Annotated in this window: 52 protein-coding genes, 3 tRNA genes and 1 riboswitch (1 of these 56 running past the window's edge); of the genes, 23 read left to right on the top strand and 32 right to left on the bottom strand. The window is 57.0% G+C overall.

Annotated elements, in window-relative coordinates:
* From thrS to QVG21_RS01705, 6 genes are all read left to right on the top strand, one after another.
* Positions 1–34, top strand: the 3' portion of a protein-coding gene (thrS, locus tag QVG21_RS01730; RefSeq protein ID WP_287921527.1) for a threonine--tRNA ligase. Its footprint begins 1,919 nt before the window's first position; 34 of the gene's 1,953 nt are visible here — the last part of the coding sequence; its start codon lies beyond the left edge, outside the window; it ends in the stop codon at positions 32–34.
* 121 nt (positions 35–155) lie between these two features.
* Complete coding sequence (gene infC, locus QVG21_RS01725) at positions 156–695, top strand: translation initiation factor IF-3 (protein WP_287921524.1); 540 nt, start codon at positions 156–158, stop codon at positions 693–695.
* 123 nt (positions 696–818) lie between these two features.
* Positions 819–1,976, top strand: coding sequence for a Fic family protein (locus QVG21_RS01720; protein WP_287921846.1), 1,158 nt, complete (start codon positions 819–821; stop codon positions 1,974–1,976).
* Positions 1,973–2,938, top strand: coding sequence for a long-chain-fatty-acid--protein ligase (locus QVG21_RS01715; RefSeq protein ID WP_287921521.1), 966 nt, complete (start codon positions 1,973–1,975; stop codon positions 2,936–2,938). Before QVG21_RS01720 ends, QVG21_RS01715 begins: the two co-directional genes overlap by 4 nt.
* Before the next feature lie 4 nt (positions 2,939–2,942).
* A complete protein-coding gene (locus tag QVG21_RS01710) occupies positions 2,943–3,593 on the top strand; it encodes an acylneuraminate cytidylyltransferase family protein (RefSeq protein WP_287921518.1) in 651 nt (216 codons plus the stop codon).
* Positions 3,594–3,608: 15 nt separating this feature from the next.
* A complete protein-coding gene (locus QVG21_RS01705; RefSeq protein WP_287921515.1) occupies positions 3,609–4,955 on the top strand; it encodes a sodium-dependent transporter in 1,347 nt (448 codons plus the stop codon).
* A 65-nt stretch (positions 4,956–5,020) separates the two neighbouring features.
* Here the strand turns inward: QVG21_RS01705 and ribH are convergent, their stop codons facing one another.
* Complete coding sequence (ribH, locus tag QVG21_RS01700) at positions 5,021–5,551, bottom strand: 6,7-dimethyl-8-ribityllumazine synthase (protein ID WP_251214004.1); 531 nt, start codon at positions 5,549–5,551, stop codon at positions 5,021–5,023.
* Between the two features lie 7 nt (positions 5,552–5,558).
* Positions 5,559–6,242, bottom strand: a complete 684-nt coding sequence (locus QVG21_RS01695; protein ID WP_287921511.1) for a tetratricopeptide repeat protein — start codon at positions 6,240–6,242, stop codon at positions 5,559–5,561.
* Positions 6,243–6,385: 143 nt separating this feature from the next.
* Between QVG21_RS01695 and recF the strand changes: the two genes are divergently transcribed.
* Positions 6,386–7,510, top strand: a complete 1,125-nt coding sequence (recF, locus tag QVG21_RS01690; RefSeq protein WP_287921509.1) for a DNA replication/repair protein RecF — start codon at positions 6,386–6,388, stop codon at positions 7,508–7,510.
* A gap of 14 nt (positions 7,511–7,524) precedes the next feature.
* Positions 7,525–7,797 carry a DciA family protein gene (locus QVG21_RS01685; RefSeq protein WP_321571042.1) on the top strand — a complete coding sequence of 91 codons (273 nt, stop codon included), beginning with the start codon at positions 7,525–7,527 and terminating at the stop codon, positions 7,795–7,797.
* A gap of 65 nt (positions 7,798–7,862) precedes the next feature.
* On the opposite strand, the gene QVG21_RS01680 is transcribed toward QVG21_RS01685, so the two are convergent.
* From QVG21_RS01680 to QVG21_RS01670, 3 genes are all read right to left on the bottom strand, one after another.
* Positions 7,863–10,415: an adenosylcobalamin-dependent ribonucleoside-diphosphate reductase gene (locus QVG21_RS01680; protein WP_287921506.1), complete on the bottom strand. Its 2,553-nt coding sequence runs from the start codon at positions 10,413–10,415 to the stop codon at positions 7,863–7,865.
* Positions 10,416–10,606: 191 nt separating this feature from the next.
* The gene (locus QVG21_RS01675; protein ID WP_287921505.1) at positions 10,607–10,996 is read right to left on the bottom strand and encodes a hypothetical protein; all 390 of its coding nucleotides are present in this window, start codon (positions 10,994–10,996) and stop codon (positions 10,607–10,609) included.
* 13 nt (positions 10,997–11,009) lie between these two features.
* Positions 11,010–11,384 (bottom strand): RidA family protein, encoded by a 375-nt coding sequence (locus tag QVG21_RS01670; protein ID WP_287921503.1) that lies wholly within the window; start codon positions 11,382–11,384, stop codon positions 11,010–11,012.
* A gap of 92 nt (positions 11,385–11,476) precedes the next feature.
* Between QVG21_RS01670 and QVG21_RS01665 the strand changes: the two genes are divergently transcribed.
* Positions 11,477–11,926, top strand: coding sequence for an META domain-containing protein (locus tag QVG21_RS01665; protein WP_287921500.1), 450 nt, complete (start codon positions 11,477–11,479; stop codon positions 11,924–11,926).
* A 108-nt stretch (positions 11,927–12,034) separates the two neighbouring features.
* On the opposite strand, the gene QVG21_RS01660 is transcribed toward QVG21_RS01665, so the two are convergent.
* The 6 genes from QVG21_RS01660 to QVG21_RS01635 all read right to left on the bottom strand — a co-directional run bounded on the left by QVG21_RS01660 (position 12,035) and on the right by QVG21_RS01635 (position 18,837).
* Positions 12,035–12,751: a DUF5039 family protein gene (locus tag QVG21_RS01660; protein ID WP_287921497.1), complete on the bottom strand. Its 717-nt coding sequence runs from the start codon at positions 12,749–12,751 to the stop codon at positions 12,035–12,037.
* Positions 12,752–12,847: 96 nt separating this feature from the next.
* Positions 12,848–13,846, bottom strand: coding sequence for a malate dehydrogenase (locus QVG21_RS01655; RefSeq protein ID WP_287921496.1), 999 nt, complete (start codon positions 13,844–13,846; stop codon positions 12,848–12,850).
* Positions 13,847–13,890: 44 nt separating this feature from the next.
* Positions 13,891–14,487 (bottom strand): recombination mediator RecR, encoded by a 597-nt coding sequence (gene recR / locus QVG21_RS01650; RefSeq protein ID WP_287921494.1) that lies wholly within the window; start codon positions 14,485–14,487, stop codon positions 13,891–13,893.
* A gap of 1 nt (position 14,488) precedes the next feature.
* The gene (locus tag QVG21_RS01645; RefSeq protein ID WP_287921492.1) at positions 14,489–15,304 is read right to left on the bottom strand and encodes a tetratricopeptide repeat protein; all 816 of its coding nucleotides are present in this window, start codon (positions 15,302–15,304) and stop codon (positions 14,489–14,491) included.
* Between the two features lie 8 nt (positions 15,305–15,312).
* Positions 15,313–17,187, bottom strand: coding sequence for a BatD family protein (locus QVG21_RS01640; RefSeq protein ID WP_287921490.1), 1,875 nt, complete (start codon positions 17,185–17,187; stop codon positions 15,313–15,315).
* Positions 17,188–17,223: 36 nt separating this feature from the next.
* Positions 17,224–18,837 (bottom strand): fumarate hydratase, encoded by a 1,614-nt coding sequence (locus tag QVG21_RS01635; protein ID WP_287921487.1) that lies wholly within the window; start codon positions 18,835–18,837, stop codon positions 17,224–17,226.
* Between the two features lie 246 nt (positions 18,838–19,083).
* Here QVG21_RS01635 and QVG21_RS01630 point away from each other — a divergent pair, with 246 nt between their 5' ends.
* Positions 19,084–20,076 (top strand): class II fructose-bisphosphate aldolase, encoded by a 993-nt coding sequence (locus QVG21_RS01630; RefSeq protein ID WP_251214016.1) that lies wholly within the window; start codon positions 19,084–19,086, stop codon positions 20,074–20,076.
* Positions 20,077–20,149: 73 nt separating this feature from the next.
* Here the strand turns inward: QVG21_RS01630 and folB are convergent, their stop codons facing one another.
* Genes folB through dnaX form a run of 3 tightly spaced genes read right to left on the bottom strand, consistent with a single transcriptional unit; the run spans position 20,150 to position 23,704 of the window.
* Positions 20,150–20,503, bottom strand: a complete 354-nt coding sequence (gene folB, locus QVG21_RS01625) for a dihydroneopterin aldolase (protein ID WP_251214017.1) — start codon at positions 20,501–20,503, stop codon at positions 20,150–20,152.
* Positions 20,503–21,798: a tyrosine--tRNA ligase gene (tyrS, locus tag QVG21_RS01620; RefSeq protein WP_287921483.1), complete on the bottom strand. Its 1,296-nt coding sequence runs from the start codon at positions 21,796–21,798 to the stop codon at positions 20,503–20,505. Before tyrS ends, folB begins: the two co-directional genes overlap by 1 nt.
* Positions 21,799–21,811: 13 nt before the next feature.
* On the bottom strand, positions 21,812–23,704 hold the full coding sequence (gene dnaX, locus QVG21_RS01615) for a DNA polymerase III subunit gamma/tau (protein ID WP_287921481.1): 1,893 nt from the start codon (positions 23,702–23,704) through the stop codon (positions 21,812–21,814).
* Between the two features lie 256 nt (positions 23,705–23,960).
* Here dnaX and clpB point away from each other — a divergent pair, with 256 nt between their 5' ends.
* Positions 23,961–26,558: an ATP-dependent chaperone ClpB gene (gene clpB, locus QVG21_RS01610; protein WP_287921479.1), complete on the top strand. Its 2,598-nt coding sequence runs from the start codon at positions 23,961–23,963 to the stop codon at positions 26,556–26,558.
* Between the two features lie 37 nt (positions 26,559–26,595).
* Here the strand turns inward: clpB and QVG21_RS01605 are convergent, their stop codons facing one another.
* The gene (locus QVG21_RS01605; protein ID WP_287921477.1) at positions 26,596–27,525 is read right to left on the bottom strand and encodes a glycosyltransferase family 2 protein; all 930 of its coding nucleotides are present in this window, start codon (positions 27,523–27,525) and stop codon (positions 26,596–26,598) included.
* Positions 27,526–27,587: 62 nt separating this feature from the next.
* Here QVG21_RS01605 and QVG21_RS01600 point away from each other — a divergent pair, with 62 nt between their 5' ends.
* Complete coding sequence (locus tag QVG21_RS01600) at positions 27,588–28,472, top strand: hypothetical protein (RefSeq protein WP_287921474.1); 885 nt, start codon at positions 27,588–27,590, stop codon at positions 28,470–28,472.
* A gap of 100 nt (positions 28,473–28,572) precedes the next feature.
* On the opposite strand, the gene QVG21_RS01595 is transcribed toward QVG21_RS01600, so the two are convergent.
* Positions 28,573–29,523 (bottom strand): alpha/beta hydrolase, encoded by a 951-nt coding sequence (locus tag QVG21_RS01595; protein WP_287921471.1) that lies wholly within the window; start codon positions 29,521–29,523, stop codon positions 28,573–28,575.
* Positions 29,524–29,568: 45 nt separating this feature from the next.
* Complete coding sequence (locus QVG21_RS01590) at positions 29,569–30,519, bottom strand: NAD-dependent epimerase/dehydratase family protein (protein WP_251214024.1); 951 nt, start codon at positions 30,517–30,519, stop codon at positions 29,569–29,571.
* A 112-nt stretch (positions 30,520–30,631) separates the two neighbouring features.
* Here QVG21_RS01590 and QVG21_RS01585 point away from each other — a divergent pair.
* The 9 genes from QVG21_RS01585 to QVG21_RS01545 all read left to right on the top strand — a co-directional run bounded on the left by QVG21_RS01585 (position 30,632) and on the right by QVG21_RS01545 (position 40,339).
* Positions 30,632–30,703: transfer RNA gene (locus QVG21_RS01585), tRNA-Thr, on the top strand.
* 49 nt (positions 30,704–30,752) lie between these two features.
* Positions 30,753–31,820 carry a bifunctional 3-deoxy-7-phosphoheptulonate synthase/chorismate mutase type II gene (locus QVG21_RS01580; protein WP_287921467.1) on the top strand — a complete coding sequence of 356 codons (1,068 nt, stop codon included), beginning with the start codon at positions 30,753–30,755 and terminating at the stop codon, positions 31,818–31,820.
* A gap of 51 nt (positions 31,821–31,871) precedes the next feature.
* Positions 31,872–32,081: riboswitch (cobalamin riboswitch) on the top strand.
* Positions 32,082–32,261: 180 nt separating this feature from the next.
* Positions 32,262–33,083: a DUF4465 domain-containing protein gene (locus QVG21_RS01575; protein ID WP_287921466.1), complete on the top strand. Its 822-nt coding sequence runs from the start codon at positions 32,262–32,264 to the stop codon at positions 33,081–33,083.
* A gap of 13 nt (positions 33,084–33,096) precedes the next feature.
* Positions 33,097–33,990, top strand: a complete 894-nt coding sequence (locus tag QVG21_RS01570; RefSeq protein ID WP_287921464.1) for a hypothetical protein — start codon at positions 33,097–33,099, stop codon at positions 33,988–33,990.
* 71 nt (positions 33,991–34,061) lie between these two features.
* A complete protein-coding gene (locus tag QVG21_RS01565; RefSeq protein WP_287921844.1) occupies positions 34,062–35,081 on the top strand; it encodes a YncE family protein in 1,020 nt (339 codons plus the stop codon).
* Positions 35,078–37,132: a TonB-dependent receptor gene (locus tag QVG21_RS01560; RefSeq protein ID WP_287921462.1), complete on the top strand. Its 2,055-nt coding sequence runs from the start codon at positions 35,078–35,080 to the stop codon at positions 37,130–37,132. The genes QVG21_RS01565 and QVG21_RS01560 overlap by 4 nt, the downstream gene beginning before the upstream one ends.
* Before the next feature lie 54 nt (positions 37,133–37,186).
* Positions 37,187–38,635 carry a nucleoside hydrolase gene (locus QVG21_RS01555; RefSeq protein ID WP_287921461.1) on the top strand — a complete coding sequence of 483 codons (1,449 nt, stop codon included), beginning with the start codon at positions 37,187–37,189 and terminating at the stop codon, positions 38,633–38,635.
* Between the two features lie 80 nt (positions 38,636–38,715).
* Positions 38,716–38,806: transfer RNA gene (locus QVG21_RS01550), tRNA-Ser, on the top strand.
* A gap of 300 nt (positions 38,807–39,106) precedes the next feature.
* Positions 39,107–40,339, top strand: a complete 1,233-nt coding sequence (locus tag QVG21_RS01545; protein ID WP_287921460.1) for a site-specific integrase — start codon at positions 39,107–39,109, stop codon at positions 40,337–40,339.
* A gap of 124 nt (positions 40,340–40,463) precedes the next feature.
* On the opposite strand, the gene QVG21_RS01540 is transcribed toward QVG21_RS01545, so the two are convergent.
* The 8 genes from QVG21_RS01540 to QVG21_RS01505 form a co-directional block, all read right to left on the bottom strand.
* Positions 40,464–41,900, bottom strand: a complete 1,437-nt coding sequence (locus QVG21_RS01540) for a hypothetical protein (RefSeq protein ID WP_287921459.1) — start codon at positions 41,898–41,900, stop codon at positions 40,464–40,466.
* 190 nt (positions 41,901–42,090) lie between these two features.
* Positions 42,091–43,038 (bottom strand): carboxypeptidase-like regulatory domain-containing protein, encoded by a 948-nt coding sequence (locus tag QVG21_RS01535; RefSeq protein ID WP_287921458.1) that lies wholly within the window; start codon positions 43,036–43,038, stop codon positions 42,091–42,093.
* 13 nt (positions 43,039–43,051) lie between these two features.
* Positions 43,052–43,951 (bottom strand): DUF5683 domain-containing protein, encoded by a 900-nt coding sequence (locus QVG21_RS01530; RefSeq protein ID WP_287921456.1) that lies wholly within the window; start codon positions 43,949–43,951, stop codon positions 43,052–43,054.
* On the bottom strand, positions 43,941–44,543 hold the full coding sequence (locus QVG21_RS01525) for a hypothetical protein (protein ID WP_287921454.1): 603 nt from the start codon (positions 44,541–44,543) through the stop codon (positions 43,941–43,943). The genes QVG21_RS01530 and QVG21_RS01525 overlap by 11 nt, the downstream gene beginning before the upstream one ends.
* Positions 44,544–44,582: 39 nt before the next feature.
* Positions 44,583–47,735 carry a carboxypeptidase regulatory-like domain-containing protein gene (locus tag QVG21_RS01520; protein ID WP_287921452.1) on the bottom strand — a complete coding sequence of 1,051 codons (3,153 nt, stop codon included), beginning with the start codon at positions 47,733–47,735 and terminating at the stop codon, positions 44,583–44,585.
* A 9-nt stretch (positions 47,736–47,744) separates the two neighbouring features.
* Positions 47,745–48,110 (bottom strand): carboxypeptidase-like regulatory domain-containing protein, encoded by a 366-nt coding sequence (locus QVG21_RS01515; protein ID WP_287921450.1) that lies wholly within the window; start codon positions 48,108–48,110, stop codon positions 47,745–47,747.
* Positions 48,107–48,460: a carboxypeptidase regulatory-like domain-containing protein gene (locus QVG21_RS01510; RefSeq protein WP_287921448.1), complete on the bottom strand. Its 354-nt coding sequence runs from the start codon at positions 48,458–48,460 to the stop codon at positions 48,107–48,109. The genes QVG21_RS01515 and QVG21_RS01510 overlap by 4 nt, the downstream gene beginning before the upstream one ends.
* 1,297 nt (positions 48,461–49,757) lie before the next feature.
* Positions 49,758–49,842, bottom strand: a tRNA-Ser gene (locus tag QVG21_RS01505).
* A 234-nt stretch (positions 49,843–50,076) separates the two neighbouring features.
* Here QVG21_RS01505 and QVG21_RS01500 point away from each other — a divergent pair.
* Both QVG21_RS01500 and QVG21_RS01495 read left to right on the top strand, forming a co-directional pair.
* Positions 50,077–50,337 (top strand): HU family DNA-binding protein, encoded by a 261-nt coding sequence (locus QVG21_RS01500; protein WP_251214031.1) that lies wholly within the window; start codon positions 50,077–50,079, stop codon positions 50,335–50,337.
* A 32-nt stretch (positions 50,338–50,369) separates the two neighbouring features.
* The gene (locus QVG21_RS01495; RefSeq protein WP_251214032.1) at positions 50,370–51,563 is read left to right on the top strand and encodes a pyridoxal phosphate-dependent aminotransferase; all 1,194 of its coding nucleotides are present in this window, start codon (positions 50,370–50,372) and stop codon (positions 51,561–51,563) included.
* Positions 51,564–51,573: 10 nt separating this feature from the next.
* Here QVG21_RS01495 and QVG21_RS01490 read toward each other — a convergent pair whose 3' ends face one another.
* The 7 genes from QVG21_RS01490 to QVG21_RS01460 form a co-directional block, all read right to left on the bottom strand.
* A complete protein-coding gene (locus tag QVG21_RS01490) occupies positions 51,574–52,767 on the bottom strand; it encodes an RNA-directed DNA polymerase (protein WP_251214033.1) in 1,194 nt (397 codons plus the stop codon).
* Positions 52,768–53,560: 793 nt separating this feature from the next.
* Positions 53,561–53,893 carry a fibrobacter succinogenes major paralogous domain-containing protein gene (locus QVG21_RS01485; RefSeq protein WP_287921444.1) on the bottom strand — a complete coding sequence of 111 codons (333 nt, stop codon included), beginning with the start codon at positions 53,891–53,893 and terminating at the stop codon, positions 53,561–53,563.
* A gap of 113 nt (positions 53,894–54,006) precedes the next feature.
* A complete protein-coding gene (locus tag QVG21_RS01480) occupies positions 54,007–54,303 on the bottom strand; it encodes an Lcl C-terminal domain-containing protein (protein WP_251214035.1) in 297 nt (98 codons plus the stop codon).
* Positions 54,304–54,922: 619 nt separating this feature from the next.
* Complete coding sequence (locus QVG21_RS01475) at positions 54,923–55,177, bottom strand: fibrobacter succinogenes major paralogous domain-containing protein (protein WP_287921442.1); 255 nt, start codon at positions 55,175–55,177, stop codon at positions 54,923–54,925.
* Positions 55,178–55,485: 308 nt separating this feature from the next.
* The gene (locus tag QVG21_RS01470; protein WP_287921440.1) at positions 55,486–55,743 is read right to left on the bottom strand and encodes an Lcl C-terminal domain-containing protein; all 258 of its coding nucleotides are present in this window, start codon (positions 55,741–55,743) and stop codon (positions 55,486–55,488) included.
* A 353-nt stretch (positions 55,744–56,096) separates the two neighbouring features.
* Entirely contained in the window at positions 56,097–56,519 is a 423-nt protein-coding gene (locus QVG21_RS01465) for a four helix bundle protein (RefSeq protein ID WP_251214038.1), read from the bottom strand.
* The gene (locus QVG21_RS01460) at positions 56,506–57,198 is read right to left on the bottom strand and encodes a hypothetical protein (protein ID WP_287921436.1); all 693 of its coding nucleotides are present in this window, start codon (positions 57,196–57,198) and stop codon (positions 56,506–56,508) included. Before QVG21_RS01460 ends, QVG21_RS01465 begins: the two co-directional genes overlap by 14 nt.
* Between the last annotated feature and the right edge of the window lie 473 nt (positions 57,199–57,671).

The following is a 57,671-nucleotide window of genomic DNA, read 5'->3' as shown; positions in this document are numbered from 1 at the left end:
GGAAATGGAAGCCAACAAACTGAAGAGAGAATAACGGAAGCGGCGAAAACCGCGGCCCATTGTAACACAAACCAAAAACACATACAACTATCGCAGCACCGAAACCGTTCCCGCCGAGGCCGTTCAACCCCGGGAACAACCGACCGAAACCGGCAATGGGCGGACGCCGTCCGCCTGTCAAGGAAAATCCCCACCGCATCAACTCGGAGATAACAGCCCCCGAAGTACGTGTGGTAGGCGAAAACATCGAACAACCGCAAGTCCTTACACTCCGTGAAGCCCTGCGCCTTGCGGACGAAATGGAACTGGACCTGATCGAAATTTCGCCCAAAGCCGAACCTCCCGTCTGCCGGATTGCCGACTATCAGAAATTCCTGTATCAACAAAAAAAGAAAGCCAAGGAACTGAAAGCCAATCAGGTGAAAGTTACAATCAAGGAAATCCGGTTCGGACCCCAAACCGATGACCATGACTACAACTTCAAACTGAAACATGCGACGAACTTTCTGAAAGAAGGCTCGAAAGTCAAGGCCTATGTATTCTTCCGCGGCCGCTCGATCGTATTCAAGGAACAAGGCGAAATCCTGCTGCTGCGCTTTGCCACCGACCTTGAAGAAGTAGCCAAAGTAGAGATGATGCCCAAACTGGACGGCAAGAAGATGAACATGATGCTTGCCCCGAAAGGAAAGAAATAACCCCCTTTCGACAACCGCAACGTATGAGAAATTCATAATCGGAGAATCGTGCCGATTATGAATTTCTTGTATCTTTGCAAAACGACATACCGCCTGCGCGCTCTACCTGCAAAAACGCTCCGCATGTACACCCCACCGTTCAAAATAACCACCCGAGCCATCAACCTCATTGCCGAAATATCGGCGATGGTGGAACGGTTTGCTATCCGGATGGAACAGGACGATGCGTTGCTGCTGCGGAAAATCAACCGTATCAAAACGATTCAAGGCTCGCTGGCCATTGAAGGAAACACGCTTACAGAAAGCCAGATAACCGACATCATAGACGGGAAACACGTTGTAGCACCGATTCGCGAAATCCAAGAAGTAAGGAACGCTATCAAAACCTACAACCTCTACTCGCAACTCGACCCCTACTCGGTGAAAGACCTATTGCGAGCGCACGGAGTAATGATGGAAGCCCTGGCCGACGATGCGGGGCATTTCCGCAAAAGCGGCGTCGGAGTGTTCGCTGGAGCGAAAGCAATTCACATAGCACCGCCTGCGAACCGAGTTCCGACGCTGATTGCCGACCTGTTCGAGTGGCTGAAAAAAGCGGATGACCACCTACTGATTAAAAGCTGCGTATTTCATTACGAATTCGAGTTCATCCACCCGTTCAGCGACGGAAACGGACGAACCGGAAGACTATGGCAATCGCTGATATTGGGCCAACTACATCCTGTATTCGAGCACCTGCCTATTGAAAACATGGTATACGCCAACCAACAAGGCTACTATGATGCCATCAACCGTAGCTCGGCCGAAGCCAACAGCGGAATCTTCATAGACTTCATGCTGGAAGAAATATTCAAGACGCTGAAAAAGAGACAAGGCAAACCCCTGGATGAAACATCGTATCCCATTGACTCCGATATACCCAAATTGGAAGTTCACGATATAGTCCATGAATTCAATCATGATATTCCTATAATAACCAGATACCCCCAAGAAGGACAAGAAAACACCCAAGAAACAAAACATATCACCCAAGAAAAAGAAATAAGCACCCGAGAAATTCATGATTTCACCCAAGAAAACCCAAGAAACACCCAAGAAAAGATACTGACGGCGATACGAAATAACCCAAGAATAACCCGCCGAGAACTGGCCGTACTACTGAACCGCACCGAAGATAGCATCAAATACCAACTGCTGAAACTGACCCGACAAGGAATCATCAAACACGTCGGAGCAACCAAAGCAGGCGAATGGCAGATTCTAAAAGAAAACCACCGATGAACAACGCGTGCGAAATATTCGACATAAAGACCGAACGAGAATTTGAACGCGCGGCGCTGGAACTATTCCGGGAACAAGCGGAAAAATGCCCGCCCTATCGGGAATATCTGTCGCTGATAGGAGTAAATCCGAGGGAAGTAGACGAATACGGAAAGATACCGCATCTGCCGATAGAGCTATTCAAAACCCACGACGTCTACTGCGGAGACGACGAACCGGAAGCGGTTTTCACGTCGAGCGCGACGACGGGAATGACCCCGTCACGCCATCCGATGCACTCACTGGCCCACTACGAACGAACATTCCGCACGGCATTCCGGACGTTCTATGGCGAACCGTCGCACTGGAGCCTGTATGCGCTGCTACCGAACTACCTGCGCCGCCAAGGCTCATCGCTGGTCTACATGGCCGACCGCTTGATAAGAGAATGCGACTCGGGCGGCTTCTATTTAGACGACTACGACCGTCTGCTGCACGACATGGCTACCGACCCGAAACCGAAAATCCTGCTGGGAGTGAGCTATGCACTATGGGACCTTGCCGAAAAATATGCACCGAAACTACCCGACACGATAATCATGGAAACGGGCGGAATGAAAGGCTACCGCGAAGAATTGCCCAAAGAAGAATTCCACAAGATACTCTGCACGGCATTCGGCGTGCAAGAAATCCACTCGGAATACGGGATGGCGGAACTCACCTCGCAAGCCTACTCCGCGGGCGGGAACCGCTTCCGCTGTCCGGCATGGATGCGGGTAACGGCCCGCGACATCAACGACCCGCGCGACCTGCTGCCTGCCGGCACTCGCGGAGGACTGAATGTAACCGACCTGGCCAACCGCTGGTCGTGCGCATTTATCGAAACACAAGACGCAGGACGCGTATTCCCCGACGGCTCGTTCGAGGTGGCAGGCCGCATCGACCATGCGGAAATCCGCGGCTGCAACCTGTTAGTACAATAAACCGATGAAAACCGTAGCATTCGTACCCATCCGCCTGAACAGCCAACGTGTCGAGGGCAAGAACCTGCGACGATTAGGCGGCGAACCGCTGATGTGCCACATCCTTGAAACGCTACTCCGCACGGAACGGATCGACGAAGTGTACGTTTATTGCAGCAACGAAGAAATCCGCCCGCTGCTGCCGGAGGGAGTGAAGTTGCAGCGACGCGCCGAAGAACTGGACCGCGACACGACGCTGGGCCGCGAAATATACGACGCCTTTACGGCCGAAGTGGAAGCCGACTACTATGTACTGGCCCACGCGACCTCGCCTTTCATCCGCCCGAAGACGATAGACGACGCGCTGGAAAAAGTACTTACGGGCGCTTTCGATTCGGCATTCAGCGTAGAAAAGATACAGACGTTCGCATGGTACGAAGGCCGACCGCTGAACTACTCGCCGGACAACGTACCCCGCACGCAGACCCTCGAACCGGTCTACATAGAGACGAGCGCGTTTTTCATCTTTCCGCGCGAACTATGGTGCGAACGGCACCGGCGCATAGGCGACCGCCCCTACATGGCGGTGGTGGACCGCATCGAAGGGCTGGACATCGACTACCCGGAAGATTTTGCGATGGCCGAAGTAATTGCGGCAGCGAGAGGAATAGGTTAGGTAAAAATCAACGGAATGAAACACACGCAGCGGGCCACCTTGGGCGGCAAACTGAGCGCCGTGCTGGTTGCGGCGGGGAGCTCGGTCGGGCTGGGCAACATCTGGCGCTTTCCCTACGTAGCGGGAGACAACGGCGGCGGCACCTTTCTGGCGATATACATCCTGTGCGTACTGATAATGGGACTGCCGCTGATGATTGCCGAATTCTCGGTAGGCCGCGCGTCGCACAAAAACGCCGTAGGCGCCTATCGTGCACTCGACCGCAAATGGAGCTTCCTGGGCTACAACGGAGTACTGGCGGCATTCCTGATTCTGGGCTTTTATTTTGTGGTCTCGGGCTGGACGGCGGAATACATGGTCCACTCAGTGACGGGCGAACTGGCCCGCTACACCACGGCCGAAGAATACACGGCCATGTTCGAGCGGTTCATCGGCAGCCCGTGGCGACCGCTGCTCTACACATCGGTGTTCATCCTGGCGACCCACTTCATCATCGCGCTGGGAGTACAAAAGGGAATCGAGCGCTCGGCCAAGGTACTGATGCCGCTGCTTTTCGTCATCTTGGTTGCGCTGGCCATCCACTCGCTGCTGATGCCCAACGGAGCCGAGGGGCTGAAATTCTTCTTGAAACCCGACTTCTCGAAAATTGGCCCGGCAACCGTACTGACAGCCTTGGGACAAGCGTTCTTCTCGCTTTCCATCGGCATCGGAACGATGGTGACCTATGCGTCGTACTTCAAGCCCGAAACCAACCTGCGGCACACGGCCCTCAACGTGACGATACTGGACACGCTGGTGGCTCTGCTGGCGGGAATCGTCATCTTCCCGGCCGTCTTCAGCGTGGGCATCGAACCCTCGTCGGGGCCGTCGCTGGTATTCATCACCCTGCCGGGAATCTTCAACGGGATGCCGTGGAGCATGGTTTGGTCATCGGTTTTCTTCCTGCTGCTGGTCGTAGCGGCCCTCACATCAACGATTTCGCTGCACGAAGTCATTACGGCCTACATGCACGAAGAATGGCACCTGAGCCGCAAAGCCGCGGCATGGGCCACGACGGGAGCCACGATGGTATTGGCAGCCTTGGCATCGCTGTCGCTGGGCGTGCTGAACGGCTGGAAAATCTGCGGGCTGAACCTTTTCGATTCGCTGGACTATCTGACGGCCAACATCCTGCTCCCGGCAGGCGGATTCTTTACCTGCATATTTGTCGGCTGGCGGCTCGATCGCAAAGTGCTCGAAGCACAGGTCACCAACGACGGACACTTGCCGTTCCGCATCCGGGAAGTCTTCGTTTTCCTGCTGCGCTATCTCTGCCCGGCGGTACTGCTGCTTGTCTTCCTGGATAACTTGGGAGCATTCTGAGCCGAACACAAAAAAGAGTTGTCTGTAAGCAGGCAACTCTTTTTTAATTGGGAAATCCGGACCGTCTAATTGATGTTGCGGCGGTCGGGCTCGCGGTCGGGCGAAGCGGCATCCATCTCGACCTGCAACTTCACCATATTGATAGCCGTAGCGGCGGCCTCGTCGCCCTTGTTGCCCAAACGACCGCCGCAACGGTCGAGGGCCTGCTGCATGTCGTTGACAGTCAGCACGCCGAACGCGACGGGCATGTTCCACTGCAACTGCAACTGCGTGATGCCCTGCGTGACGCCCTGGCAGATGAAATCGAAATGACGCGTATCGCCCTGCACGACGCACCCGAGCACGATGACGGCGTCGACATCGGTATACTCGGCGAAGAACTGGGCACCCAACGCCAACTCGAACGTACCGGGAACGTACTTGATCTGAATGTTCAGATCGGAACACCCGGCGGCCCGCAAGGTACGCACAGCACCTTCCAGCAAGGCCTCTGTGACCTCGCGGTTCCATTCGGCCACCACGATGCCGAAGCGCATGTCGGCGGCCGACGGCAGCGGAGCGTCGAATTTGGAAAGGTTATGATTCCGGGTTGCCATCCGCAGTTCAGTTTACGCCGCCCAACAGCTTCTCGGCCGGGCTGGCCTCCATGGACATGGGATAATCGGTCAAGATGCGCTCGCAAAGAGCGGCGGCCTGCGTGCGGTTGCCCGCAGCCTGCTCGGCCAACGCCTGCTTGTAGAGGTACAGGGGTGCCGTCAAATTGTTGTCCGAAGCCTTGGCGGCCTTGGCGAACAGCTTGGCAGCCTTGGCATAGGCCTGCTGCTCGACAGCGACATCGCCCTGCAAACCGAGATTCTGCGCGTTGATGATTTGCCCGGGCAGCCCCTTGACGGGCGAGAACTTGGCCAGGTAAGCGGCGGCGTTCTCCAAATCGCCCATGTGCAGGTAGCAGATACCGGCGTAGTGCTTGGCAAGGTTGCCTGCCGGAGTGGCCCCGTAACGCTCGATGACCTCAAGGAATCCGGCGCCGCTGTCATCGCCCAAAAGCGCCAGCTCGTAATCGGGCGTCTCCTGCTCGAAACGGTTCTGCGCCTCGGCGATCAAGGCCGCAGCCTTCTCGGCACGCGGAGCGACGACAAGCGCCCGGTAACCGAAGACCAGCGCCGCCACGACGAACAGCGCGAGAATCAGATAAGACATCGTCCGGCCGTGCTTCTCGAGGAAGAACTCGGTCCGGTTCATTGCTTCGCCGAGCGATTCCTGCCCGGCAGTCTGCTGATTTGCCATAATGTATGCTATTGTTAGTTCGTAATCCGTGCGAAGCGGCGACGGGCCGCAGCAATCCGGACAAAGATACGAAACTATTCACAATGTACAAGGCCGTGTCGGGGATTTTTTGTAACTTCGCCCCACGAAACACCGCCATTCCCATGCGTCTGAAAAAACTATCGTTGCTCCACTTCAAGAACATCGCCCGGCAGGAACTGGAATTCTGCCGCGGGGTGAACTGCTTAGTGGGCGACAACGGCGCAGGCAAGACCAACGTAATGGATGCGATATACTACCTGTCGATGTGCAAGTCGTCACTGCCGATGACCGACACGCAGAGCATCCGGCACGGCGAAGAGGGCTTCCTGGTCGAGGGCCAGTACGTCTCGGACGAGGAGAAGAACGAACGCATCGTCTGCTCTTTCACACGCAAGGGAGGCAAGGTGCTCAAACGCAACGGCAAGGAATACGAACGGCTGGCCGACCATGTGGGGCTGGTGCCCGCGGTCATCGTTTCGCCTGCGGACAACGCGCTTATCAGCGATGCGGCCGAAGAACGGCGCCGCTACCTGAACGCCTGCATCTCGCAACTGGACCGCCCCTACCTGGCGAACGTCATGCGCTATAACGCAGTATTGGCCGAGCGCAACCGACTGCTGAAGATGCAGCCCGACGAAACGATGCTGGCGATTTACGACGACCAGCTGACCGACTACGGCACGAAGATACACGCCGCGCGCCAAGCCTTTGCCGAACGGCTGCAACCCGTAGTGGCGGAGTACTACCGCATCCTCTCGGGCGACCGCGAAGAAGTGGAACTGCACTACAAATCGGAGCTCGGCGAACGGCCTTTCGATGAAATCCTGCGTGCGGCCCGCCAAAAAGACCTGGTGAACGAATACACGACCTCGGGCATCCACCGCGACGACCTGACGCTGCGCATCGGCGGCTATCCGCTGCGCAAATACGGCTCGCAGGGGCAGCAGAAATCGTTTCTTATTGCGCTCAAACTGGCTCAATACGCCGTAGTGGCCGAAGCGTGCGGCGAAAAACCGATTCTGCTGCTGGACGACCTGTTCGACAAGCTGGACGCAGGACGGGTGGAACAACTTATCCGTCTGGTATCGGACGAAGCGTTCGGCCAGATATTCATCACCGACTGCAACCCGACGCGGCTGAAATCCATCCTCGACGAAGCGGGCGGCGAATATGCGCTGTTCACCGTAGCAAACGGCGAAATCGCATCGGAACACGGCCCGACGAACGAAGCTCCCGACGAAGCATGAGACGCACGAAAACCATGCTGATGGGCGACCTGCTGGAAGAATTCTTCCGTCGCCCCCATATAGCGGCCAAGGTAGCCGAGGGAAAACTGCCCGATACCTGGCGCGCCATCGTGGGCGACCGGACCGCCGACCTGACGACCGAACTGCGGCTCGAAAGGCACATCCTGCACGTGCGCATCCAATCGAGCGTCCTGCGGCAGGAACTGTTCTACCAGCGCGAAGCCCTGCAAGAAGAAATCAACCGCCGCTCGGGCATACGGATTGTCCATGCGGTAATTATCCGCTGACCCGAAAAGGGGCTGTCTGCGATTTGTCAGACAGCCCCTTTTTCATAATCCGGCAGCAAGCGGCATCAACCGCACTTGGAATAACCGCACGACATGCAGGTGAGACACCCGTTCTGGTAAGCCATATTCTCCTGCCCGCAGGAGGGACACTTGCCCTTGGACTTGGTACCGTCGGCGATATACTGCTTGATTGCGCGGCATACGCCTGTTTTCCACGTATTGATGGACTCGCTGTCGAGGTGCAGCGACTCGATGAGCGACACGGTTTTCTCGATGGGCATGCCGTGACGCAGAACCCCCGAAATGAGCTTGGCGTAATTCCAGAACTCCTCGTCGAAGAGACGCGAGATGCCGCCGATGGTGTTGGTGTAGCCGTAACGGTCCTTATACTGGAAGTCGTAGCGCTTGGAACCGTCCTCCTCGCGCACCTTGATGATGAAACCCTTGGTAATCTTACGCGGAATGTACATGGCGTCCTCCTCGATCTTGCCGGTGAAGACCTCGTAAGGCCGGCCGTCCTGCAAACCGACGAACGCAATCCAATCCTCGGAACCGTTCTTGAACCGCACGATGTCGGCGGGAATCGACTTGGGACGCTTGGGCGCCTGTCCGGGGTGCTCCTCGCACTTGCGCTTGGACTTGGCTCCTTTCTCAATCAGCACGCCCTCGCGGCATCCGTCGCGGTAGACGGTGACGCCCTTGCAGCCGCACTCCCACGCGGTCCGGTAGACGTCGGCAACCAACGCCTCGGAGACATTGTTGGGCAGGTTGACCGTGACGGAAATCGAATGGTCGACCCACTTCTGGATGGCGCCCTGCATCTTGACCTTGGCCACCCAGTCGATGTCGTTGGCCGTGGCCTTGTGGTAAGGCGATGCCTCGACCCACTTCTGCAACTCGCTGTCGGAAATGGAAGCGAGCTTCGAGGTGTCGTAGCCGTTGGCTTCGAGCCACTTGACGAAATTGTGGTGGTAGACGTTGTACTCCTGGAACTTTTCGCCGGTCTCGTCCTCGAAATCGACGTGCGTGTCGTGGTCCGAGGGATTGATCTTGCGGCGCCGCTTGTAGACGGTGCGGAACACGGGCTCGATGCCGGAAGTGGTCTGCGACATGAGCGACGTGGTACCCGTAGGAGCGATGGTCAGCATGGCGATGTTGCGGCGCCCCTTGTCGACCATCTCGGCGTAAAGCTCGGGGTCGGCCTCGCGGATGCGGGCAATCATGGGGTTGTTCTTCTCCTTGGCGGCATCGTAGACGGCGAACGGGCCACGCTCTCCGGCCATCTTGACCGATGCGCGGTAAGCCTCGACGGCCAGCGTTTTCTGCACCTCGACGGCAAAGGCGATGGCCTCCTCCGAACCGTAACGCAGACCGAGCGCCGCGAGCATGTCGCCCTCGGCCGTGATGCCCAACCCGGTACGGCGCCCCTTGAGCGCCATGGTGCGGATTTTCTTCCACAGCTCCAACTCGACGCGGCGCACGTCCTCATCCTCCGGGTCGGCGGCGATTTTCTCGATGATAAGCTCGACTTTCTCCAACTCCAGGTCGATGATGTCGTCCATCATGCGCATGGCCTTGGCGACATGCTGCTTGAACTTGGCGAAGTTGAACTTAGCCTTCTTGGTGAAAGGCTCGTCGACGTAACTGAGCAGGTTCAGCGCCAACAAACGGCACGAATCGTAGGGACACAACGGAATCTCGCCGCACGGATTGGTCGACACGGTGACGAAACCTTCGTCGGCATAACAATCGGGCACGCTCTCGCGGATGATGGTATCCCAAAACAGCACGCCGGGCTCGGCCGACTTCCATGCGTTGTGGATAATCTTCTCCCACAACTTCCGGGCGTCGATCTGCTGCTCGTAACGGGGCTTCTCGGCGTGGATGGGGAACTGCTGGTGGTACTTCTTCCCGGCGATGGCGGCGCGCATGAACTCGTCGTCGATCTTGATGGAGACGTTGGCGCCCGTGACCTTGCCCGTATCGACCTTGGCGTCGATGAACCGCTCGGCGTCGGGGTGCTTGATGGAAAGCGAAAGCATCAACGCCCCGCGGCGGCCGTCCTGCGCCACCTCGCGCGTGGAGTTGGAATAGCGTTCCATGAAAGGCACGATACCGGTGGAAGTGAGGGCCGAATTGAGCACGGGGCTGCCCGTGGGCCGGATGTGCGAAAGGTCGTGGCCCACGCCGCCGCGCCGCTTCATGAGCTGCACCTGCTCCTCGTCCATGCGGAAGATACCGCCGTAGGAATCGGCGGGATTCTTATGGCCGATGACGAAGCAGTTGGAGAGCGACGCAACCTGGAAATCGTTGCCGATACCGGTCATGGGACCGCCCTGCGGAATGACGTAGCGGAAGTGGTCGAGCAAGGCGAAGACCTCGTCGGCCGACATGGGATTGGGATACTTCTTCTCGATACGCTCGATTTCGCGGGCGATGCGCTCGTGCATCTGCCGGGGCGACTTCTCGTAGATGTTGCCGAACGAATCCTTGAGCGCGTACTTGCTGACCCACACCGTAGCGGCCAAATCGTCGCCGTCGAAATAGACCTTCGATTCGGCGACGGCGTCGTTGTAGTCGACCTTCTGCGGCGTCGGGGACTGAATGTTTTTGGACATGGTATCTATATCAATATTTTAATCGTTTCTTCCGAAAACCCGGTTCTGCAAAGATGGCGCATTGCGGCCGAAAAAACCAATTCCGGCCACCCGAATTATCCACAAAATATCTACAAAAAAGGCGTAGCACATTTCAACTCACTGAAACACACCGCGGCTGTCTTTATGCAGATGTTTTTGCAAAGGCGTATTTATTCAATACAAACTACCGGAACCGTTTTGGCGATTTCGGCTTTACTTTCATATTTATAAATTCCTATTTGCCGTACTCGTTTTCCTTGGGGAACTTTGATTATTTCTTCATCATAATAACGTTTCCCTTCATCATTTACAAATAAAACGAGAACTCCGGTAAATGAAGATATTCCATATTTCTTATCTTCTGCATGTGCGAGAGCTGCTCCGGGAGATACTTCTTGAAGCACTTGGAATCGATTCCCTTGAATATAATCCCCCGGTTCGTCAAACATAGTAATACCTTGATTATTAGCAGTCGATATAAAAAGAGAAAACAAGATAATAAGAACAGCACCTGTTATTGCGCCAGCAATAAATATCAGTAGATTTTTCATTTTTCTCATTTAAAAATTAGTTTTATCTGACGGCCACGGCGTCGATTTCGACCAAAGCGCCCATCGGAAGCGCGGCGACCTCGAAGCAGATGCGGGCAGGCATCCGCTCGGTGAAGAACTCGGCATAGACGGCGTTCATGGCGGCGAAGTCGGAGATATGCTGCAACAGCACGGTGGTTTTGACCACGTCGCCGAACCCGTAACCTGCCTCGGCGAGGATATGGCCCAGGTTCGTGAGCGATTGCCGGGTCTGGGCCGCAATGTCCGCGGCCATCGCACCCGTGGCACCGTCGACGGGCAGCTGTCCCGAAACATAGAGTGCGCCGTTGGCCTCGACGGCCTGCGAATAAGGCCCCACGGCTTTGGGCGCCAAAGGCGAAGCGATGATCTTTTTCATAAAGGTATATTGGTTTTTGAACGTTCGGAAAGACACGGAAACAAAGGTATGAAATATTCCGTATATTTGCTGCATAAACGAACGCTGCAACGATGAAAAGAATGCTTGCGCTGGTTCTGCTGGCGTCGCTGGCTGCCGGATGCAGCCACACCAGAGAGTGCCACTGCCGCGCCTATCAGAAGAAATACCGCCGCCCGCTGACGGGAACTGCGTGGCAGCTGGTCCAACTTTACGGGCAGAACGTACCGCCCGAAAAAGGCGCCTTCACAGTCACGCTGTCGCCCGAAGAGGGACGGATAAGCGGCTCGGGAGTCTGCAACCGGCTGTCGGGCGACTACGCGACCGACGAAACCCGGGCACTGAAAATCGGGCCGCTCCGCACGACCCGCATGGCCTGCCCCGGGTTGGAACAAGAACAGAAATTCGTAGAAGCGCTCACAACGACGACCCACTACGACATGGACGGGCCGATGCTGATGCTGCTCTGCAACGGAGAACTGCGGGCGGTGTTGCAGGCAGTACCCGAACCCAACGAAAAATAACAAAACAACGGCTTGCCGCCGCTGTTTTCAAAGCCGCAGGTCCCCGCATCAAAACCGAAGCCGTCCCGAAAAATCGGGACGGCTTTCCTACATACGGGATTTCCCCGTTTACTCCAAACCGTAGCGCGCCTCCTGAATCTGCTTGAAAAGAGCGTAGCGCACCGACTGCAAAGCCCTCGATTCGGACTCCATCCGCTCCACTTCGGGGCACTCGTTGCGAATCGCACCCATCTGCGTCCTCGAAATGACCGACAGCACAGGCATCTCGCGGCCTTGCTGCCGATACCACTCCACCACGTAGCGCAAGACGGCCATATCGCGGGCGAAAAGCGCTTTGTCGCGGGCAGCTATCGCGGGCCGATACTCCGGATTATGAGTTCGCAAACTGTCGTACATGCGGTCGTAGCCCATCTTGTTTTCCACAACCCGGGGATTATCCTTGGGCAGATTCTTCACATATTGGTACTCCTCGTGCAGCTTTTCATATTCGGGCGCCGTGCGCAGAATCTCCTGCCAAGCCTTGTAACTCGCCTCATAACGTTCGTACAAGGCTTCGATCTGCGGAACGCTGTCGCGAATAGCCTGCAAATTCACGCCCGGATAGTCCGAAAGCCGGGCCACCCGCCCCTCGCGTTCGGCCAGAATCATGTAACACTCCCACTTTTTCCGGTTCAATTCCATAGCCAAGCGCTCCAGCTCTGCATCGAGCGTCTCCAGCCTGCGCTCCATCTCTTCAACGCTGGGCTGTTTCTTCTTGGGCTTCGCCGCGTCGGCCGCACCCCAGCAGAGCACGGACGCCACGAACATCAATATCCATCGTTTCATAATTGACGGTTTTATACAAAAAAGCGAAATTTCCAGAATTACAATAAAAAAATCGCGGCCCGAAATTCCGAAGCACGATTTTTTCAACCCGGGTCCCTACTTCAGATGGGGATTGACCTTGTGCCACTCGTCGACGGGCGGAATGATACCCATCGAAATGACCTCGTCGCGGAGCTTGCAGAGGTGGTTGTAGCTGTCGGTGAGCTTGGCGTGCTCCTCGGGAGTACCCTGCACGTTCTTGTACTCGACACCCTTGGGACCGATGGAAGTCTCCATGGCCATGAGGATATGCCGGAACTCGTCGTTGTGGACGTAGACCCCGGCGGGATAAGTGAACGCCTTGCCGCCCATGGCCGCGGCAATCATGCAAATCGAAAGGTAAGCCGGGCTCTGGAACGACGAACGGCCGCGCAAGTCGATGATGTGCTTGCCGCCCTGGATGACGCGCTGCTGCAGCTCGTGCCAGTCGTCCTCGGGCATTTCATGACCGATGAGCTCCGACAGCCGACGCCCGGCCACCAACGTGGTGGAAGCGAAGACGGCCATCTGCTCGCCGTGACCGCCATAAGTGCGGCAGTTGCGGATTTCGTCGGGCGAAATATGGAAGTACTGGGCCAGCTCGGAACGCAGACGCGTGGAATCGAGCGCCGCGAGGGTCGACACCTGCGACGGATGCAGACCGCCGTGAATCAACGCAACGAGACCCGTGATGTCGGCGGGATTGAAGATGATGACCACATGCTTGACGTCGGGACAATAAGTCCGAATGTCCTTACCAAGCTGGGCTGCGATTTCGGCGTTGCCTTTCAAAAGGTCCTCGCGTGTCATGCCGGCCTTGCGGGCGGCGCCGCCCGACGAAACGACGTAGGAGGCCCCGGTGAGCGCATCGCCGATGTCGGAGGTCCAGGTGAGGTTCACCCCCTCGAACGCGCAGTGGCGCAGCTCCTCGACAACGCCCTCCAACGCGGGCGCAAAGGGGTCGTAAAGGCAGATGTTGGGCGTCAGCCGCATCATCAGCGCGGTCTGTGCCATGTTGGAACCGATCATGCCGGCCGCGCCGACGATCGTGAGCTTTTCATTGGTGACAAATTCCATCGTAACTATATGATTAAGTAAGATTCTTCGCTGTCGCTCGGCATTCATTCTATTTCGCGGCGGTTCAAGAGCGCGTGGGTAATGGTGAGCTCGTCGACATACTCCAGCTCGTCGCCGAAACCGATGCCCCGGGCGATGGACGTGACTTTGACCCCGGGGTAATGCCTCAGGCGGCTCATCAGGTAGAAAAGCGTGGTTTCTCCCTCTACCGAAGTGGAAATGGCCAGAATCACCTCCTTGATTTCCCCCTGCGCGATACGGTCGCACAAGAGGTCGATTTTGAGGTCGGAGGGCGCGATGCCCTGCATGGGCGAAATGACGCCGCCCAACACATGGTACAGACCTTTGTACTGGTGGGTGTTCTCGATGGAGAGCACGTCGGCGACCTGCTCCACGACGCAGACCGTCGAACGGTCGCGCTCGCGGTCGGCGCAGATGGGGCACACCTCCTCGTCGGAGAGGTTGTTGCAACGGCTGCAATACCGGACCTCGCGCCGGAAACGGTCGATGCTGTGGGTCATGTCGCCCACCGATTCGGGCTCCATGCGCAAGATATGGATGGCCAGCCGCAACGCGGTGCGCCGCCCCACTCCGGGCAGTTTCGACAACTCGCCGACCACGTCCTGCAAGAGCTTCGACATATCAGACGACCTCGATTTTACGGCCTTCCAACCACCCTTTCTTCCCGTCGCCGATGACGACCTCGCACCACTCGCCGAGACGGTCGGCAATCCGCACGACCGTCCCCTCGTGCAAGACGAACAAATCGGTCGCCGACTTGTCGGGCGAACTCTTGACGGCGACCGAAGCGGCCGTCACCACGGCCTGCGAATCGTCGAGCATCTCGCGGCGGTCGGCCGCGGCGAACCACGTAGCGCAGACGAACAGCAATCCGGCAACAAGCGTTCCATAGAACCCTGTCTTGCGGAGCGAAAGCCGCGGCGCAAGCAGGTAAAGTAGGAACAACGCAAGCGCGCAGGCCAACAGCACGAGCGAAAGCACGGTCCACGCCGCACAGCCCATCGTATGGCGCACGCCGCGCATCCATCCGACGAAGAAGAATTCGGGAATCCGCTCGATATTGTCTTTCGTGCGGGCCTCGGCGACACTCAGATTGTAGCGGCTGTCGTCGTTGCCGGGAGCCAGCCGGAGCGCCCGATGATAAAACAGAATCGCCTTGCCCAACCGGTTTTCCTTGAAATAAGCGTTAGCAAGGTTGTAATAGAGCTTGACGGAGACGAACCCTTGTGCGAGCAGCTGCTCGTAAGCCGTGGCCGCAGCGCGGAAATCGCCGTTGATATAAGCCGTGTTGGCGGCGTCCCACAACTGCTCGGGAGAATCGGCCGCCGCGGACTCCTGCGTCTGCACGTCGGCCGTCTCCTGCGGCAGGACATCCTGCGCCGACACCATGCCGACGCCCGACACCAAAAGGCACAAAACCAATATAATCTGTTTCATACGCATTTCTATCTACGTTTGACCATCGCCTCGATATGCGAAACCAGGTCGACCCCCTCGTCGTAGACGTCGCTCATACGGGCCGAAGCGGCGGGCGAATACTGCGCCTCGTCGCAGCGGGCGATGATGGAGGTGAAACGCTGCGACTGCTCGGCCGGAACCCCGCGCTTGTGCAGCTCCTCGCGCACATTCTCCTTGGTGAGGTTGGCCACGGGAATATTGAGCTTGTCGCTGACATAACCCCACAAGGCCCGCAGCATCTCCTCGTAGAAAGCATGGCGGTCCTGCTGCTCCATGTATTTACGGGCAGCCCGGAAACGCTGCACGGCGACTTTGCTGGCCCTCCGGCCCCGCAGGAGCACCGCGTTCTGCGAATCCTTGATACGCTTGCGCAAGGCGAAATAAACCGCTCCGAAGAAAACCAACACGAAAGCGAGCACGCCCCAATAAAGCCCGCTGAAAAGCAACGGCTGCCGATGCGAACGCAGCTGCGCACCGCCCAGCTTGATGAAGCGGATATCCTGCCCCAACAGCCGGACCTCCTCCTTGGACATGCCGCGGCCCTGCATGACGACGGCATCGCCGCCGCCGTTGGCATCGGGCGTGACTTCGAGGGTGAACGGCTTGGATGTCAAGGTCCGGTACTCCATGCGCGAGGGGTCGAAATAACTGAACTCGACAGGCTCGATGTCATACGTACCCTCGGCCCGCGCGATGAACGGATAGTCGAACTGCCGGTAACCGGAAATCCCGGCCGCCGACGGGTTGATGGACTCGGTGGTCTTGACGTTGTACTGCTCGAACGAACCGGGCAGCGAGAGCTTGGGCGCCTGCACGAAGGTGAGGTTGCCCGAACCCGAAATCCGGACCTGGCACGTAGCGGCGGAATTGGCCGCCAGCCGCGCGTCGGGGAACTCGGTCTCCATGCTGAAATGACCCACGGCGCCGCTGAAGCTGGCGGGAGCCCCTGCGGGCAAGGGCTTGACAGTCACGCTGACGCGCTGGCTCTGCACCTTGCGCGGCACGTTGTAGATGTCGTGCCCGCCGCCGAAGAAAGGATCGACATGACGGCTCTGAACGACGACTTGCGCCATGGCGGTCAACTCGGCCGGGTCGATGGTGAGCGTCCCGGCCTGCTGGGGGTAGAGCAGGAACTCGCGGGCGACCAACGTTTCGTAAACCTTGCCGTTGAAAGTCTCGCGCTGCCGCCGTGCGTTGTCGGTATTGAGCTCCTGGGCCCAGAACCCGTTGAACGACGGGAACCGGACATCCTGATAACCCACCACGGTGACGCGCTCGTAGAGCTTGAACGTGACGCGCAAAGGCTCGCCCTTGTAAACCGAAGTCCGCGAAACGATGGCCCGCAACAAAATATCGTCCTTGGCAATCTGCTGCCGGGCGGCGCTTTCGGCGCTCTGCTGCGGAGACTGCCGCCCTGCGGAAGCATCGGCATCGGGCTGTGCCGCGCCGGAACCTCCGCCCGGCTCGCTGACGACCTCGATGGCCAAAGGCCGGGTACGGTAAGCCGTACCGTCGACGGCGATTTCAGCGGGACCGACGGTGACATTGCCCGCCGACTGCGGCAAGAGAACGAACGTAATGGTGTAATTGACGCTCTTGGTCATCGACCCGTTGACAATCTGGATCGACGACCCTTTCGACACGGCAGGACCCGCCAGCACGTCGAAACCCTCGAACGACGGGGCGACGAACGAATCCTTGTCGGGATTGGCGTTGAGCGCGAACTCCACGCGGAACGCCTCGCCGACGGCCACCGTCAAGGGTGCGGAGACCTCGAACGCGACCTTGTCCGCCCCGAAGACGGGCAGGGCAGCGACCGCGCAGAACGCCGCGCACAGAAACTTAGCAATAAAACCTTTCATCGAAACTTACAACGTGATTTCCACGCGGTTATTATCTCAATGCTTGAAGTCGGCGAAGAAATCGTTGCCCTTGTCATCGACGATGATGAAGGCGGGGAAGTCCTCGACGTAAATCTTGCGCACGGCCTCCATGCCCAACTCGGGGAAGTCGACCACCTCGACCGACTTGATGGAATTCTTGGCCAGAATAGCCGCGGGACCGCCGATAGAACCGAGGTAGAAACCGCCGTTGGCCTTGCAGGCATCGGTGACCTCCTGCGAACGGTTGCCCTTGGCGACCATCACCAACGACCCGCCGTGCTTCTGGAAGAGGTCGACATAGGGGTCCATACGCCCGGCCGTGGTGGGGCCGAACGAACCCGAAGCCATGCCGCTGGGCGTCTTGGCCGGACCGGCGTAGTAGACCGGATGCTTCTTGAAATACTCCGGCATGGGCTTGCCCTCGTCGAGCATCTGCTTGATGCGGGCATGAGCGATGTCGCGGGCGACGATCAGCGTACCCTTGAGGTTCAGGCGCGTCTTGATGGGGTACTTAGTCAGGATGGCGCGCACCTTGTCCATCCCCTCGTCGAGGTCGATGTCCACGGCGGGCGACATGGCCGGAGCCTCCTTGGGCAGGAACCGTGCCGGATTCTTCTCCAGCTCCTCGATGAAGATACCCTCGGGGGTAATCTTGGCCTTGATGTTGCGGTCGGCCGAACAGCTTACGCCGATGGCGACGGGGCACGAAGCGGCATGGCGCGGAGCGCGGATGACCCGCACGTCGTGCACGAGGTACTTGCCGCCGAACTGGGCGCCGACGCCCGACTGCTGGCAAATTTTGAGCACCTTCTCCTCCCATTCGAGGTCGCGGAAGCAACGCCCGCCCTCGTTGCCCGAAGTGGGCAGCTCGTCGAGGTAACCCGCCGACGCTTTCTTGACGGTCGAGAGGCACATTTCGGCCGAGGTACCGCCGATGCAAAGGGCCAGGTGATACGGCGGGCAGGCCGAGGTGCCGAGGTCCTTGATGTGTTCGGTGATGAACTTGGTGAGCGACTGCTCGTTCAGCAGGGCCTTGGTCTGCTGGTAAAGGAATGTCTTGTTGGCCGAACCGCCGCCCTTGGTGATGAAGAGAAACTCGTACTCCATACCGGGCTTGCCACCGTAGATGTCGATCTGCGCAGGCAGGTTGGTACCGGAATTCTTCTCGTCGGTCATGGTGAAAGGCACGACCTGCGAATAACGCAGATTACGCTCCTTGTAAGTCTCGTAAACCCCGCGGGCGATGCACTCGGCGTCGTCGGCCCCGGTGAAGACGTCCTCGCCCTTGTGGCCGATGCAGATGGCCGTACCGGTATCCTGGCACGTGGGCAGCTCTCCCTCGGCCGAGACGCACTGGTTGAGCAACATGGTGTAAGCCACGAACTTGTCGTTGTCGGTAGCCTCGGGATCGTCGAGGATGTCGCGCAGCTTCTGCAAGTGGGCGGCGCGCAGGTAGAACGACACGTCGCTGTAAGCAGCCTTGGAAAGCAGCTCCAACCCGGCGGGGTCGACCTTGAGGATTTTACGGCCGTCGCACTCGACGACCTTAACGTAATCTTTGGTCAGCAGACGGTACTGCGTCTTGTCCTCCCCGACGGGGAACGGCTCCTGATAGATGAATTCAGCCATAGTCTATTATATTGTTTCGTGTTAGCGCTCGAACCATGCAAAAGTACAAAAAACTATCCGGATTGCACAACAAATCCGGCACTCTGTTATTTTTTTCACAAAAAGCGCCCGAAAAGAAACGTTCTTAAGATTATTTAATTAAATTTGTGCGATTTTTGAGTACGAATCTTTTTCTTGCCCAAGCCATACCGGGCCGGGGAAAGGCTCGACGAACAGGAACGATTCACTGCTAAACAATAAATGATTATGGTATCTTACAAGGAACTGGGTCTGGTGAACACCCGCGACATGTTCGCCAAGGCCATCAAGGGCGGCTACGCCATTCCGGCCTTCAACTTCAACAACATGGAGCAGATGCAGGCCATCATCCAGGCATGCGTCGAGACCTCGTCGCCCGTCATCCTGCAGGTGTCGGCAGGCGCGCGCAAGTACGCCAACCAGACACTGCTGCGCTACATGGCACAGGGCGCTGTGGAGTACGCCAAGGAACTGGGCAAGAACATTCCCATCGTACTGCACCTCGACCACGGCAACTCGTTCGAGCTGTGCAAGGACTGCATCGACATGGGTTTCTCGTCGGTGATGATCGACGGTTCGGCACTGCCCTATGACGAAAACGTGGCGCTGACGAAGAAAGTCGTAGACTACGCTCATCAGCACGACGTAACGGTCGAAGGCGAGCTGGGCGTGCTGGCCGGCGTCGAAGATGAAGTGGCTTCCGAGCACTCGCACTACACCGACCCCGCCGACGTGGAAGACTTCGTGAAGAAGACGGGCGTGGATTCGCTGGCCATCTCGATCGGCACCTCGCACGGCGCCAACAAGTTCAAGCCCGAGCAGTGCACGCGCAACGCCGAGGGCATCCTGGTGCCGCCCCCCCTGCGCTTCGACATTCTGAAGGAAATCGAAAAGCGCATCCCGGGCTTCCCCATCGTACTGCACGGCTCGTCGTCGGTACCGCAGGAATATGTGAAGATCATCAACACGCACGGCGGTGCACTGAAAGATGCGGTCGGCATCCCCGAAGAACAGCTGCGCGAAGCTGCGAAGAGCGCAGTCTGCAAAATCAACATCGACAGCGACGGCCGTCTGGCCATGACCGCTGCCGTGCGCACCGTATTCGTGGAGCAGCCCGCCGAGTTCGACCCCCGCAAGTACCTGGGTCCGGCCCGCGACGAACTGAAGAAACTCTACATGCACAAGTGCGAAAGCGTCCTCGGTTCGGCCGGCAAGGCTTAATCGAGAGAAGTCTTTCAAGAAAAGGGGCTGTCTGCGCTAAGCAGACAGCCCCTTTTCTTAAAATATGCGTTAGCTATTTCTCCAGCGTCACGCTCACGCGGTCGAGCTTGCCGCCCAACGGAGGGGCCAGCTTGGAGACGGTGCAGACGACATGGCGAATCTGCGGAAAAGCCGCCCGGACCGCATCCAGGATATTCATCGCCACCCGCTCGATGGTGCGCTGCGTGACGCGCATCTGCTCGCGGACCACCTCGTAGACGGTCAGATAGTTGACCGCCTTTTCGACACAATCCTCCGCCGCGACGTCGCCCAGCTCGGCCGTAATAGTCAAATCGACCGTGAAACGGTTGCCGACCTTGCGCTCCAGCTCGTAGCAGCCGTGCAGCGCATGGAACTCCATGCGTTCGAGCGTAATGCGGTACTCCATTATTCGACGATGATAAGATAATAGTTCTTCTTGCCTTTCTGCACGAGCAGGTATTTCCCGGCAATGAGGTCCGATTCACCGACCGGACGCATCGGATCGGCGACTTTCTCCTTGTTGAGCGCCACGCCGCCGCCCTGCACCATCTTGCGGCACTCGCCCTTGGAGGGGAATACCTGCGTCTTCTCGGCGGCAAGGTCGACGAACGGCAAATCTAACCCGGCCCGGGCGATGCGGAACTGCGGCACACCCTCGAAGACCTGCAACAGGGTCGTTTCATCGAGTTTGTGCAACGCTTCGGAAGTAGCGCCGCCGAAAAGAATGGCCGACGCTTCGACCGCCTTTTCGTACTCCTCCTTAGAATGAATCATCGTGGTAATCTCCTGCGCCAGCCGCTTCTGCAACGCCCGCAGATGGGGCGCGGCATCATGCTCGGCGATAAGCGTTTCGATGGTTTCGCGGTCCAGGAGGGTGAAAATCCGGATATAGCGCTTGGCGTCCTCATCGCTGACGTTGAGCCAGAACTGATAGAACTTGTAAGGCGACGTATAGCGCGGGTCGAGCCACACGTTGCCGCTCTCGGTCTTACCGAACTTGGTGCCGTCGGCCTTGGTAATCAAGGGGCAGGTGATGGCGAACACCTCGGCTTCGGGACCCAGCTTGCGGCGGATGAGCTCGGTGCCCGTAGTGATGTTGCCCCACTGGTCGGCGCCGCCGAGCTGGATTTTGCAGTTCATGGCCTGGTAGAGGTGCAGAAAGTCGTAGCCCTGCACGAGCTGGTAGGTGAATTCGGTGAACGACATGCCGTCGCCCTCGCCGTTGAAACGCTTCTTGACCGAATCCTTGGCCATCATATAATTGACCGTAATGCACTTGCCGATGTCGCGGATGAAATCGAGGAACGAAAACTCCTTCATCCAGTCGTAGTTGTTGACCATGACGGCGGCGTTGGGAGCGTCGGACTCGAAATCGAGCAGTTTGGCCAGCTGGCGCTTGATGGCCTCCTGGTTGTGACGCAGCGTCTTCTCGTCGAGCAGGTTGCGCTCCTGCGACTTGCCCGAGGGGTCGCCGATCATGCCCGTAGCGCCCCCGACGAGGGCCAGCGGACGATGGCCGCACAACTGGAAGTGCTTGAGAATCATCACGCCGACCAGGTGGCCGATATGCAGCGAATCGGCCGTGGGGTCGATGCCCAGATAGGCCGTGGTCATCTCTTTTTCGAGCTGTTCCTTGGCTCCGGGCATGATGGTGTGGATCATCCCGCGCCATTCGAGTTCTTCGATAAAATTCTTTTTCATATCTCTTTTCATTTTATTCCATTTCCAAATCCAGCGCCTTGCGGAGTTCGGCCACCAGCGGATTCTTCTCGGTGAGGAACTTCACCTTGTCCTCCGGCTTGATGGGCCGTGCGGCGCGGATGGCTTCGTTGACCGTCACATCCAGGTCTATAACGCCCCCGATACCCGCCAGCTCGGCGATGCGGATAAGCATCGCGGTCTTGTTGCGCAGGATTTCCTCGCGCAGCTCCTCCGTCGGCACGCTCACCGCAATGACGTTTTCGCGGAACTGCATCCGCTCGAAAGCCGGAACGAAACGCGGACGCCGGGACTTGATAAGGTTGAGAATCCGCTCGCGGGCCTTTTCCAACTTCTCGGTGCTCCGGAGGTCCACATCGGGGTTGCCTGCCTTTTCGGCCGGACGCTCCCCGTCCGGTTCGGCGGCACCCTCCGGCGAAGCCAGCAGGTCGGCCAGCGAAGCACCCGAAATCAGCGGCTTGCGCGGAGAACGGGGCTGCAAAACCGAAGTTGCGGCCGGCTGTGGTTCCGGCGCAGATTCGGTCTTCGGAGCAGGGGCCGGGTCGGCAGGAACGGGTTGCGGTGCCGGAATTTCCGTTGCAACGGGTGCAGGAACCGGCTCGGCAACGGATTGTTCAACCGGAGCAGGCGCCGGAACGGCGGCGGCAGGCGTCACAACGGATTGTTCTACCGGAACTGATGCCGCAGCGGCCGGAGCCGGAACAGCGGGAGCAACAACCGGAACAGCCGATGCCCCAGCACGGGGCTGCAATTCGGGAAGCGGATACTCCTCGACGGAGGTCAGGGTATCATTTTTTTTTTGGCCGAGCCCTGCAATCTTCATCAGGCCCAGCTCCACGAGCAGTCGTTGGTTGGAAGACTGCCGTATCTTGCCGTCGAGCTCCGTCAGACAGGCGATGGCCCCGAACAGGAACCCGACTTCGCAGGCGCCCGCCTGCGTCCGGTATCGTTCGAGCAGCGTTCCGGTCATCTCGATGAGCCGCAGCGTTTCGGGCCGCTTGGCCATGAGCAAGTCGCGCATGTGGCGGTTGAGCCCGGCCATGAAGGTCTGGCCCGAGAAGCCCTGCGCGAGCACCTCGTCGAAAGCGACGAGCGCCCGGACGTAATCGCCCGCGAGCAACATATCGGTGACGCCGAAATAAGTGTCGTAGTCCAGCACGTTGAGCGTCTGGGCCACATGGCGGTAATCGAGCGTCGTGCCGCAGAACGACACGGCCTTGTCGAACATCGACAACGCGTCGCGCATACCGCCGTCGGCTTTCTGCGCGATGAGGTTCAACGACTCCTCGTCGGCCGTGATACCCTCTGCGGAAGCAATATATTTAAGGTATTCGACCGAATCCTCGACACGGATGCGGTTGAAATCGTAAATCTGGCACCGCGACAGAATGGTCGGGATGATCTTGTGCTTCTCGGTGGTCGCCAGGATGAAAATCGCATGGGCGGGCGGCTCCTCCAACGTCTTGAGGAACGCATTGAACGCCGCGGCCGAGAGCATGTGGACCTCGTCGATGATGAAGACCGAATAACGCCCCACCTGCGGGATGATGCGAACCTGCTCGATGAGGGTGCGGATGTCCTCGACGGAGTTGTTCGATGCGGCGTCGAGCTCGTGGATGTTGAGCGAGCGTCCCTCGTTGAACGAACGGCACGATTCGCACTCGTTGCATGCCTCGGCTCCGTCGGGCGAGAGGCAGTTGATGGCCTTGGCGAAGATGCGCGCGCAGGTGGTCTTGCCTACGCCGCGGGGACCGCAGAACAGATAGGCGTGGGCCAGCTGGCCGCGCTCGATGGCGTTCTTGAGGGTGGAGGTGATATGCTTCTGCCCGACGACCGACGAAAAGGTCGCGGGACGGTATTTGCGTGCGCTGACGATGAATTCGCTCATAATAGCGCAAAATTAAGAATTAAAAATTAAGAATTAAAAATTAAGAATTAAAAATATCATTCGCAGGACCGCGGACGGGATTCGGTCCGACCGCATCGACCTGCTATTATGTCCGCCGGATGCCGCAAGTTGGCAGTCCTGCCTGCCGGATTGTCGGCCGGGGCGTGTCGGAAACTGACACAATGACCGGAACCCGCGGAGTGGCAGGTCTTTTGCGGAACAATCCCTGCGAACAACGACACAAAACCTGCAAACCATGAATATCAACACACTGACCATCAAAGCGCAGGAGGCGCTGCAAGCAGCGCTTTCGCTGGCGCGGGAGCGGGGACAGCAAGCCGTCGAACCGCTCCATCTGCTGTCGGTCCTCGTCCGCGAGGACGATTCGCTCGCGGCGTTCCTGCTGGGCCGCGTGGGCGTCAATGTGCGCGGACTGCGCGAAGAAGCCAACCGCGCCGTCGAAGCTCTGCCCCGCGTAGAGGGCGGCAGCGAGCAGTTCTTCTCGCAGGACGCCACGCGCATCATTCAGAAAGCCGTCGACTTCACCAAGAATTTCGGCGACAAATATGCGTCGGTCGAACACCTGCTGCTGGGCCTGGTGGCCGAACGCAGCGCGGCGGCGGACCTGCTGAAACGCAGCGGCGCCACGGAAAAGGAACTCATCGAAGCCATCCGCACCTTCCGCAAGGGGGCGACGGTCGATTCGCCGACCTCCGAACAGCAGTTCGATGCGCTGGGCAAATACGCCGTCAACCTCAACGAACAGGCCCGGGCGGGCAAACTCGACCCTGTAATCGGCCGCGACGAGGAAATCCGCCGGGTACTGCAAATCCTCTCGCGCCGCACGAAGAACAACCCGATTCTTGTGGGCGAAGCGGGCGTAGGCAAGACGGCCATCGCCGAGGGAATCGCCCGCCGCATCATCGACGGCGACGTACCGGAGAATCTGAAGAACAAGGTCATCTACTCGCTCGACATGGGAGCGCTGATTGCCGGAGCCAAATATCAGGGCGAATTCGAGGAACGGCTCAAGGCCGTGGTGCAGGAAGTGGTGCAGAGCGAGGGCGAAATCCTGCTCTTCATCGACGAAATCCACACGCTGGTCGGAGCGGGCAAGTCGTCGGGGGCGATGGACGCCGCCAACATCCTTAAACCGGCCCTCGCGCGCGGCGAACTGCGGACCATCGGTGCCACGACGCTCGACGAATTCCAGAAATACTTCGAGCAGGACAAGGCCCTCGAACGCCGCTTCCAGAAAGTCATGGTCGACGAACCCGCGCGCGAAGACGCCATTTCGATTCTGCGCGGGCTCAAGGAACGCTACGAGAACCACCACCAGGTGCGCATCAAGGACGAAGCCATCGTGGCGGCCGTCGACCTCTCGACGCGCTACATCACCTCGCGCTTCCTGCCCGACAAGGCCATCGACCTGGTGGACGAAGCGGCCTCGCGCCTGCGGCTGGAGATGAACTCCGTGCCCGAAGAAATCGACACGCTCGACCGCCGGGTGCGCCAGCTCGAAATCGAACGAGAAGCGATCCGCCGCGAAAAGGACGAAGAACGCGTCGGGCAGCTGACCCAGGAAATCGAGGAACTCAAATCGCGCCATGCGGCGATGCGTGCCAAGTGGCAGGGCCAGCGCGACCTGCTGCGCAAGATTCAGGACAACAAGGACCGAATCGAACGGCTCAACGTCGAAGCCCGGCAGGCCGAACGCGAGGGCGACTACGGCCGGGTGGCCGAAATCCGCTACGGCAAAATCCAGCAGGCCGAAAAGGAAATCGAAGCCTTCGAGGAGGAATACAAGTTCACAGCCGCCAATGGCTCGATGATCAAGGAAGAAGTCGACGCCGAGGACGTCGCCGAGGTGGTTTCGCGCTGGACGGGGATTCCCGTGACGCGGATGCTTGCCTCCGAACGCGAAAAACTCCTGCACATGGAAGACGAACTGCACAAACGGGTCGTCGGGCAGGAACAGGCCATCGCGGCGATTTCGGATGCCGTGCGCCGCTCGCGGGCCGGGCTCAACGACCCCCGCAAACCCATAGGCTCATTCATCTTCCTCGGCACGACGGGCGTAGGCAAGACCGAACTGGCTAAGGCACTGGCCGAATTCCTCTTCAACGACGACCAGATGCTTACGCGCATCGACATGAGCGAATACCAGGAACGCCACAGCGTTTCGCGGCTGGTCGGAGCCCCTCCGGGATACGTGGGCTACGACGAGGGCGGCCAGCTGACCGAAGCCGTACGGCGCAAGCCCTATTCGGTGGTGCTCCTGGACGAAATCGAAAAGGCCCATCCCGACGTCTTCAACATCCTGCTTCAGGTGCTCGACGACGGCCGTCTGACCGACAACAAGGGCCGCACGGTGGACTTCCGCAACACCATCGTCATCATGACCTCGAACATGGGGGCGCAAATCATCCAGGAGCGTTTCGCGGCGGCGGCCGACGGCAAGAAACTCGACCCGGAACTGGTCGAAGAGACCCGCGACGAAGTGGTCGACCTGCTCAAGCAGCACCTCAAGCCCGAGTTCCTGAACCGCATCGACGAAATCGTCATGTTCGAGCCGCTGACCCGGCGCGACATCGAACGCATCGTCGAAATCCAGCTCGGCATCGTCCGCCGGATGCTCTCCGAAAACGGCATCGTGCTGGAATACACCGAAGCGGCCCGCGACTGGATTGCGACGGCGGGATTCGACCCGCTCTACGGAGCGCGGCCCGTCAAACGGACCATCCAGCGCTACGTGGTCAACGACCTTTCCAAACGGATTCTGGCGGGCGAGGTCGACCGCTCGAAACCCATCCGCATCGACGCTGCGAACGACGCGCTGACGTTCGAGAACTGAAAAGAGGAAAGGTCTGCGATCGCAGACCTTTCCTCTTTCATAATCCTTTTTTGGCCAGCAGCCACGCCAGCCGGTTGTAGAAGTTGAGCACGGGCGTGCGCCAAGCGACGGGCAGCGCATTGAGCACGCGCACCTTGCGGAGCGTACGGCGATAAGTGCGGGTAAACGAGAAGGTGCGGACGGCGCGGGCGGCCTCCTCGGTGCCGCCCTTGGCGCTCAGCACCAAAGCCTTGCCCAAAGCGGCACGGGCAATGAACTCGCGTTCCTCGATGGGTGCAGCCGGGTCGTAAAGCGCCTCGAACGAGCAGTCGCACGCTTCGGGGGTATAGATGGCGGCCGAACGGTTGGCGGCCGTCTTGGAGTAGCAGACCAGCCGCGCCGGCGAGAAGCAGACCGGCAGGCGGCGCGCAATCTTGACCCACAAATAGAGGTCTTCGCCGATTTTCATACCGGGCGGGAAGCCGCCGACCTCGTCGAAGACGCGGCGCGGTACGACGCTGGCCGAAGGAATGGAGATGTAGCGGTGGGCCGAGTCGCGAAAGAAGTTGTCGACGACGCCCCGGCGGTCGGGACAAGGAACTGGGAAACGCCCTCTGCCGTCGAGGACCCAGAAAGCGGTGGAATAGATGCCGCAGCCGGGAAACTCCGCAATCAGCGCAGCGATTTCGGCCAGATAACCCGGTTCCCAGCAGTCGTCGGCATCGAGAAAGGCGATGTATTCGCCCCGCGCTTCGGCCACGGCCCGGTTGCGGGCGACGCAGACCCCGGCGTTGGACTGCACGAGGAGCCGCACCAGCGGCGAACCGATGGCCCGCACGACTTCGGCACTCCCGTCGGTCGAACCGTCGTCCACGACGACGATCTCCACGGGCGGCAGCGTCTGCGCCAGCACGGAGCGGAGCGTGGCGCCCACCTCATCGCGCTTGTTGAACAGCGGCACAACCACCGAAATCGCAGGACTCTTCATAACCGGGCTTTTCTTGCGAAGATACCCATCTTTTGCTACTTTTGCAAATAAAACCCTTGCTGATGACTCCCTTCGAAAAACTCGACCGCTTTCTGCGCAATCTCTACGAAACCGGATTCTACTTTCTGGCGATGGCTGTGAAGGAGAATTTCCGCAACTACGTCGGCCGGGCAGGCACGGCGGGCGCGCCGGCGCCGACGATGGCGATTCTGGGCAACGGTCCGGCGCTGGCCGACGAACTGCCGCGCCTGCTGGAAGATATGCGGGGGGGGGACCGCGATTTTCTGGCTGTCAACTTCTTCGCGCAGGACGAACGTTTCACCGAACTGCGCCCAGCCTACTACGTACTCTCCGACCCGATGTTCTTCCGCGACACGGCCGAACGCCAACGGGTCGAAACACTCTACCGCGCGATGAACGAACGGGTCGCATGGCCCATGAACCTCTACGTACAATATTACAATCCCGAGCGGTTCGACTACCGCGCCGCCCTGCCCAACCCGAACATCCGCATCGTGCCGTTCCACACGCTGATGTACCGCGGATTCCGCAAACTAGAATTCTGGCTCTACCGCCACGGCCTGGGCAGCGCCAACTTCGGCACCGTGGTGCAGGTGGGCGAATACATTGCGTTGTTGTTGGGATACAAGCGAATCGAACTCTACGGCGTGGACCACACGCTGTTGGAGGGGTTGTGCGTCGACGACGCCAACCAGCTGTGCCGGGCCGACCGCCACTATTACGACGGCGGAGAATCCGCCGACCCGCGGCCCATGTACCAGAAAGTGCCCCGCCGACCCTACACGATGGCGGTCTACCTGGCCGAGGTGGCCGAACTTTTCCGCGGCCACGAAGTGCTGCGCGACTATGCCCGCTCGCTCGGCGCGCGAATCGTCAACCGCACCCGCGGCTCGATGATCGACGCCTACGAACGGGAAACATTCTGAAAAAACAGGCAGTTCTCCGAACTGTGCGATTGCGAGCCTCCCGGCGCGGAGGCTCGCAATCGCTCGCCCCGCAGGCCGCAGCTGCAACCGGAAGAAACGGTTACTCGATATACTTGCCGACGAAATCCTCCACCCGCCGGGTATACTCCTCGCGGTTATCGCGGTAGGAAAGCGCGTGCGCGGCGCCGGGAACGACCCACAATTCCTTGTCGCCCTGCTGCTTGGCCTCGTAGAGCGGATAGACCATCTCCGTCGGCACAAAATCGTCGGCATCGCCGTGGATGAAGAGCATCGGCAGGGTGCTTTTGCGCACCTGCTCCAAGGCCGAAGCCTCGCAGAAGTTCCATCCGTAACGCAAATCGCACAGCCAGCTGGCGACGGGCAACAACGGAAAGGCGGGCAGATGGAACTGCTCCCGGAGTTCCTTGGCGAACTGGTCGCGGACGCTGGTATAGCCGCAGTCCTCGACGAAACACTTCACATAAGGCTGCTGCTGCTCGCCCGAAACCATCATCGTGGTGGCGGCGCCCATCGAAATGCCGTGTACGACCATCTGCGTACGACCGCCGAAAATCCCGTTGGCGATCTCCATCCACCGCAGCACGTCCAGCCGGTCCTTCCACCCCATGCGGATGGCCCGGCCCTCGCTCTGCCCGTGGAAATAGAGGTCGGGCAGCAGGATGTTGTAACCCAGGTCGCGGTTGTACAGATAGCCGATCATCAGCATGCGGACCGCGTTGTCGGTATACCCATGCACGATAACGGCCGTGCGGTCGGTCGGCTTGGGCGCAAAAGCATAGATGGCGTGCAGCCGCTCGCCCTCGGCACCGACGATCGTGGTGTCGCGCAGGGCGCCCGTGGTTTCGAGGCTGTCCAGCCAAGGCTCCAGGAAAGGATATTCGGCAGTCATGACCTCGCGGGCCGCAGCGTTGCGGGCGCGCATGGTCTTGCGGGGCGTGAGCGAATAGGCCAGCAGGTAGAGGCTGCCGCCGGCGACGACACCCACCGCGACGGCCGCAGCCACGGCCGTCCAGCGCAAAGTTTTTTTCATACGGTTCGGAATCGGGTTTCCAGCTCGCAGGCAAGAACCGCGCCGCTATCGAACGGCGAATTTCTGCCGGATGTGCTCCAGCATGTCATCGGTCATGCGCGAGAGGTCCCATTCGGGTTTCCAGCCCCACTCCTCGCGGGCACAGGTGTCGTCGAGCGAATTGGGCCAGCTCTCGGCAATGGCTTTCTTGACGGGGTCGACGTCGTAGTCCATCGTGAACGACGGCATGCGCTTCTTGATTTCGGCACAGATGATTTCGGGCGTGAAACTCATCGACGCGAGGTTGAAGCTGTTGCGGTGGATGAGCTTCGCAGGGTCGGTCTCCATCAGCTCGACGCACGCACGCAGCGCATCGGGCATGTAAATCATGTCCATGTAGACGTCGGCCGGAATCGGGCAGGTGAAGCGCCCCGACTTGACGGCTTCGTAGTAGATTTCCACCGCGTAGTCGGTCGTGCCGCCGCCGGGCAGCGTGACGTTGGAAATGATGCCGGGGAACCGCACCGAACGGGTGTCGACACCGTATTTGTGGTGATAATAGTTGCCCAGCATTTCGCCCGTGTACTTGCAGATGCCGTAGATGGTCGTGGGCTGCATGATGGTGTCCTGCGGCGTACCGTCCTTGGGCGACGAGGGGCCGAACGCACCGATGGACGAGGGGGTGAAGAGGGCGCAATGGTGCTGCCGCGCCACTTCGAGCGAATTGTTCAGCGCACCCATGTTGACGCTCCAGGCCATCTGGGGATTGCGCTCGCCGACGGCCGACAAGAGGGCCACGAGGTTGAAAATGGTGTCGATATGATAGCGTGCCACGACCGACGCCATGGCCGTGGCATCGAGAGCGTTGAGCACCTCGAAAGGCCCTGCCTCGCCCAGCTCGCGGCAATCGCGCATGTCGGTCGCGACCACGTTCGTGTCGCCGTAAATCTTGCGCAGATAGCATGTCAGTTCGGAACCGATCTGACCGCCCGCGCCTACTATCAGGATTTTTTTCATTGATTTAAGTTGTTAACTGCAAGTAAAGGTAGAAATTTTTCGCGAAAATCGTATAATTTTTTTGTCTTTTCATTTTTCTTGTGTACTTTTGCACCACTCTTAAGGAGGGAATGCTGTCTTAGCTCAGTGGTAGAGCACTTCCTTGGTAAGGAAGAGGTCGTGAGTTCAAGTCTCATAGACAGCTCGCAATCGGGAGGCCGCCAGTCGTGGCGGTCTCTTTTTTTCGCAGCGCCATGACCCACACCGAACCCATCCGTTTGGCCGCCGCCGACAGCCGCCGCCCGCTGGTCATCGCCGGACCGTGCAGCGCCGAGACCGAGGAACAGACCCTCGCCACGGCCCGCCAGCTGGCCGACGAAGGGGTCCGCATCTTCCGCGCAGGGCTCTGGAAACCCCGCACCAAGCCGGGCGGATTCGAGGGGGTAGGAAGCGCAGGCATCGCATGGCTGGAACGCGTCAAGCGCGAAACGGGCATGTATGTCGCCACCGAAATCGCTACGCCGCACCACGCCGAAGCGGTCCTCGAAAGCGGCATCGACCTGCTGTGGATCGGCGCCCGGACCACAGCCAACCCGTTCGCCGTGCAGGAAATAGCCGACGCACTCAGCGGCCGCGACATCCCCGTACTCGTCAAGAATCCCGTCAGCCCCGACCTCGAACTCTGGATCGGCGCCGTCGAACGGCTCCGCAACGCCGGAATCCGCCGCATCGGGGTCATCCACCGCGGATTCACCTCCATCGACCGCAGCCGCTACCGCAACCACCCGATGTGGGGCATTCCCATCGAACTGCGCCGCCGTTTTCCGGAGCTGCAGATTTTCTGCGACCCGAGCCACATAGGCGGCGCGCGCGAGCTGGTCGCCCCGCTGGCACAGCAGGCCATGGACTTAGGTTTCGACGGGCTTTTCGTCGAATCGCACTGCCGCCCCGACGAGGCATGGAGCGACAAGGCCCAGCAAATTACGCCGCAGGCGCTCGCCCGAATCGTCCGCCAACTCGTCATCCGCGAAACGGCCACGACCACCGACAACCTCAACGGACTGCGGGCCGAAATCGACAAGCTCGACGACCGGCTGCTGGAACTGCTCGCCGAGCGGATGCGTGTGGCATGCGAAATCGGCCGCTGCAAAAAGGAGCACGGCATGCCCGTTCTTCAGACCCGGCGCTACGAACAACTCCTTTCGCGGCGCACGGAGCAGGCCGCCGAACTGGGCATGGACCGCGAATTCATGCGCAGCGTCCTGCGGGCCATCCACGAAGAATCGGTCCGCCAGCAGATGCGCATCATCGACGAAAAATAGGGACCAGCCGTTATTTTTCCGCACCCCGCACGACAAATCGGTTTTTATTCGTATCTTTGCCCCGGCAAAGGTTTCCTGTACGGTCCCGCCGCGGACCTGGAATCAAAAGGGAACGCAGTGCGAATCTGCGACAATACCCGTTGCTGTGAGTTCCGGCGCTCGCCGAGCGTCCGAAGTTCTGCAATCCGCCACTGGCCCCGCGGCCGGGAAGGCGCAGAACGAAGAACAAGTCAGAAGACCTGCCGATGCCGTAACACAAGGATTTGCTGCCTGCGGGAGTACGGGCGAGAATCGGAACGACGTCGGCGGATTCCTTTCCGCACGGGCAGACCCGGCAGAACGCCCGGTAGAGAGCCGACCGACACTTCCGTTTTTCGTTGCACCGTGTTCCCCGGGGACACGGTCGATTTTTTTATACCTAATTTAATTAAATATCGCGCAATGAAAAACCTTTTCAAACTCCTGCCCGTAGCCCTGCTGGGACTGACGCTGGCCAGCTGCAACGACAATGACGACAATCAGGGCCTGCCCCAAACAGCCGTGCTGACGTTCGAGGACAGCGACTACAAAGGCACCGACAACGGCGGCAAGGGCTTCGACGACTGGTCGTCGCTCATCGACGACCCCCAGTACAACGGTCCGCTGCTCTACCCCGACGCCACCGACTGGCTCTACAACTGGAACGACGAGGGCAACACGTTCCTCGCATCGGAACTGACCAACAACTACGGCGGCAACAAGTTCTGGGGCGGCGGCCACGTCGTGTCGAACTACACCGACATAGATCTGACGCATGGCAACTACAACTACCAGCTGGCCGTATATGCCGCCAGCGGACACAACGGCTCGAAAAACTTCTGCGTGCATAACGGCAGCGTGGCATCGGGCGACACTTACAGCAAACGCCCGTCGTTCTATTTCAAGGACGGCACCGAACGCATCGTGGACCACATGTGGGTAGCCAACACGACTTATGTAGTGAACGCCATTGTAAACGGCGACGACCAAAGCCCCGCATTCGGCCAGGGCGACTTTCTGAAAGTCGTGGCCATCGGCATCGACACCGACGGCAAGGAGACCGGGCGCTGCGAAATCTTCCTCGCCAAAGACACCGACTACCTGAAGGAGTGGACCAAATGGAGCCTCGCTTCGCTGGGCAAGGTCGCCCGCATCGAATTCAACGTCGAGGGCTCCAAGATGGGCACCTACGGCCTGAACACTCCGGCCTATTTCGCTTACGACGATGTTCTTGTAGTGCTCTAATCCGTTTTCGTCAGTGAAACGATTCGCTTTACTGCTCGGTCTGCTCGCGATTGCGCCGTCCTGCAACAGGGACGACGTAATCGTGGACGACCTGCCGACCGACCGGGCCGCCTGCAACCGGGTCTGCGAATACCTGCCCGCCCCCGGTCAGTTCATCAACGAAACCCGCACGCTCCGCACCATGGACGAAGCCTGCCGTTGGGCCGAGGAACAGCTCGCCAGCCCCTACGGCTGTGTCTCGCTGGGCAGTTTCGGCGGCTGCATCGTCGTGGGCTTCGACCACCGCGTCGCCTGCACGGGCGGCTACGACCTGGCCGTCGGCGGCAATCCGCTCGCCTCCTCCTCCGAACCGGGCATCGTGTGGGTCATGCAGGACGAAAACGGCAACGGCCTGCCCGACGACACGTGGTACGAGCTCAAGGGCTCGGAATACGGCAAGAACGGGACATGGCAGGATTATGCCGTGACCTACTACCGCCCCGAGGACGACGGCGCGGCAGTCCGCTGGGAAGACAACCGAGGGCAAAGCGGCACCATCGACCGGGTGAAGTACCATCTCCAGTCCTCCTACTATCCCGCGTGGGTCGACGCCGCAAGCTACACGCTGCGCGGCACCCGGCTCGAAGCCCGCAACTACTTCGACGAACAGAAAGGCGAGTGGGTCAATCCGCCCTACGAATGGGGCTACGCCGACAATTTCAGCAGCATCGACCGTCTCGCCGGAGAGGGACCCGACGCCAACCGTTTCCGCATCGCCGACGCCGTATGGGCCGACGGCACGCCTGCCGGGCTGGCATACATCGACTTCGTGAAGATTCAGACGGGCGTCCTCGCCCAAAGCGGCGACCTGGGCGAAACGTCGACCGAGGTATTCTCCGTCCGCGACCTCAACTTCAACGCCGAATAACCATGCGCGCCGCCCGAACGTTCTTTCGACGCATCGCCGCCGCCCTGCTGCTTGCCGCTTTCACGGGCTGCATGAAGTGGGACTACGGCCCGACGGAGGAGTTCGCGGCGCCGGACGGCGGGCTGTTCATCCTCAACGAGGGCAATTTCCAGTACGGCAACGCCTCGCTGTCGTACTACCACCCTGCAACGCGCCAGGCCGAAAACGAATTGTTCCGCCGCGCCAACGGGTTCAAACTGGGAGACGTGGCGCAGTCGATGACCATCCGCAGCGGCGTGGGCTGGGTGGTCGTGAACAACTCGCACGTCATCTTCGCCATCGACCTCCGCACGTTCCGCGAGACGGGCCGCATCACCGACCTGACTTCGCCGCGCTACATCCATTTTCTGTCCGACGAAAAAGCCTACGTCACCCAGCTGTGGGACAACCGCATATTCATAGTGAACCCCAAGCGCTACGAAATCACGGGCTGCATCGAGTGCCCCCGCATGACGATGGAGAGCGGCTCGACGGAACAGATGGTGCAGCACGGCAAATATCTTTTCGTCAGCTGCTGGTCCTACCAGAACCGGATTCTGAAAATCGACACTGAGACCGACACGGTCGTGGACGAACTGGTCGTCGGGGCGCAGCCCGCATCGCTCGTGATGGACAAGTACGGCAAAATGTGGACCGTGACCGACGGCGGCTACGAAGGCAGCCCCTACGGTTACGAAACGCCCTCGCTCTGCCGCATCGACGCCGAAACGTTCACCCTCGAAAGGGTCTTCCGCTTCAGTCCCGACAGCCAGCCCTCGGAATTGCAGCTCAACGCCGCGGGCGACCGGCTCTACTGGCTCGACAATGACGTCTGGCAGATGGAGGTGACGGCCGCACAGCTGCCGGCAGAGCCGTTTCTCGGATTCCGCGGCACCAAATACTACGGGCTCACGGTCGACCCCTCAAGCGGCGACGTCTACGTGGCCGACGCTATCGACTACCAGCAGCCGGGCATTGTCTACCGCTGCTCGGCCGAGGGCGAACCGCTCGACGAATTCCGCGTCGGCATCACCCCGGGCGCATTCTGCTGGAACAACGGAGCACGGCCATGAAAAAACCGACCGCCCTGCTCCTCGGCCTGCTCGCAGCGCTGCCGCTCGCGGCGCAAAACGACTGGACGAAACGCACGCACCCGATTGCCGGAGTGACGGTTGTCGGGCAGCGCCCCATCAAGGAGACAGGCGTGCAGCGCACCCGGTTCGATTCCGTGGCGCTTAAGGAAAACATCGCCCTCTCGATGGCCGACGTGCTGACGTTCAACTCCCCGATTTTCGTCAAGGACTACGGCCGTGCGACCCTCTCGACCGTGGCGTTCCGGGGCACTTCGCCCTCGCATACGCAGGTGACGTGGAACGGCATGCGCATTAGCAATCCGATGCTCGGCATGACCGACTTCTCGATGATTCCGTCCTACTTCGTCGACGACGCATCGCTGCTGCACGGCACCTCGTCGGTCAACGAAACGGGCGGCGGACTGGGCGGCGCGGTAAAGCTGGCGACCAAGCCTATTTCGACCCGGGGGTTCGGGCTGCAATACGTGCAGGGTATCGGCTCGTTCCGCACCTTCGACGAGTTTCTGCGGCTGACCTACGGCAACGACCGCTGGCAATTCTCGACCCGTGCGGTCTGCTCCTCGTCGGCCAACGACTACAAGTACCGCAACCGCGACAAGAAAGAGAACATCTACGACGCCGACAAGAACATCGTCGGCTCCTACTACCCCATAGAGCGCAACCGCAGCGGCGCGTTCCGGGACCTGCACGTTTTGCAGGAGGTCTATTGCAACACCGGGCGCGGCGACCGCTTCGGGCTGAACGCGTGGTACATCCGCTCGAACCGCGAACTACCGATGCTCTCGACCGACTATGCGTCGGACCTCAGGTTCGAGAACCGCCAGCGCGAGGAGACTTTCCGCGGCATCGTGTCGTGGGACCACCTGCGCCGCAACTGGAAGGTCGCCGCCAAGGCGGGATACATCCACACCTGGATGGCCTACGACTACCGGCGCGACGTGGGCAACGGCACAATGATGCCCATGACCCGCTCGCGCAGCCGGATTGACACGTTCTACGGGCAGGCCGACGGCGAATACAGCATCGGCGGCAAGTGGCTTTTCACCGCTTCGCTCTCGGTCTACCAACATCTGGTCCGAAGCGCCGACAAAAATATCATTACGCAGGAGGGCAACAAGGCGATAGTCGGCTACGACAAAGGGCGCATCGAACTTTCGGGCAGTCTCTCGGCCAAATGGCGGCCCGTCGAGCGTTTCGGCGTTTCGGTCGTCCTGCGCGAGGAGCTGTTCGGCACGGAGTGGACGCCCCTCATCCCCGCCCTTTTCCTCGACGGCGTACTCTCCGAGCGGGGCAACGTCGTAGCCAAGGCCTCCATCTCGCGCAACTTCCGCTTCCCCACCCTCAACGATCTCTATTTCCTGCCGGGCGGCAATCCCGACCTGCGCAGGGAGAGCGGCTGGACCTACGATGCGGGGATTTCGTTCGCCGTGGGCAAGGCGGAACGCTACAAGCTGAGCGGGTCAGCAACGTGGTTCGATTCGCACGTCGACGACTGGATTATCTGGCTGCCGACGACCAAAGGCTTCTTCTCGCCGCGCAACCTCAAGAAAGTCCATGCCTGCGGCGTCGAACTGCAGGCGAACCTCTCCGTAGCGCTGGCCCGCGACTGGAGACTGGACCTCGACGGCACCTACTCGTGGACCCCGTCGGTCAACGAGGGCGCCCCGACGACCCCGGCCGACCGCTCGGTGGGCAAGCAGCTGCCCTACGTGCCCGAACATTCGGCGACTGCAACGGGGCGGCTTTCGTGGCGCCGCTGGTCGCTGCACTACAAATGGTGCTGGTACAGCCGCCGCTACACCATGTCGAGCAACGACCACACGCTCACAGGCCATCTGCCGCCCTACTACATGAACAACCTCACGCTCGAAAAGGGATTTTCGCTGCGCTGGGCCGACCTGTCGCTCAAAGGCGCCGTCAACAACCTTTTCGACGAGGAATACCTGTCGGTGCTCGCGCGCCCGATGCCGGGCATCCACTTTGAGCTGTTCGTCGGCATCACGCCCAAATGGGGCAGGAAAAAGCCCTGAAACGCCACACCGGGGGCGCGGGGTTTGCAGCGTGCCGAGACAAATCCCGCTATCATGAAACGTATCCTACTGCTGTTCTGCGCGCTTGCACCCGTCGTCTGCCAAGCCCATTCGGGCAAGGCACGCTATCATGTCGTCATCGACACCGACGGCGCGGCCGACGACCTGCGGGCCCTCTGCCTGCTGCTGGGCAACCGCGAAGCCGAAGTGCTGGCCGTCACTACCTCCGACGGTGCACAGCACCCCCGGCGCTCGGCATCCTGCGTCCGCGGACTGCTTCGCACGCTCCACCACGAGGGAATTCCGGTCGGCTGCGGGCGTCCGGCAGGCAGTCTCGCTCCGGCATGGCGCGCCCATTCGGAACAGATATGCTGGGGCGAAACCGCCGTTCCGGACCGATACCCCGACGCTCCGGCCCTGCTGGCCGAAACCATCGAAAACGAGGAAGAACCCGTCATCGCGGTCGCATTGGGCGCGCTCACCAATTTCAGCGACCTGCTCGCCGCCCGGCCCGCCCTGAAGAACCGCATCGCCCGCATCGTCTGGTACAACGGCTGCACCCGCCCCCACGAAAGCGCCAACTATTGCACCGATTCGGACGCCGCTCGCTACGTACTGGCCAGCGGCATCCCGGTGACGATGGTTTCCGCCTGCGCCGAATCTCCGGTCGCCGTGACGGCCGCATGGATAGACACCCTCGCCACCGTACCCACGCCCCATGCCCGGAAAATCGTCGCCACGCATCGCACTCCGCCCCTTTCCCGGCTAATCGAGGAACAGCATCTCCAGGCATGGGATGACCTGGCGGCACTCTGTCTCTTCATGCCGGAACTTTTCGAGCACAAGCCGCTCACCCCCACCGTCACGGCCTGCACGCTCCGCAATCCGGAAACTTTCTGCCCCGCGACGGTCGCCCTGCTGCTCGGCAAGCCCGACGCCGAAAGCCGCGTATTCTACGGATTCCCCTGCGACGCCGGATGCTACGCGCAGGACGTCCGGCCCATCATCGAACAGGCCCTCGCCCTCCACGGCCCGAGCGAATGGCGGGCAGGCGTACTGACCAACGAACTCCATGGCCACTTAGGCATCTATGCCATCATCGGCGTCAAGATGGGCATCCGCGCCCGCGAATTCTTCAACATCGGGGTCGACGACATCTTCGTAACCACCTACGCGGGTCACTATCCGCCCGTCAGCTGCATGAACGACGGCTTGCAGGTGGGGACCGGCGCCACCGTGGGCCACGGCCTGATACGGGTGGCGGAATGCGACACCCCGCGTCCCGAAGCGCTGTTCCGCTTCAAGAACCGGGCGGTCCGCCTACGGCTCAAACCCCAATACGCCGACCGCATCCGCCGCGATGTCCGGCACGGCATCGAACTGTATGGCGACCTCACGGAGGATTACTGGCAGTATATCCGGCGGCTGGCCCTGCAATACTGGCTCGAATTCGACCGCCACAAGATTTTCGAGGTGCTGGCCGAGGAGCCGGAAATCGGATAGGTTCAGCGGCTTCGGTCAAATTATTAGGCGGCTTCGTTTGCAGATTTCAGAAAGTTTGCCTACTTTTGGACCCGTAATCCGGAGAGGTGCAGGAGTGGTTGAACTGGCCCGCCTGGAAAGCGAGTAAACGTCAAAAGCGTTTCAGGGGTTCGAATCCCCTTCTCTCCGCCAAGGCCCGAAGACAAAATGGGGCCAAACGAAGACAAATCCCGCAAAATCAAGGTTTTGCGGGATTTTCGTTTTCTTCTCGAAGACATCCGAAAGACACGAAAAAGCCCCGTTCGGACAAAGTCGCGTTACTAAAACCGTTACTAAAACGGCTTTGGGATTTTAGTAACGATTTACGACATAAGTCGCTGATTTGTCGTCTGTTGTCTTAAAAGTGTCTGCTCATAAACCAATTATTAACCGGTTCTTTGCCGACGGCGATCGTTACAGAAATCGCCCGGCGGGAACAAAACGAGAGGTATTATGAGCAAAAGCACATTCACGATTCTTTTCTATGCCCGTAAGAATCAAGTAAACAGAGCTGGTAAAGCGGGCATTATGATTCGTGTTACGGTCAATGGAGAATCCGTACAATTCAGCTCGAAGCTGGACATCGAACCGCAGCTGTGGAATGCGACGAATCAAAAGATGCTCGGCACGACGAAAGCCGCACGCGAATTCAACGCACTACTCGACGAAATACGGACGAGCCTGCGCAACCACTATCGGGAAATCGAAAAATACGAAGCCTACGTAACAGCGGAGAAAGTACGCAATGCCTTTTTAGGAATAACGATTCGGCAACAGACTTTGTTGGGGACGTTCCGCAGACACAACGAAGATGTACAGAAGCTGGTAGGCATCAGCAAGAGTGCGGCCACTTATCGCAAATACGACCGCTGCTTCCGAAGGGTGGAAGAGTTCATTCAGACAAAGTATCGGATGAAAGATGTCGCGCTGAAAGAAGTAACGCATTCGTTTCTTGTGAGCTTCGAGCAATATCTGCGGACGGAAAAACAATGCTGTCAAAATACGGCAGCCAAGTTTTTACAAACGCTGCGCATGATTATCATCGAAGCGAAGAACAACGGATGGATCTTCAACGATCCGTTCGCCAACTATCGAATCCGCTTGAAGAAAGTAGACCGCGGCTATCTGACCGAAGAAGAACTGCAACGCATCCTGCAAAAGAAGATGCCGTGCGTACGGCTGGAACAAGTACGCGACGTATTTATCTTTTCATGCTTCACGGGATTGGCCTACATCGACGTGCGGAATCTTACCAAAGAAAATATCCGCACCTCGTTCGACGGCAAGCTATGGATTATGACGCATCGCCACAAAACACAGACGCCGGTAAACGTGCCGCTGCTGAAAGTACCGCAAATGCTTTTGGAAAAATACAAAGGAACGCTGCCCGACGGTCGATTGCTACCTGTATTGAGTAATCAGAAACTCAATTCGTATCTGAAAGAGATTGCCGACCTATGCGGCATTGAGAAGAATATCACTTTCCATCTGGCAAGGCATACGTTCGCGACGACGATGACGCTGGCCAAAGGAGTGCCGATCGAAACCGTATCGAAGATGCTGGGCCACACGAACATCGTAACGACCCAAATCTATGCCCGCATTACCAACGACAAAATAGGTCGGGATATGCAAGCATTGGCGGGACAATTAAGCGAAATCGAGAAAATAGCGTTGGAGGAATAAACATGAGACGATTTGAGTACTTGATAGCCACACACGGCGCCGATGTCTCGTAAGCGGCAGATTCAATGACAACGGGCAGGCCTTAAAACCTGCCCGCCATTGTTTTCTGTAAACTATCAAATACCTATCTTATTCTTACAACACTTGCCCTGGTCTGTTTGTACTGCGGCATCGTCTCCCCGATTGTTGCACCTATGTAGGTGGGGTCGCAGACAATGTATTTGCGGCCGTCAATCATCAAATGGTCGCCCGGCGTATCGTCGCCGAAGCAGACGGCCGTAGCCAAATGTTCGGGATAATGGAGCAATACGACGTCCAGCCCGAGCAAGTCGCGAATCAGTATGGCATAAAGAATCGCTCGGTCTTCGCAGTCGCTGTAGGGATAATAGAGCGTCTCGTCGGCAAAGAGCGGCCGCTCCTGTCCGAATTGCTCATCATCGGTCCGATAGTCGAACGCCGTCTGCACCCAATCGATAAGCATATTTGCGGCCGCAGCTTTGCTGTTACCGGCGATGGCTTTTTGCAGGATGGGGTACAGCTGCTTTTTGACCAAAGCGCTCAACGACGCCTCCGCATAGATGTTCCACGCATCGGTCAACGGATAATCATTATAGAAATCTATCAAATTTCGGTTGGTCGCGACATTCGCCGAAACTTCAGGGTAACCTTCAGCCGTGAGTTGTCGGGCGTAGGCAGCACGCATGGAGAGCAACGGCTCCCGAGGAATCCGCAACGAGAAAAACTGTTCTTGGGGGAATTCCCGGTCGAAGACATAAAACCGCTTTTGGCGCATGCTGGCATCGGCGACATAGTATTTGCAGCCACCAATATGCAGATAGGCGTATTCATAAATGTTGTTTTTCGAAGGCAAAAGCAGAACCAGCCTCTCGTCTGCGCGGGCGATACGCACCTTGTAGCCCGACTGGGTCAGAATGTACATCTGCAACAGACGGGCTTCGTTGGATTTGTCCGTTCCGAAGAACGCCGTTGTCATCCGTTCCAGAAAACGCATGTATCCCCAGTCGCAAAGCTGCAACTTATCGCGCCATGTCAGACATTCGGCAACGACCGACAGATAGGCGTCGGACGACAACAACTTCCACGCATCAGCCACCTTGTTTTCATCAATACCGACGAGCGAAAACCGATGCTGTTCTTCCAATCCGACGGTGCAGGGTGTGCCGTAAAACGTGAAAGAGAACGACGGCCGCGCCGGCTTTCCCGGCACGGGAAGCGGCGCAACGGGCTGCGGCGGCAGAACGGGCGCCGGAGTCGGCAGGATGTTATCGAACGGAATCGGATCGTTCGACGGCTTCGTGTCGGGGTCTTTCACCACGGGTTTCGGTGGCTCGGGGCGCGGCGGCACCGGATCGGCAGGCAGAGCCTTGTACTCCGACCATGCCCGACGCATATACTCCGCATATTCGGCATTTACCTTATCTCGATAGGCCTTGAACTTACGGATTTCCTCAGCCTTGTAGGAGTCGAAATCGGACAGCGCCTGCCTGCGGTACTCCTCGAACGACTGGGCGGAAACATTTCCGGCTAAAAAGAGCAGCAATAAGAAAAATCGGGTTCGCATAAACACAATCACATTATTTAGCCTGTTGGGCTTTCATTTGTTCGATTTTTTCCAAGAAGCCTTCTCTATGTTCTCGAAGATGGTCAATCTCCTCATCCGAATTCCACTTTTCGGCAAAAAAAGAGGAAGGCCAATACGAGTTAGGGAGGGGCATACGAAACAACGTTATTTATATTCTGAATTTTACCGATTCTCCATATACGGTTCCTATTTCATTTTTTGCATAGGCCCGCACATACACATATCCGTACCAATACCACGATGACCATGTGATATTCGCACTGAATTCCAAGCTATCTCCGGGAACAATTATTTTCTTACTGTCGTTAGGATTATCATCAATCGAGGGGTATTCAAACGTATTGGAATACACAAACCCTCTTTCGGTGTAATTTGGGACACCTTTATATTCGATTCGCCCATTCAATGTGGCAGAATCGAATGCTGCATCTACATTGGTTGCAGCAAGCGTGCTGACAATCGGGTCGCCCGACAGATGAAAGATTCTTTGTTCGCCATATGCGACACCTCTGGCGTTTCTCGCATAGGCTTGTACATAGTAGTCTTTCTCTGTCAAATCGTTTATAGAAATCGAAAAATTTTCTTGTACTGTTGTTGTAATTCTCGTCCCTGCACTGATCGGAGCATGGTGTGTTGCATAGAAAAATCCGACTTCATCAGGAGCATTGCTTCCTCGGTAAGTATAGGCTCCATTTAATGTGGCTTTGTTGCCCGAAATATCCGTTATGTCCAAAGTCCGAATGGTCATATAAGTTTCGATTTCGGTAAGTTGCATATCCGCCCGAGCAGTGCGTCCTGCTTCCACGATAACGCTAAACTTAACATCCACATATCCTTCGGCTACGACCCGCAATTCATACGTTCCGGCTTTCAAATCGACGAATTCATAGTGTCCGTCGTCATAGGTTACGGTTTTCAACAACAAGGCATTGTTATAGTACAATTCAACACCTGTGGCTCGCATAGGTTCGGCTGTACTTTTGACCGTAACAACTCCATAGACATTCCCGGTTGCAACCGATTGCCCGTCCGGCATGTCAGCCGAACAGCTGCAAATGCAAAAAGCAGCCAGAATTACTGATAGAAAATTTTTCATAATCTCTATTGCATCAAAATGTTACGGATGCCGCCAATACCGGTGCTCCGTTATTCAATATCGTAGGAGCGAACGCATACGTTCCGCGGCCTCCGCTGCGGGGATGTACAACGATTCGTCGAGCACCGGGGGCCGCTACGGCATCGATCAGGTTGTAAACGTAAAGTGCCGCAATAGCTCCGATGCAGATATTGCGTCCCGTTGCAAAATGGTCGCGCTTGGTAGCGTAAGTGCGTTTCAGTTCGGCGCTATGGGTCTTACCGATTTTGCGAACATAGTCCGACCGTTGATTCTCGGTAAAGACGATACCGGCTGCCAATGCCGCACAACCGCCGAGGATAAGCCCGCCTTTGAGATTGGCACCCTTGTGGAACTGGCCCCAACCCGGTACGATCGCCGAACGCCACAGACCGCGGGCACCATAACTGTCGGTTACCGTTATGTTATCGAAACTGGGAATGGCATCGATCTGGGATCGGGCATAAAGAGTTGTTAAATAAATTTTTCCGTCCCCTTTGCGCTCCTCGTATTCGTCGATCACCAATGCGTGCAGTGTAACCGGTTTTCCCTGGATCGTACTATTTACCAAAAATCTGCTTTCTACGTATTCGTTTTTTTTGTCATTATGCCATACGAGCCGTTCTTGTTCACTCGATTTATAATCGACCTTGGTGGTTATTCCTTTTTCCAGACCGGCAGCCGCAATCAATTCCGAGAAGCATTCTTGCTTGGCATCTCTCAATGTACCGGCAGAGGCGGATTGTGTAACATACACGAAAGACGAGTTCGATGGCACCGGCAAAGCATGAAGCCATTTCGGTTTTATTCTGTCGGAGGCCCGAGATTGTGCCGATGCCGTCATATTGAACGACATCAGCACCATCGGAACCATAAAATACAGCTTATTCAGCATGGAATCCTTCGTTTACGAATTTCGAAATTTCATTGCCGTATTTGTGTGCGACCCCCGCTTTCTCGATCGCTTGGTTCATTGCTTTGATACGGGCTTTTTCTGCGGCATCGGAATCGATGACATAGAAACATTGGCAATCATTGGTCGCTCCATTGCTTCTGATAAGAACAAGTGCCGGAATATTGATCTCGCCATCGAGTTCCCGGATAACCATCCTTTCGAATCCGCTGACGATGTTATCCGTTTCCTCGCCGTTGAGATCGGACAAGCCGGAATTGATACGCCCCTTGACAATCGATTTCGCATACTCGGCATATTCGTTGATCGCATTGTTCCGAGCTTTGGCTTTGGCTAAACTGATCTTCTTGTTGCCATATGCAGAACCAACCAGAATTTCCGCATTGCCCCTCTTACTCTCGATTTTAGCCAGTTCGGATTCCAGTGTGCCGACGCCCTCGACTTTCCAGCCCTCTTTTGCCAACTCTTTGGCTCGGATTTTCACGTTCTTCAACTCTTTTTTCGACTGTGCGAACGTTTCGGTACTGCAAACCAACGACAACATAATGGTCGCCAAAACAAATAATTTTTTCATAACATTTAATTTTTATTGGGTTGAACAAAAAGTTTCTTTTTATTGGTTTGTTGTCGGATTCAGCGTGCGGACGCAACGGCCGAGATATAAACTATTTTGATTAGTCGTTTCGCTATAACCACTTTCATTATTAAAATTGATATATATATAGTAAGTAGTAATCATACCATTATATATGTTCTGCCTTTGAATACAGGAAGATGTCCAGTAATTATCATTAAACTCTAATTCACTTTTATATCGGTATAAAGTGTTTAATTCATTAAGAGAAGGTAATCTCCAATCCGTAAAATCGCCTAAATTGGAATTTTCACAACTATTATATACATACATAACTGTTCCTGTTCCAATATCTTTTGTTTGCACAGCAAGCCCGATATCGGAAAATTCCAACCATCCTTGATCAATGCGATATTCTTTTCCATACACAATTCCCCCTCGATTAATAGCATATGCACGCATATAATACGTGGTGGTTGGCAGTCCGGTAGCAGAAACGCTAAAATTACCCGCTATTGCACTCCCATTAGCAATGACTTTATTATCATAGATAGTTGGCTCTTTCATAGTACTGTAAACAAAACCTCGTTCTGTATAAGTTGGCTCTCCCGATGATACGATTGCACCACGAAACACCGCAGTCCCTGCTTTAAAATTTATATTTGTAGATTCTAAAGTTGTTACTTCAGGCAACGTCGCTTTTGTCGAAACCGTAATTTGGGAGCTATAAGCAGTCCCGGCCAGATTGGTAGCGTAAGCGCGTACGTAATATGTTTTTTCGAGCGATAACCCTGTAATACGAGTTCTGAACACTCCAGTTCCGCTTTTGGTTACGATTGCTTTTTCGCTGTCGTCCAATGTGGGATTGTTCCATAAAGCATAGACGAATCCGCATTCGGTATATGCAGGATCGCCGACAGAAACGATCAACCCGTACAGCGAGGCCTCTCCTGTTTCGACATCGACATCTTCTGCGGCCTGTATCGAAACCTCTGCTTTGGTAGCAGCATATGTAAAGGTTATCTGCTCACTGCTGTATGTAGTTCTAATACTGCCTCCTACCTGACTATTTGCATAGGCACGAACATAATATTTCTGATCCAGTTGCAAGTCTCTGATAACTGCACTGAATGTTCCTGTACCGGTACCGCTCACCGCTACTTTTGTATCGTTTACTGTCGGGTTACCTGTCAAACCATAGACAAATCCGCGTTCGGTATAGGCCGGATCACCGATACTTTCTACAGTGCCATTAAGAGTAACCATATTTCCCCCAACACTTAAATTGCTGATCGGCTGTACTGAAATTCTCGGAGATGTAGCAGTATAGGTAAAATTTACTTGTTCAGAACTATATGCTATCCGAGTCTCATTTCCGATTTTATAGGTTGCATAAGTGCGGACATAGTATTTTTGATCCAATTGTAGATCCTTAATAATAGTGCTAAAAGCTCCTGTGCCTGTACCACCGACAGTTGCTTTCATATCATCAATCGTCGGATTGCTTGTCAGTCCATAAACGAATCCTCGCTCGGTATAAGCCGGATTGCCTGCATTAACAATAGTACCATTGAGTGTAACGCTACCAGCGGATACATTCAAATTTGATGCATTCTGTACCGACACTTCCGGAGCTGTCGAAGTCAAAGTGAATGTTACGTTGTCTGCACTATATGCTGTTTGAGTAGCATTGACAGCATATGCGCGGACATAATACTTTTGATCCGGCAGCAAGCCACTGACGCCAGTACTGAACGCTCCGGCTCCCGTACCGTTTACAACTATTTTAGTATCATCGACAGTCGGATTGCTTGTCAGTCCATAAACGAATCCCCGCTCGGTATAAGTCGGATTTCCGACGCTCTCAACCGTGCCGTTGAAAGTAACGGAACCAGCTGAAACATTCAGATTAGTAACCGGTTGCGTGCTGACGATAGGTGCCGTAGATGACAAGGCGAACTGTATTTCATTATCGCTGTAAATGGTCTGCTCTGTTTCGCCTATTTTACTCGTGGCGTATGCCCGCAGATAATATCTTTCGTCTAATTGCAGCCCGGTTACATCGGCACTGAATTCGCCGATACCGGTTCCGTTAACCGTTATTTTCGTATCGTTCAAAGTGGGATTATGAATCGTGCCATAGACAAAACCGCGTTCAAAATATGCAGGGTCGCCAGCATCCACGATCGTCCCTTTGAAAGTCGCTGAGCCTTTGGTTACGTTTATACCTGAAACTCCATCTACAGAAACCTTCGGCTGAGACGATATGGTCATAAAATTGATTTCATTGGCACTGTAAGCTGTACCGACGCTATTGGTCGCATAAGCTCGGACATAATATGTCTCACCCAATGTCAGGCCTCTTAAATTATACGAGTATGTGTTATCTTCCGTAACCGGTGCGGTAAGTTTCGCAAGCATATTGTCGAAAGTCGGCATCGAATTGAGCGAATAGACAAATCCGCGTTCAGTATAGGCCGGAATTCCGGCAGCAAGAATTTCCCCATTGAGCGTTGCTGTCGAAGAGGTAATTCCCGTTGCATCCAAAATATTCAAGCGGGGTGTATCGCGTTCGACCCCCACAGTCTTGATTTTCACTTCGGCACGACCGTTCGTCGACCGGACGACGAGAACCGTTTCGTTATTGCCCGCTGAAAGCAATTCACGATCAATAATTACTACGATCGTTTCGGTTTTCCCCAATTTAAGCACACCGCTGGCCGGACGGATTTCCTTAATCCATTTGCAATCGTGCTCGATTTGCCAACTCAAATCTTCGTAACTCGAATTGATGATGCCGAACGAAAGTGTATTCACTCCGGCATTTTCTCCGAAATCGAGTTCTTCGCGATCAGCCGTAACGATGGCTGGGATGCGTTCGATAAGCAGGTGCGCTTGAGATTGTTGTCCTGCCGCTACTCTGATTCTGCTACTGTTCGGATTGTAACCCTCTTTACGGATGTAGATCGTATAATCATCCGGTTCCAAATCGACGAACGAGAAACTGCCGTCGTTGCCGGTAACGGTCGATTTGCCGCCGGGCGAAAGCGTTACATTCACCGTAGCGACAGGTTCGCCTGTGGTTTGGTCAGAGACACTGCCGGCGATACCGCCGGTATTTACTTCTTCGGTCGAATCGCTCGAACAACTATACAGCCCGAGCAAACAGAAAAAAAGAATCGGATATTTCATAACCAAAACTTATTGAGCATATAACAATATTTGCAATTCGGTGTTATGATTCGCCTGAATAGAGACCCGCTGCGAGAAATTTCGATAGTGCGGATGGGAAACAAGGATAAATCTTCCCTCATAGGATTTGCCGGGATCGACCTCCGACATCTGAAAATAGCCGTCGGTACCGGTCACAGCAGTCGCAAGGACTTCGCCCAAGCAATCGGCAGCGATTCCGCTATACAAGCGGATATTGGCATTTGCAATCGGATCTCCGGTCTCTCCGTCCGCCACATGACCATAAAGAGTTCCCGTCGCAGCAGGCTTTTCCAAATCGTTCGAACATCCGAAAAGCAACGAAACGAATAAGCACACAAAAAGAATCTTTTTCATTGTTGCTGAATTTTAGAGAGTTGAATATTTACTTCCATACGTTCGCCGCTAATGGCCGTAACGAGCTTGCGATTAGTTTGATAACCGAACTTCTGTGCTGTGAGGGTATATTGCTGCGCATCGAGTCCCTCGAAACAATAGACTCCGTCGGCTCCGGTCTGTTTGGTAAGGCCGGAGGGGGAAAGTATCACACTGACGTTTTCGAGCGGTTCGCCGGTCTCGCGATCGGATATTACGCCGTATATGGCAGTGTAGATTTCGTAATCATTGTCGGAACAACTGCTGCAAACCGCGGTAAGGCACAGAAGCCCCAACAAGAAACAGAAAAAAAGAGACACTAATTTCCTCATGGTAAAATCGATATTTAGTTGAACTTAAATTCAATTTTACCGTCCGGCTCCCGATACGGCGGGGTAATATGTAAAAAAGAGAAAGTGTGGAGCCGATTTCGTTTATCGAGTGGATGGTTGTGGAATGACCAATAACAACAATAAACGATACAATTACCCCACACTTGGATAGATATGGACATTCTCGGGCAAAGAAGATGCCCGAATCATATATCTATACAAGAAATGAGTGTTGTCCGTCGTCCCGTTGTTATTGAAAAACTTCCACATTTTCCACTCAGGACAGTGCGAAAACACTTTCTAAATATGTCTGCCGGTTACCCGACGAGACAAAAGTAGAAAATAATTTTCACATTGGACAGCACTCATGTAAAAATTCGATGCAAATTTCCGCAAAACTATTTTTTCTCGCAAGCCGAAAAGACCTTGAATCAAAACTTTGTTATTTCAATTTGGGGAAGTATATGCAGGGTTTTCCTTTTTTCGAGAGGCTGCCTGACAGTCATTTGTCCGACTTCGGAGGGGACAATTCCGCCCCGTTGGGGCCAAGGCTTTTGAGTTACTCAAAAGGTATCGAGCAACTCGATACACACCTTGCTATGTTCCGACGAAGGCTACCATCCCGACACCACATGTCATCCACTTTCAGAGTGATAAAAGCTGTGATTTTTCCTTGTTTATTTGCCATACAAACCAACGAATGACGGTCGGTCGCTGAACGGACAATTCACCGGACAAACATACGTTCCAAGGACGATTGCTACCGACCGCTCAACGTTGCAACCAATCGACGTTGAACCATTGGGCTGTTGGACGAAACATCCGTCCGCACTTACGGCTGGCCATCCGTCTGACGGTAGAAACGAATAACTCTATGTATGAAATAATTTGTATTAGTGCAAAAAGAATCTGCAAAATAGCTTTTGTGAATTTTCGATTCAAAAAAGTTTTTTCTTCTATGAAGAATCGATAAAGTTTTCTACTTTTGTAATTGTAACAAGCGAGTAGACACTTGGCGGACAATAGACGACTATTGCAGACAAAAGACTGTTACACAAGCGTTACTACGCAACTTTTGACATATTTATCGCCTTGATAATAAGGATTTTTGGTGAGTAGGTTCGCAAACCCTTCTCTCCGCAAAACACGCACAAAAAACTTCGGCCTTATAGGCCGAAGTTTTTGTGCAGAACTCGCCCCCGGATTTATTTACACCTCCAACAAATCCGCAACTTTTTTGACGGCCGCAAACAAAAAAAAGCGACCGGAAATTCCAGCCGCTTATCAAACCCAGGAGCGGAAAGAGAGGGATTCGAACCCCCGGAACCTTGCAGTTCAACGGTTTTCAAGACCGCCGCAATCGACCACTCTGCCATCTTTCCGAGGACAAAAGTAACACCGATTTTCGATACTGCCAAATCTTGGCTGCGCTTAATTCGCCGGCTTTCCGGCCCGGCACCGCAGCGAACGGACGGCAGGCAGGCGCTCCCCGGTCCGTCCGGACAACGAATCCGCCCGGAGCGGCCCTTTAATTTTCGGCTTTGGGTGTTCGGAATCCCAAAATTTGCCTAACTTTGCCGATGTTAGTCAGGTGCCACTTTTCACGACCCTACCCTATGAACAAAGCGCAATTCGTCGAAGCCGTCGCTCTCGACACGAACATGACCAAAGTCGAAGCCCGCAAAGTGGTCGACGCCATGATCCGTGCCACCGTCCAGACGCTCCGCGACGGCGACCGGCTCGTGCTCTCGGGGCTGGGTTCGTTCAGCGTCCAGCACAAGAGCGAGCGCATAGGGCGCAATCCCCGCACAGGGGCCGCCGTGAAAATCCCGCCCCGCAAAGTCATCAAATTCCGGCCCTCGGTCGAACTCGACTGACCGCGGCCCAACCGAAGAAACCCGTTCAACCCATGCCCGAAATTTCGCAGCGCGCCGAGCTGATGCCGGCCTCACCCATACGCAAACTCGTTCCGCTGGCCGAAGCGGCCCGCGCCCGAGGTGTCAAAATCTACCATCTCAACATCGGCCAACCCGACCTGCCCTCGCCGCAGGTGGGGCTCGATGCCCTGAAGAAAATCGACCGTACGATTCTCGAATACAGCCCCAGCGACGGTTACCGTTCGCTGCGCGAGAAACTGGCCGGCTATTACGAGCAGTATCAAATCAAGCTCTCGCCCGACGACATCATCGTCACCACGGGCGGCTCCGAAGCGGTGCTTTTCGCTTTCATGTCGTGCCTCAACCCTGGCGACGAAATCATCGTCCCCGAACCCGCCTACGCCAATTACATGGCATTCGCCATCTCGGCAGGCGCCACCATCCGGCCCGTCGTTTCGTCCATCGAGCAGGGGTTCGCCCTGCCCGACGTCGCCGAGTTCGAGAAGCTCATCAATCCCCGCACGCGCGGCATTCTGATTTGCAACCCCAACAACCCCACGGGTTACCTCTACTCGCGCCGCGAAATGAACCGCATCCGCGACTTGGTCAAGAAATACGACTTGTTCCTCTTTTCCGACGAGGTTTACCGCGAATTCATCTACACCGGGTCGCCCTATATCTCGGCCTGCCATCTGGAGGGTATCGAGCAGAACGTCGTGCTCATAGATTCGGTGTCGAAGCGCTATTCCGAGTGCGGCATCCGCATCGGGGCGCTCATCACCAAGAACAAAACCCTGCGCAACGCCGTCATGAAGTTCTGCCAGGCCCGTCTCTCACCCCCGCTCCTGGGACAGCTCGTCGCCGAGGCTTCCATCGACGCACCGAGGTCTTACAGCACCGAGGTCTACGAAGAGTATATCGAGCGGCGCAAATGCCTGATCGACGGACTTAACCGGATTCCGGGCGTCTATTCGCCCATCCCGATGGGTGCGTTCTACACGGTGGCCCGGCTCCCGGTCGACGACAGCGACAAGTTCTGCGCGTGGTGTCTCTCGGAATTCAGCTACGAAAACGAGACCGTCATGCTGGCCCCCGCTTCGGGTTTCTATTCCGACCCTTCGTGCGGCCGCAACGAAGTGCGCATCGCCTACGTCCTCAAGAAAGAGGACCTCGAACGTGCGCTCTTCATCCTGCGCAAGGCGCTCGAAGCCTACAACGCGCGCTGACAGCCCCCCCCTACATCATCGGGTCAGACGACGGGTCCGCAGGTTTCTTGAACGGGATGAACTTCTTGTAATAAGGAGTGAAGCGTCCCCGTTCGAGCAGCCATTGGTTGCGTTCCACGAGTTTGCGGATATAGTTCTGACAGTTCAGATGCCGCATGTACCCGAGGTACGAATTGACCGTGGCGACCATCAGCCGCGACGGGCGGTAAACGGCACTGCGCATCTGGCGGTTGATTCTGCGTTTGGTCTTGTTGACCAGATAGCGGCGGTAGGGTTTGATGTTCGCGCCCAGGAAATTCACCCCCTTGGTCACTTCCTGCAAATAAATCTTGTCGGGGTGGAGCATCAGCCCCAGCTCTTCCTTCAGAAAATTACGAATGACGGGAACCAGCTGCATCAGCTTCGCCCGGTCGGTGCCCACGATGAAAAAGTCGTCGACATAGCGGCCATAGTGTTTCACCCGCAGCGTCCGTTTCACGAAGTCGTCCAACTTAGAGAGATAGACATTGCTGAACAGCTGCGAGGTCAGATTACCGATCGGCAGTCCGCATCCGTCGGGCGTGTGGAACAGGCTTTTCGAGGGCGGCAGACCGACCCACTGCCGTTGCGTGCCGCGCACTTCGCAGTTTTCGGTCGGGTCGTTGAAGACAATTTCGTGCGACAGATAGCGCACCAGGTCGTAGTCGATGACCTGCGACCAGGTTTTGCCATCGTAGGCCTTGCGGTTGGCGAATCGGTCCAGCTTCTGCGTAATGATGTCGAACAGAATCTGCCGATTGATATTCATAAAATAACCTTGAATATCCAGTTTCAGCAAGTAGCACTTCCATTGGTAGTTATTCGAGCACGACCGGATATGGTGTTCCAGCCGTCCGATACCGAAATGAGTGCCCATTCCCTTACGGCAGGAGTAGCTGTCCGTGATGAACGTCCGCTCGAACAGCGGCCCCACATAATTGCACAGCAGGTGGTGCACGACACGGTCACGGAAGTCGGCCGCAAAGATTTCCCGTTTGACCGGGACGTTGGTCATGAAACAGATGCTGCGGCCCACACGGTAGCGCCGTTCGGCGATTTCGTGGTAGAGGTCCATCAGATTCTCTTCGAGGTTCATCTCGAAGCGCAGCTGGCTCAGGGTGTTCCGTTTGTTTTCGCGGGCGTCGTAATATGCCTGGAAAACGTCGGTCAGTAGTTTTTGGCTCATAGTCAGATTGATAGGTAAAGGCATCCGCATGGGATGCACATGGTTGCAAAAAGGTAAAATAACAGCTTCTTAGATGCTGGACGCAGCGCACGGAGAAAGCGTTCGCGCGATTGTTGTTGTTCAACGGGTTCACGTTGCCCGAATTGAAGTACAAGTTGCCCGCGTTGCGGTTGCCTGCGTAGTTGGAGGACGAAGACCACACACGGCCCTCCGTGCCGACGCTCGTCAAGGCTCCCGTCGTAACGTGACGGAAGCCCGCAGCAAACATGTAAAGCAATCGCTGGGATGAATGCACCGAAGAAAATGCCCCGGAGCAGACTGGATTGTACAGCCGGAACCTTGCACAGGCGTCGCCCGCAGTTCCGGCGGATTGCTGAATCTAAGGACCGCGCTGGCAGAAACCGTAGTCCGCGCCACTCCGGGTCGCAAGCTGTGGGGAAAAACAAAGGATGGAATAAAACAGTTTCCGTGTAGATGCTGGACGCAGCGCACGGAGAGGCCGTTGGCCCGATTCGGGTTGTTCAAGGGGTTCACGTTGCTCGCGTTGAAGTTCAGGTCGCCTGCGTTCGGATTGCCCGCGGCGTAGGAAGACGAAGACCAGTATTCGCCGTTCGTGCCGACGTACGCCAAGGCTCCCGCCTCCCGGTTGCGGAGGCCCGCAGCAGGGCCGTGTATAGCGGTCGCTGGAATGGATGCCCCGGAGGAGAACCTTGTAGCCCAACTCCGTCGCAAACTGGTGTGTACAACTGAAGAAGCCGTCGGTCGCGTGGACTTCTCCAGCGGACCGCTGAATCTACCGATCGCGCTGGCAGGAACCGTAGCCCCGGCCATTCCGGATCAATGAAGCTGTTGGTACGAAGAATGGCAAGTCGGCCGCCGGAGCGGTTCCGGCGACTTCATAAAGATAAAAAACAGCTCTGTGTAGATGCTGGACGCAGCGCACGGAAAGGCCGTTGGCGCGGTTCGTGTTGTTCAGCGGGTTCACGTTGCCCGAATTGAAGTTCAAGTTGCCCGCGTTGAGATTGCCTGCGTAGGCGGACGACGAAGACCATACGTCGCCTTCCGTGCCGACGTTCGTCAAGGCTCCCGACTCACGGTGGCGGTAGCCCGTAGCAATGGAAAGCAATCGCTGGGATGAATGTCCGGAGGAAGTGCCTCCGGGCAGACTGGGTTGCATAGCTGGCGGTCCGCTCCCGCAGAAATCGGGAAGCGCGTTGTGCCGCCAGCGGATTGCTGAATCTACCCGACCGCACTGACCGAAGCCTTGGCCCCTGCCATTCCGGGTCGTAGATGCTGTTTTTTATCGGGGTCGGGCATGCTCCCGGCATGTCCGGCCAATCGTAAGTGTGGGATAGGAAAGGATATGAGCAGCTCCGGCAGATGCTGGACGCAGCGCACGGGGAAGCCGTTGGCGCGGTTGTTTCCATTCAGCGGGTTCACGTTGCCCGAGTTGAAGTTCAAGTTGCCCGCGTTGAGATTGCCTGCGGCATAGGACGACGACGACCAGGCGTAGCCGTTCGTGCCGACGGCATTCAAGGCTCCCGTCTCACGGTTGCGGTAGCCCGTAGCTTAAGCGTGAGCAGCAATCGCTGGAATGTTTGCCGCGAAGGAGCGCCTCGCAAGGCTGCAACCCCGCAGTAAGCTGGGATGTACAACTGGCGGCGTTTCCGGGCCCGGGGTCCGGGGCACCGCCAGCGGATTGCTGAATCTACCGACCTCTCTGGCTGAAACCGTGGTCCCTGCCACTCCGGGTCGTATGGAGCTGTTCGTATCCGCATGGTTCGGTCGGCATCGGAAATACCCGGCAGATGCTGGACGCAGCGCACGGCGCGCGCGTTGCCTCGGTTGCCCCCATTCAATGGGTTCACGTTGCCTGAGTTGAAGTTCAACATGCCCGCGTTGTTGTTGCCTGCGTTGTAGGACGACGACGACCAGCAGTAGCCGTTCGTGCCGACGACATCCAAGGCTCCCGTCGCATTGTTGCGGTAGCCCGCAGCAGCATATGAAAGCAATCGCTGGGATGAATTCCGGCAGGGAAAGTCACCCTGCCGCAGACTGGGTTGTATAGCCGGAGCCTCGCGCAGGCATGGCCCGCAGCTCCGGCGGATTGCTGAATCTGCCGGCCTCGCTGACGGAAGCCGTGGCAGGCGCTCCGTCACTCCGGGCCGCAGGTCGTTCCGCAGGTTCCGATCCGAATGTAGTTGAAAAACAGCCCCAGTAGATGCTGGACGCAGCGCACGGAGAAGGCGCTGGCCCGATTGCTGTTGTTCAGCGGGTTCACGTTGCCCGAGTGGAACCACAGATTGCCCGCGTTGTGATTGCCGGCAGCGTAGGACGACGAAGACCACACGATGCCCTCCGCGCCGACGACCGCCAAGGCTCCCGTCTCGCGGTGGCGGTTGCCCGCCAATGAACGGCAATCGCTGGATTGAATGCTCCGGAGAAAAGCCCCGGCGCAAACTGGGATGTACAGCTGGCGGGTTGCGCAGCGTCTCCGTCGGGGCCGGGAACAAAGTCGGTCCGGTTCTGCCGACGCGGAAAAACTGCATGAAGTTCAAACGTTTTAGCACGCATGTCAAAACGTTGTAGCTTCGGGGTACCGTCAGCGGATTGCTGAATCTACCGACCGCGCTGGCTCGAACCGTGGTCCGTGCCACTCCGGGTCGCCAAGAGCTGTTTTTGTCTCTTGATTGAAAAGTAAAAATGCTGAATGCTCGATTATGATTGCAGAGTGTCAAAGAGCCCCGAACGACAGAAAAACAGCCGCAGATGCTGGACGCAGCGCACGGAGAAACCGTTGGCGCGGTTGTTCCAATTGAGCGGGTTCACGTTGCCTGAGTTGAAGTTCAAGTTGCCCGCGTTGTTGTCGCCTGCCAGACGCGACGACGAAGACCAATAGTAGCCGTTCGTGCCGACGTTCGCCAAGGCTCCCGTCTCCCGGTTGCGGAGGCCCGCAGCCCGGCAGTTTCGGAGCAATCGCTGGAAAGAATACTTCGGAGGAGCGCTCCTCGGGGAAGGAGCCCAACTCCGAAGCAGCTGGGATGAACAACTGACGGCCTCACGACCGGAGCCTCGCTCCGGCACCGGAGTATGCCGCCAGCGGATTGCTGAATCTACTGATCGCGCTGGCAGGAACCGTGACCCCTGCCATTCCGGATCAAAAAAACTGTTTCTTATCGCTCGCCAATGGACCTTTCCCCGACCTTGGGCGGAACGCAAGCGGATTCAAGGTTCTGCTCCCGGTTTATCGAAAAGTCATTGTCGCGCCTTTTCTTGCCCTGGCGTCGCTCAGGCGAACCTGGCTCGGCCTCGGGCGGTCGAAAAGATTGTTATTCCTTGTCGGCGGCTTCGGGTTCCGCGGCGCAGGAATCGGTTTGCTCGGACTTGTTTTTCGAGGACTTCTTCTTGTCCTTCTGCGTGTATTTCTGCCATGCGCTCAACTGCTTGGTAATCGTATCGAGATGCTCGCACAACATGGCGTATTGTTTCGTCGACAACTGCTGCGTATCGTGCAACAGACGTATCAGCAGCTTGATAGGCACCAGCTTCTCGCACGCCTCCTCGATCAGCGGACCCTTTTCCGCCGTCAGATTGGCCCGGTAGATGCAGACGCACAAACCGATGATCTCTTTCTTGAGCGATTCGCCCATCGTGTAGCGGGCATCGCGCCGGATATGAACCGAAAGTTTCACCACCTGCAACAGCAGGTCGTAAGTCGCCTTGAAAACCGGCAAATTGTCATAAATAGCCATCTAACTCTTTTTTCAAGTCTGCTACGAATAAAAGACATTCCACAGGTGTAGCTGCTTCCAGGCGGAATTCGCGAATCATCCGCACCACGCGTTCGGCCTTGGGATTCGCCACGGCGGCCGTACGCAGAGCCGTCGCCGCAGTTTGTCCGTAAGGGGCGGCCGGACCAGGTGCTGTCGCCACGGAGCCGGGAACACCGGACATCGGAACCTTGGCCCCAACCATCGAACCGCAAGGAACGGAAGCAGGCGCTTCGGGCGACGAACCAGCCAAAGGTGCGAACAGCGGCCGGGTGCGTTCCTCCGCAGGAGGCGCCGCCACGTAGGCCATTCTGCCAGCGCTTCCACGGGGCTGCCGTTCCTTGAGCGGCAGCGAGGCTTTCCACACCTCGCAGGCCCCGGGGTCGATCCGGTCGGTCAGAGCTATCACCACGCGGCCGTCTGCCAGGGGACGCGGCGCCGAAGGGAAATATTTCGACAGCACCGCGGCCGGAAATCCGACCGAAACCATGTCGCGTGCGCAATACTTGATGTGCTTCTTCGAGGGCCTGAAAGGCGACACCCTGCTGACGCAGGCAAATGCCGACCGCTCATAAGCCTTGTAGAACAAGCCTTCGGGATAGAGTACAATCTCGTAGAGGTTGCGGTCCTCCCGCGCGGCGATCTCTTCAAAAAAGCGCATAACTCCGTTTTTGCCCGAAACTACAATCCGGCCTTTCCGTGCGGACTTCCGCGGTTTTCCATCCTAATGCCTTCTTAACTCACCGTTCACAGAAGAACACAGGGTAACACATAATAGCCGTGCAAGATAACACAAGATAAAAGCCGTTCGCCTTATTGCCTGCGCGCCTGCTGGCATCATGTTCAAAAACCGGAAAGAACGTCCGAAAAGGGTCCGAATCTATTGTAACCCGTAGTTTACAATAACAAAAATAGGCTTTTTTCTGAAACAATCCAAATAAAAAGCGCCTTTTTCGTTGAAAAAAATTTTTTTTGCCGCCTTAAAGGCGGCATTTCAAAACAGGAGCGCCCGAAAGCGCTCCTGTTGATGTTGAGACACGTTCGTCTCGCTTTGCTCGCTCACTGTTAATTCTGGACGCAGCGCACGGAGAAGGCGCTGGCCCGACCGCTGTGGTACAGCGGGGACACGTAGCC

The organism is Alistipes sp. UBA6068, from assembly GCF_949428155.1.
Classification (GTDB): domain Bacteria; phylum Bacteroidota; class Bacteroidia; order Bacteroidales; family Rikenellaceae; genus Alistipes; species Alistipes muris.
Note: the sequence above shows the minus strand (reverse complement) of the source record. Positions and strands in the feature narration are given on the sequence as shown.

Excerpts from the sequence above, each read along its gene's own strand:
- infC (WP_287921524.1), top strand. The coding sequence starts at position 156 with ATGGGCGGACGCCGTCCGCCTGTCAAGGAAAATCCCCACCGCATCAAC.
- QVG21_RS01720 (WP_287921846.1), top strand. The coding sequence starts at position 819 with ATGTACACCCCACCGTTCAAAATAACCACCCGAGCCATCAACCTCATT.
- QVG21_RS01715 (WP_287921521.1), top strand. The coding sequence starts at position 1,973 with ATGAACAACGCGTGCGAAATATTCGACATAAAGACCGAACGAGAATTT.
- QVG21_RS01710 (WP_287921518.1), top strand. The coding sequence starts at position 2,943 with ATGAAAACCGTAGCATTCGTACCCATCCGCCTGAACAGCCAACGTGTC.
- QVG21_RS01705 (WP_287921515.1), top strand. The coding sequence starts at position 3,609 with ATGAAACACACGCAGCGGGCCACCTTGGGCGGCAAACTGAGCGCCGTG.
- ribH (WP_251214004.1), bottom strand. The coding sequence starts at position 5,551 with ATGGCAACCCGGAATCATAACCTTTCCAAATTCGACGCTCCGCTGCCG.
- QVG21_RS01695 (WP_287921511.1), bottom strand. The coding sequence starts at position 6,242 with ATGGCAAATCAGCAGACTGCCGGGCAGGAATCGCTCGGCGAAGCAATG.
- recF (WP_287921509.1), top strand. The coding sequence starts at position 6,386 with ATGCGTCTGAAAAAACTATCGTTGCTCCACTTCAAGAACATCGCCCGG.
- QVG21_RS01685 (WP_321571042.1), top strand. The coding sequence starts at position 7,525 with ATGCTGATGGGCGACCTGCTGGAAGAATTCTTCCGTCGCCCCCATATA.
- QVG21_RS01680 (WP_287921506.1), bottom strand. The coding sequence starts at position 10,415 with ATGTCCAAAAACATTCAGTCCCCGACGCCGCAGAAGGTCGACTACAAC.
- QVG21_RS01675 (WP_287921505.1), bottom strand. The coding sequence starts at position 10,996 with ATGAGAAAAATGAAAAATCTACTGATATTTATTGCTGGCGCAATAACA.
- QVG21_RS01670 (WP_287921503.1), bottom strand. The coding sequence starts at position 11,384 with ATGAAAAAGATCATCGCTTCGCCTTTGGCGCCCAAAGCCGTGGGGCCT.
- QVG21_RS01665 (WP_287921500.1), top strand. The coding sequence starts at position 11,477 with ATGAAAAGAATGCTTGCGCTGGTTCTGCTGGCGTCGCTGGCTGCCGGA.
- QVG21_RS01660 (WP_287921497.1), bottom strand. The coding sequence starts at position 12,751 with ATGAAACGATGGATATTGATGTTCGTGGCGTCCGTGCTCTGCTGGGGT.
- QVG21_RS01655 (WP_287921496.1), bottom strand. The coding sequence starts at position 13,846 with ATGGAATTTGTCACCAATGAAAAGCTCACGATCGTCGGCGCGGCCGGC.
- recR (WP_287921494.1), bottom strand. The coding sequence starts at position 14,487 with ATGTCGAAGCTCTTGCAGGACGTGGTCGGCGAGTTGTCGAAACTGCCC.
- QVG21_RS01645 (WP_287921492.1), bottom strand. The coding sequence starts at position 15,304 with ATGAAACAGATTATATTGGTTTTGTGCCTTTTGGTGTCGGGCGTCGGC.
- QVG21_RS01640 (WP_287921490.1), bottom strand. The coding sequence starts at position 17,187 with ATGAAAGGTTTTATTGCTAAGTTTCTGTGCGCGGCGTTCTGCGCGGTC.
- QVG21_RS01635 (WP_287921487.1), bottom strand. The coding sequence starts at position 18,837 with ATGGCTGAATTCATCTATCAGGAGCCGTTCCCCGTCGGGGAGGACAAG.
- QVG21_RS01630 (WP_251214016.1), top strand. The coding sequence starts at position 19,084 with ATGGTATCTTACAAGGAACTGGGTCTGGTGAACACCCGCGACATGTTC.
- folB (WP_251214017.1), bottom strand. The coding sequence starts at position 20,503 with ATGGAGTACCGCATTACGCTCGAACGCATGGAGTTCCATGCGCTGCAC.
- tyrS (WP_287921483.1), bottom strand. The coding sequence starts at position 21,798 with ATGAAAAAGAATTTTATCGAAGAACTCGAATGGCGCGGGATGATCCAC.
- dnaX (WP_287921481.1), bottom strand. The coding sequence starts at position 23,704 with ATGAGCGAATTCATCGTCAGCGCACGCAAATACCGTCCCGCGACCTTT.
- clpB (WP_287921479.1), top strand. The coding sequence starts at position 23,961 with ATGAATATCAACACACTGACCATCAAAGCGCAGGAGGCGCTGCAAGCA.
- QVG21_RS01605 (WP_287921477.1), bottom strand. The coding sequence starts at position 27,525 with ATGAAGAGTCCTGCGATTTCGGTGGTTGTGCCGCTGTTCAACAAGCGC.
- QVG21_RS01600 (WP_287921474.1), top strand. The coding sequence starts at position 27,588 with ATGACTCCCTTCGAAAAACTCGACCGCTTTCTGCGCAATCTCTACGAA.
- QVG21_RS01595 (WP_287921471.1), bottom strand. The coding sequence starts at position 29,523 with ATGAAAAAAACTTTGCGCTGGACGGCCGTGGCTGCGGCCGTCGCGGTG.
- QVG21_RS01590 (WP_251214024.1), bottom strand. The coding sequence starts at position 30,519 with ATGAAAAAAATCCTGATAGTAGGCGCGGGCGGTCAGATCGGTTCCGAA.
- QVG21_RS01580 (WP_287921467.1), top strand. The coding sequence starts at position 30,753 with ATGACCCACACCGAACCCATCCGTTTGGCCGCCGCCGACAGCCGCCGC.
- QVG21_RS01575 (WP_287921466.1), top strand. The coding sequence starts at position 32,262 with ATGAAAAACCTTTTCAAACTCCTGCCCGTAGCCCTGCTGGGACTGACG.
- QVG21_RS01565 (WP_287921844.1), top strand. The coding sequence starts at position 34,062 with ATGAAGTGGGACTACGGCCCGACGGAGGAGTTCGCGGCGCCGGACGGC.
- QVG21_RS01560 (WP_287921462.1), top strand. The coding sequence starts at position 35,078 with ATGAAAAAACCGACCGCCCTGCTCCTCGGCCTGCTCGCAGCGCTGCCG.
- QVG21_RS01555 (WP_287921461.1), top strand. The coding sequence starts at position 37,187 with ATGAAACGTATCCTACTGCTGTTCTGCGCGCTTGCACCCGTCGTCTGC.
- QVG21_RS01545 (WP_287921460.1), top strand. The coding sequence starts at position 39,107 with ATGAGCAAAAGCACATTCACGATTCTTTTCTATGCCCGTAAGAATCAA.
- QVG21_RS01535 (WP_287921458.1), bottom strand. The coding sequence starts at position 43,038 with ATGAAAAATTTTCTATCAGTAATTCTGGCTGCTTTTTGCATTTGCAGC.
- QVG21_RS01530 (WP_287921456.1), bottom strand. The coding sequence starts at position 43,951 with ATGCTGAATAAGCTGTATTTTATGGTTCCGATGGTGCTGATGTCGTTC.
- QVG21_RS01525 (WP_287921454.1), bottom strand. The coding sequence starts at position 44,543 with ATGAAAAAATTATTTGTTTTGGCGACCATTATGTTGTCGTTGGTTTGC.
- QVG21_RS01520 (WP_287921452.1), bottom strand. The coding sequence starts at position 47,735 with ATGAAATATCCGATTCTTTTTTTCTGTTTGCTCGGGCTGTATAGTTGT.
- QVG21_RS01515 (WP_287921450.1), bottom strand. The coding sequence starts at position 48,110 with ATGAAAAAGATTCTTTTTGTGTGCTTATTCGTTTCGTTGCTTTTCGGA.
- QVG21_RS01510 (WP_287921448.1), bottom strand. The coding sequence starts at position 48,460 with ATGAGGAAATTAGTGTCTCTTTTTTTCTGTTTCTTGTTGGGGCTTCTG.
- QVG21_RS01500 (WP_251214031.1), top strand. The coding sequence starts at position 50,077 with ATGAACAAAGCGCAATTCGTCGAAGCCGTCGCTCTCGACACGAACATG.
- QVG21_RS01495 (WP_251214032.1), top strand. The coding sequence starts at position 50,370 with ATGCCCGAAATTTCGCAGCGCGCCGAGCTGATGCCGGCCTCACCCATA.
- QVG21_RS01490 (WP_251214033.1), bottom strand. The coding sequence starts at position 52,767 with ATGAGCCAAAAACTACTGACCGACGTTTTCCAGGCATATTACGACGCC.
- QVG21_RS01465 (WP_251214038.1), bottom strand. The coding sequence starts at position 56,519 with ATGGCTATTTATGACAATTTGCCGGTTTTCAAGGCGACTTACGACCTG.
- QVG21_RS01460 (WP_287921436.1), bottom strand. The coding sequence starts at position 57,198 with ATGCGCTTTTTTGAAGAGATCGCCGCGCGGGAGGACCGCAACCTCTAC.